This is a genomic window from Pelagimonas sp., assembly GCF_050633425.1.
In the GTDB taxonomy this organism is placed as follows: Bacteria; Pseudomonadota; Alphaproteobacteria; order Rhodobacterales; family Rhodobacteraceae; genus Pelagimonas.
Genome location: NZ_JBOEGM010000008.1, coordinates 57,672 through 115,342 on the forward strand (window position 1 = coordinate 57,672; position 57,671 = coordinate 115,342).

51 protein-coding genes (2 of these 51 cut by a window edge) are annotated in these 57,671 nt (G+C 56.5%); 25 read left to right on the forward strand and 26 right to left on the reverse strand.

What is annotated here, in order from left to right; translation table 11 throughout:
* Positions 1 to 467 carry the 3' portion of a dihydrodipicolinate synthase family protein gene (locus ACRBB0_RS05830; protein WP_431373467.1) on the forward strand. Its footprint begins 448 nt before the window's first position, so only the last 467 of its 915 coding nucleotides appear in the window; its start codon lies off the left edge, out of view; its stop codon occupies positions 465 to 467.
* Positions 468 to 959: 492 nt separating this feature from the next.
* Here ACRBB0_RS05830 and gatB read toward each other — a convergent pair whose 3' ends face one another.
* Complete coding sequence (gene gatB, locus ACRBB0_RS05835; protein ID WP_431373468.1) at positions 960 to 2,474, reverse strand: Asp-tRNA(Asn)/Glu-tRNA(Gln) amidotransferase subunit GatB; 1,515 nt, start codon at positions 2,472 to 2,474, stop codon at positions 960 to 962.
* A 74-nt stretch (positions 2,475 to 2,548) separates the two neighbouring features.
* Positions 2,549 to 3,736: a hypothetical protein gene (locus tag ACRBB0_RS05840; RefSeq protein ID WP_431373469.1), complete on the reverse strand. Its 1,188-nt coding sequence runs from the start codon at positions 3,734 to 3,736 to the stop codon at positions 2,549 to 2,551.
* A gap of 391 nt (positions 3,737 to 4,127) precedes the next feature.
* On the opposite strand from ACRBB0_RS05840, the gene ACRBB0_RS05845 reads away from it, so the two are divergent.
* The gene (locus ACRBB0_RS05845; protein ID WP_431373470.1) at positions 4,128 to 4,823 is read left to right on the forward strand and encodes a transglycosylase SLT domain-containing protein; all 696 of its coding nucleotides are present in this window, start codon (positions 4,128 to 4,130) and stop codon (positions 4,821 to 4,823) included.
* 36 nt (positions 4,824 to 4,859) lie between these two features.
* Here ACRBB0_RS05845 and ACRBB0_RS05850 read toward each other — a convergent pair whose 3' ends face one another.
* The 7 genes from ACRBB0_RS05850 to ACRBB0_RS05880 all read right to left on the reverse strand — a co-directional run bounded on the left by ACRBB0_RS05850 (position 4,860) and on the right by ACRBB0_RS05880 (position 16,050).
* A complete protein-coding gene (locus ACRBB0_RS05850) occupies positions 4,860 to 5,717 on the reverse strand; it encodes a 1-acyl-sn-glycerol-3-phosphate acyltransferase (RefSeq protein ID WP_431373471.1) in 858 nt (285 codons plus the stop codon).
* 134 nt (positions 5,718 to 5,851) lie between these two features.
* The gene (locus ACRBB0_RS05855) at positions 5,852 to 6,310 is read right to left on the reverse strand and encodes a hypothetical protein (RefSeq protein WP_431373472.1); all 459 of its coding nucleotides are present in this window, start codon (positions 6,308 to 6,310) and stop codon (positions 5,852 to 5,854) included.
* The gene (locus ACRBB0_RS05860; protein ID WP_431373473.1) at positions 6,307 to 7,050 is read right to left on the reverse strand and encodes an SDR family oxidoreductase; all 744 of its coding nucleotides are present in this window, start codon (positions 7,048 to 7,050) and stop codon (positions 6,307 to 6,309) included. Before ACRBB0_RS05860 ends, ACRBB0_RS05855 begins: the two co-directional genes overlap by 4 nt.
* A complete protein-coding gene (locus ACRBB0_RS05865) occupies positions 7,047 to 7,577 on the reverse strand; it encodes a hypothetical protein (RefSeq protein ID WP_431373474.1) in 531 nt (176 codons plus the stop codon). Before ACRBB0_RS05865 ends, ACRBB0_RS05860 begins: the two co-directional genes overlap by 4 nt.
* A gap of 65 nt (positions 7,578 to 7,642) precedes the next feature.
* The gene (gene pepN, locus ACRBB0_RS05870) at positions 7,643 to 10,198 is read right to left on the reverse strand and encodes an aminopeptidase N (RefSeq protein WP_431373475.1); all 2,556 of its coding nucleotides are present in this window, start codon (positions 10,196 to 10,198) and stop codon (positions 7,643 to 7,645) included.
* Positions 10,199 to 10,351: 153 nt separating this feature from the next.
* Complete coding sequence (locus ACRBB0_RS05875; protein WP_431373476.1) at positions 10,352 to 14,224, reverse strand: efflux RND transporter permease subunit; 3,873 nt, start codon at positions 14,222 to 14,224, stop codon at positions 10,352 to 10,354.
* Positions 14,221 to 16,050: an efflux RND transporter periplasmic adaptor subunit gene (locus tag ACRBB0_RS05880; protein ID WP_431373477.1), complete on the reverse strand. Its 1,830-nt coding sequence runs from the start codon at positions 16,048 to 16,050 to the stop codon at positions 14,221 to 14,223. Before ACRBB0_RS05880 ends, ACRBB0_RS05875 begins: the two co-directional genes overlap by 4 nt.
* A 292-nt stretch (positions 16,051 to 16,342) precedes the next feature.
* On the opposite strand from ACRBB0_RS05880, the gene ACRBB0_RS05885 reads away from it, so the two are divergent.
* From ACRBB0_RS05885 to der, 3 genes are all read left to right on the forward strand, one after another.
* Entirely contained in the window at positions 16,343 to 16,999 is a 657-nt protein-coding gene (locus tag ACRBB0_RS05885) for a tetratricopeptide repeat protein (protein ID WP_431373478.1), read from the forward strand.
* A gap of 14 nt (positions 17,000 to 17,013) precedes the next feature.
* The gene (locus tag ACRBB0_RS05890) at positions 17,014 to 18,369 is read left to right on the forward strand and encodes a PQQ-binding-like beta-propeller repeat protein (RefSeq protein ID WP_431373479.1); all 1,356 of its coding nucleotides are present in this window, start codon (positions 17,014 to 17,016) and stop codon (positions 18,367 to 18,369) included.
* Between the two features lie 162 nt (positions 18,370 to 18,531).
* Positions 18,532 to 19,995, forward strand: a complete 1,464-nt coding sequence (der, locus tag ACRBB0_RS05895; protein WP_431373480.1) for a ribosome biogenesis GTPase Der — start codon at positions 18,532 to 18,534, stop codon at positions 19,993 to 19,995.
* A 39-nt stretch (positions 19,996 to 20,034) separates the two neighbouring features.
* Here der and ACRBB0_RS05900 read toward each other — a convergent pair whose 3' ends face one another.
* Positions 20,035 to 20,778 carry an SDR family oxidoreductase gene (locus ACRBB0_RS05900; RefSeq protein WP_431373481.1) on the reverse strand — a complete coding sequence of 248 codons (744 nt, stop codon included), beginning with the start codon at positions 20,776 to 20,778 and terminating at the stop codon, positions 20,035 to 20,037.
* A gap of 102 nt (positions 20,779 to 20,880) precedes the next feature.
* Here ACRBB0_RS05900 and ACRBB0_RS05905 point away from each other — a divergent pair, with 102 nt between their 5' ends.
* Entirely contained in the window at positions 20,881 to 21,507 is a 627-nt protein-coding gene (locus ACRBB0_RS05905) for a TetR/AcrR family transcriptional regulator (RefSeq protein WP_431373482.1), read from the forward strand.
* A 20-nt stretch (positions 21,508 to 21,527) separates the two neighbouring features.
* Here the strand turns inward: ACRBB0_RS05905 and serS are convergent, their stop codons facing one another.
* A complete protein-coding gene (serS, locus tag ACRBB0_RS05910; RefSeq protein ID WP_431373483.1) occupies positions 21,528 to 22,820 on the reverse strand; it encodes a serine--tRNA ligase in 1,293 nt (430 codons plus the stop codon).
* 162 nt (positions 22,821 to 22,982) lie between these two features.
* Entirely contained in the window at positions 22,983 to 23,276 is a 294-nt protein-coding gene (locus ACRBB0_RS05915; RefSeq protein ID WP_431373484.1) for a hypothetical protein, read from the reverse strand.
* Between the two features lie 1,006 nt (positions 23,277 to 24,282).
* Between ACRBB0_RS05915 and ACRBB0_RS05920 the strand changes: the two genes are divergently transcribed.
* From ACRBB0_RS05920 to ACRBB0_RS05970, 11 genes are all read left to right on the forward strand, one after another.
* The gene (locus ACRBB0_RS05920) at positions 24,283 to 25,506 is read left to right on the forward strand and encodes a flagellin (RefSeq protein WP_431373485.1); all 1,224 of its coding nucleotides are present in this window, start codon (positions 24,283 to 24,285) and stop codon (positions 25,504 to 25,506) included.
* Between the two features lie 214 nt (positions 25,507 to 25,720).
* Positions 25,721 to 26,008 carry a preprotein translocase subunit YajC gene (gene yajC / locus ACRBB0_RS05925; protein WP_431373486.1) on the forward strand — a complete coding sequence of 96 codons (288 nt, stop codon included), beginning with the start codon at positions 25,721 to 25,723 and terminating at the stop codon, positions 26,006 to 26,008.
* Positions 26,009 to 26,014: 6 nt separating this feature from the next.
* A complete protein-coding gene (secD, locus tag ACRBB0_RS05930; protein WP_431373487.1) occupies positions 26,015 to 27,682 on the forward strand; it encodes a protein translocase subunit SecD in 1,668 nt (555 codons plus the stop codon).
* 1 nt (position 27,683) lies between these two features.
* Entirely contained in the window at positions 27,684 to 28,652 is a 969-nt protein-coding gene (secF, locus tag ACRBB0_RS05935) for a protein translocase subunit SecF (RefSeq protein ID WP_431373488.1), read from the forward strand.
* On the forward strand, positions 28,645 to 29,397 hold the full coding sequence (locus ACRBB0_RS05940; protein ID WP_431373489.1) for a sulfite exporter TauE/SafE family protein: 753 nt from the start codon (positions 28,645 to 28,647) through the stop codon (positions 29,395 to 29,397). The genes secF and ACRBB0_RS05940 overlap by 8 nt, the downstream gene beginning before the upstream one ends.
* Before the next feature lie 9 nt (positions 29,398 to 29,406).
* The gene (locus ACRBB0_RS05945; RefSeq protein WP_431373490.1) at positions 29,407 to 29,760 is read left to right on the forward strand and encodes an Mth938-like domain-containing protein; all 354 of its coding nucleotides are present in this window, start codon (positions 29,407 to 29,409) and stop codon (positions 29,758 to 29,760) included.
* Between the two features lie 81 nt (positions 29,761 to 29,841).
* Positions 29,842 to 30,456 carry a heme ABC exporter ATP-binding protein CcmA gene (gene ccmA / locus ACRBB0_RS05950; RefSeq protein WP_431373491.1) on the forward strand — a complete coding sequence of 205 codons (615 nt, stop codon included), beginning with the start codon at positions 29,842 to 29,844 and terminating at the stop codon, positions 30,454 to 30,456.
* On the forward strand, positions 30,453 to 31,109 hold the full coding sequence (gene ccmB, locus ACRBB0_RS05955) for a heme exporter protein CcmB (protein WP_431373492.1): 657 nt from the start codon (positions 30,453 to 30,455) through the stop codon (positions 31,107 to 31,109). Before ccmA ends, ccmB begins: the two co-directional genes overlap by 4 nt.
* A gap of 188 nt (positions 31,110 to 31,297) precedes the next feature.
* The gene (locus ACRBB0_RS05960; protein ID WP_431373493.1) at positions 31,298 to 32,026 is read left to right on the forward strand and encodes a heme ABC transporter permease; all 729 of its coding nucleotides are present in this window, start codon (positions 31,298 to 31,300) and stop codon (positions 32,024 to 32,026) included.
* Positions 32,023 to 32,178, forward strand: coding sequence for a heme exporter protein CcmD (gene ccmD / locus ACRBB0_RS05965; RefSeq protein WP_431373494.1), 156 nt, complete (start codon positions 32,023 to 32,025; stop codon positions 32,176 to 32,178). Before ACRBB0_RS05960 ends, ccmD begins: the two co-directional genes overlap by 4 nt.
* Positions 32,171 to 32,740, forward strand: coding sequence for a DsbE family thiol:disulfide interchange protein (locus ACRBB0_RS05970; protein WP_431373495.1), 570 nt, complete (start codon positions 32,171 to 32,173; stop codon positions 32,738 to 32,740). Before ccmD ends, ACRBB0_RS05970 begins: the two co-directional genes overlap by 8 nt.
* An 8-nt stretch (positions 32,741 to 32,748) precedes the next feature.
* Here ACRBB0_RS05970 and ACRBB0_RS05975 read toward each other — a convergent pair whose 3' ends face one another.
* The 4 genes from ACRBB0_RS05975 to acnA all read right to left on the reverse strand — a co-directional run bounded on the left by ACRBB0_RS05975 (position 32,749) and on the right by acnA (position 36,618).
* Positions 32,749 to 32,877 carry a hypothetical protein gene (locus ACRBB0_RS05975; protein WP_431373496.1) on the reverse strand — a complete coding sequence of 43 codons (129 nt, stop codon included), beginning with the start codon at positions 32,875 to 32,877 and terminating at the stop codon, positions 32,749 to 32,751.
* Positions 32,878 to 33,049: 172 nt separating this feature from the next.
* Positions 33,050 to 33,619 carry a tetratricopeptide repeat protein gene (locus ACRBB0_RS05980; protein WP_431373922.1) on the reverse strand — a complete coding sequence of 190 codons (570 nt, stop codon included), beginning with the start codon at positions 33,617 to 33,619 and terminating at the stop codon, positions 33,050 to 33,052.
* Entirely contained in the window at positions 33,620 to 33,760 is a 141-nt protein-coding gene (locus ACRBB0_RS05985) for a hypothetical protein (protein ID WP_431373497.1), read from the reverse strand. It lies immediately after the preceding gene.
* Between the two features lie 173 nt (positions 33,761 to 33,933).
* Positions 33,934 to 36,618, reverse strand: a complete 2,685-nt coding sequence (gene acnA / locus ACRBB0_RS05990) for an aconitate hydratase AcnA (protein ID WP_431373498.1) — start codon at positions 36,616 to 36,618, stop codon at positions 33,934 to 33,936.
* 233 nt (positions 36,619 to 36,851) lie between these two features.
* Here acnA and ACRBB0_RS05995 point away from each other — a divergent pair, with 233 nt between their 5' ends.
* Positions 36,852 to 37,559, forward strand: a complete 708-nt coding sequence (locus ACRBB0_RS05995) for a DUF1223 domain-containing protein (protein ID WP_431373499.1) — start codon at positions 36,852 to 36,854, stop codon at positions 37,557 to 37,559.
* On the opposite strand, the gene ACRBB0_RS06000 is transcribed toward ACRBB0_RS05995, so the two are convergent.
* The 4 genes from ACRBB0_RS06000 to purB all read right to left on the reverse strand — a co-directional run bounded on the left by ACRBB0_RS06000 (position 37,523) and on the right by purB (position 41,496).
* Positions 37,523 to 38,461 carry a lysophospholipid acyltransferase family protein gene (locus ACRBB0_RS06000; RefSeq protein ID WP_431373500.1) on the reverse strand — a complete coding sequence of 313 codons (939 nt, stop codon included), beginning with the start codon at positions 38,459 to 38,461 and terminating at the stop codon, positions 37,523 to 37,525. The two genes, ACRBB0_RS05995 and ACRBB0_RS06000, sit on opposite strands and share 37 nt — an antisense overlap.
* Positions 38,462 to 38,528: 67 nt before the next feature.
* Complete coding sequence (locus tag ACRBB0_RS06005) at positions 38,529 to 39,578, reverse strand: flagellar motor switch protein FliG (RefSeq protein WP_431373501.1); 1,050 nt, start codon at positions 39,576 to 39,578, stop codon at positions 38,529 to 38,531.
* Between the two features lie 296 nt (positions 39,579 to 39,874).
* Positions 39,875 to 40,030, reverse strand: a complete 156-nt coding sequence (locus ACRBB0_RS06010) for a chitin-binding domain-containing protein (RefSeq protein WP_431373502.1) — start codon at positions 40,028 to 40,030, stop codon at positions 39,875 to 39,877.
* Between the two features lie 158 nt (positions 40,031 to 40,188).
* On the reverse strand, positions 40,189 to 41,496 hold the full coding sequence (gene purB / locus ACRBB0_RS06015; protein WP_431373503.1) for an adenylosuccinate lyase: 1,308 nt from the start codon (positions 41,494 to 41,496) through the stop codon (positions 40,189 to 40,191).
* 547 nt (positions 41,497 to 42,043) lie between these two features.
* On the opposite strand from purB, the gene ACRBB0_RS06020 reads away from it, so the two are divergent.
* Positions 42,044 to 42,442, forward strand: coding sequence for a DUF6314 family protein (locus ACRBB0_RS06020; protein WP_431373504.1), 399 nt, complete (start codon positions 42,044 to 42,046; stop codon positions 42,440 to 42,442).
* A 197-nt stretch (positions 42,443 to 42,639) separates the two neighbouring features.
* Positions 42,640 to 43,950 carry a DUF3422 family protein gene (locus tag ACRBB0_RS06025; protein ID WP_431373505.1) on the forward strand — a complete coding sequence of 437 codons (1,311 nt, stop codon included), beginning with the start codon at positions 42,640 to 42,642 and terminating at the stop codon, positions 43,948 to 43,950.
* 186 nt (positions 43,951 to 44,136) lie between these two features.
* Here the strand turns inward: ACRBB0_RS06025 and ACRBB0_RS06030 are convergent, their stop codons facing one another.
* From ACRBB0_RS06030 to ACRBB0_RS06050, 5 genes are all read right to left on the reverse strand, one after another.
* Entirely contained in the window at positions 44,137 to 45,186 is a 1,050-nt protein-coding gene (locus tag ACRBB0_RS06030; protein WP_431373506.1) for a YeeE/YedE family protein, read from the reverse strand.
* 225 nt (positions 45,187 to 45,411) lie between these two features.
* The gene (locus tag ACRBB0_RS06035; protein WP_431373507.1) at positions 45,412 to 45,966 is read right to left on the reverse strand and encodes an ankyrin repeat domain-containing protein; all 555 of its coding nucleotides are present in this window, start codon (positions 45,964 to 45,966) and stop codon (positions 45,412 to 45,414) included.
* Positions 45,967 to 46,094: 128 nt separating this feature from the next.
* Positions 46,095 to 47,063 carry an ABC transporter permease gene (locus ACRBB0_RS06040; protein WP_431373508.1) on the reverse strand — a complete coding sequence of 323 codons (969 nt, stop codon included), beginning with the start codon at positions 47,061 to 47,063 and terminating at the stop codon, positions 46,095 to 46,097.
* Positions 47,056 to 48,063 carry an ABC transporter permease gene (locus ACRBB0_RS06045; RefSeq protein ID WP_431373509.1) on the reverse strand — a complete coding sequence of 336 codons (1,008 nt, stop codon included), beginning with the start codon at positions 48,061 to 48,063 and terminating at the stop codon, positions 47,056 to 47,058. The genes ACRBB0_RS06040 and ACRBB0_RS06045 overlap by 8 nt, the downstream gene beginning before the upstream one ends.
* Positions 48,064 to 48,185: 122 nt before the next feature.
* Complete coding sequence (locus tag ACRBB0_RS06050; protein ID WP_431373510.1) at positions 48,186 to 49,883, reverse strand: peptide ABC transporter substrate-binding protein; 1,698 nt, start codon at positions 49,881 to 49,883, stop codon at positions 48,186 to 48,188.
* A 280-nt stretch (positions 49,884 to 50,163) separates the two neighbouring features.
* On the opposite strand from ACRBB0_RS06050, the gene ACRBB0_RS06055 reads away from it, so the two are divergent.
* From ACRBB0_RS06055 to ACRBB0_RS06070, 4 genes are all read left to right on the forward strand, one after another.
* Positions 50,164 to 52,008, forward strand: a complete 1,845-nt coding sequence (locus ACRBB0_RS06055) for an ABC transporter ATP-binding protein (protein WP_431373511.1) — start codon at positions 50,164 to 50,166, stop codon at positions 52,006 to 52,008.
* Positions 52,009 to 52,169: 161 nt separating this feature from the next.
* Positions 52,170 to 53,330 (forward strand): acetylornithine deacetylase, encoded by a 1,161-nt coding sequence (gene argE, locus ACRBB0_RS06060; RefSeq protein WP_431373512.1) that lies wholly within the window; start codon positions 52,170 to 52,172, stop codon positions 53,328 to 53,330.
* A gap of 2 nt (positions 53,331 to 53,332) precedes the next feature.
* Entirely contained in the window at positions 53,333 to 54,676 is a 1,344-nt protein-coding gene (locus ACRBB0_RS06065; protein ID WP_431373513.1) for an NAD(P)/FAD-dependent oxidoreductase, read from the forward strand.
* 102 nt (positions 54,677 to 54,778) lie between these two features.
* Positions 54,779 to 55,942, forward strand: coding sequence for a M20 aminoacylase family protein (locus tag ACRBB0_RS06070; RefSeq protein WP_431373514.1), 1,164 nt, complete (start codon positions 54,779 to 54,781; stop codon positions 55,940 to 55,942).
* Between the two features lie 215 nt (positions 55,943 to 56,157).
* Here ACRBB0_RS06070 and rsgA read toward each other — a convergent pair whose 3' ends face one another.
* Positions 56,158 to 57,234 (reverse strand): ribosome small subunit-dependent GTPase A, encoded by a 1,077-nt coding sequence (rsgA, locus tag ACRBB0_RS06075; protein ID WP_431373515.1) that lies wholly within the window; start codon positions 57,232 to 57,234, stop codon positions 56,158 to 56,160.
* 241 nt (positions 57,235 to 57,475) lie between these two features.
* Here rsgA and ACRBB0_RS06080 point away from each other — a divergent pair, with 241 nt between their 5' ends.
* Positions 57,476 to 57,671, forward strand: partial view of a glycosyl transferase gene (locus ACRBB0_RS06080; protein ID WP_431373516.1) — the 5' portion only. 605 nt of this gene lie beyond the right edge of the window; only the first 196 of its 801 coding nucleotides appear in the window; it begins with the start codon at positions 57,476 to 57,478; the stop codon falls past the right edge of the window.

Consider the following 57,671-nt stretch of genomic DNA (forward strand, 5'->3'; position numbering starts at 1 on the left):
CGCTGTTGGTCCGCATGGCCAAAGAGATCGCCAATGTCAGCTATTTCAAAATGGAAATGCCCTTTGCCGCTGATAAGCTCGCGGCGTTGATCGAGGCGGGCGGTGATGACATTATTGGCCCCTTTGACGGCGAAGAGGCGGCGACATTGCTTGCCGATCTCGACGCGGGCTGTACCGGCACCATGACCTCGGTGCTTCAGCCCGAGTTGATCCGCCCCATCGTTATGGATTACCTCGCCGGCGATGTGGACAGCGCTTTGGCCCAGTGGCAATCGGCGCTGCCGCTGATCAACCACGAAAACCGGCAATGCGGGCTGCGGGCGGCAAAAACGGTGATGAAACATGGCGGGGTGATTGCCTCGGATCATGTGCGCCATCCGCTCAAGCCGATGTCCGACCGGACCCGCGACCGCTTGTTGCAATTGGCCGCCGAACGCGACCTGATCGCGCTGCGCTGGGGCAAGTAAGGTTTTGCGCTGATCTCAGCGCAACCTTCGTTTCCAGAGCCTTCGAAAAACCAGCGGCGTTGCGCCTTTTGACAGGTGCCGCCGCTTCAGGACGTTTAACGTCCTGACAGATTTACGTCCTGACAGATGTCGCAGTTGCTGCCAGATTCGCACTTGCTGCCAGACAAGGCGACGCGGGCAAAGTCTTGCCCCATATCGGGGTGAATTAACCTTTCCAAAGGCAAATTTACCTAAAATTCGGGTGGTCTGCTCTGGTGTTGGGAAGGGCGGGGGCAAACTCCCCCAAACACAGCGGGAATCAGACAGATTGCTCGCAAGGTCCAAGGTTTGGCGCAAATTCCCCTCGGGGTAATCCCCCCCAAACGCGCCGCTTTTTGTACCGATTGCCCCTGTTGCAATGCAAACGCCCGGTCCGTTACCGGCACCGGGCGTTGTCTTAACCTGTCACAGGAGGGGCCAAGAGAGCGCCCCGCCATGTCGCATCAGATTGGATTATTCGGCCAGTTTGGCCGCCACGATCTGGTTGACCGCTTTGGGATTGGCTTTGCCGCCCGTCGCTTTCATCACCTGACCAACAAACCAACCCGCAAGCTTCGGATTTTGTTTGGCTTTTTCGACCTGAGCCGGGTTCGCTGCGATGATTTCATCCACGGCGGTTTCAATCGCACCGGTGTCTGTCACCTGCTTCATACCGCGTTCTTCGACGATATTTTCAGGGTCGCCGCCTTCGGTATAAACGATCTCAAACAGGTCTTTGGCGATCTTGCCAGAAATCGCGTCCGATTTGATTAGTTTAATGATTCCAGAGAGTTGCTCAGGGCTCACCGGGCTTTCTGTGATGTCGTGGTCTTCTTTTTTCAGGCGGCCAAACAGTTCGTTGATCACCCAGTTGGCGCTCAGCTTGCCATCCCCGGAATCGCCTGCGACTTTCTCAAAGAAATCGGCGCTCTCGGTTTCCGCTGTCAGAACAGACGCATCATATTCGGACAGTCCGAAGTCATTGACAAAGCGTGCTTTTTTCTCGTCCGGCAGTTCAGGGAGCGAGGCGGCAATGTCATCAACCCAGGCCTGTTCGATCTCCAAAGGCAGCAGATCGGGGCAGGGGAAATAGCGGTAATCATGCGCTTCTTCCTTAGACCGCATCGACCGCGTCTCTCCCTTATCAGGGTCATACAAACGCGTCTCTTGCTCCACTTCGCCACCGGCTTCAACGATCTTGATCTGGCGCTCGGCCTCGATCATTATCGCTTGCTGGATAAAGCGCATAGAGTTCATGTTTTTGATTTCGCAACGGGTGCCGAGGTGCGAAAAGTCTTGTGTTTCCATGTACTTCTCGAACTGACCGGGGCGGCAGATCGACACGTTCACATCGGCGCGCATATTGCCGTTTTGCATGTTGCCATCGCAGGTCCCAAGGTAGCGCAGGATCTGGCGCATCTTGCCGACATAGGCCGCCGCTTCTTCGGGGCCACGGATGTCTGGGCGCGAGACGATTTCCATCAGCGCAACACCGGTCCGGTTCAGATCGACAAAGGACATATGCGGATCCATGTCATGGATCGACTTGCCGGCATCCTGTTCGATGTGGATACGCTCAATGCGCACACGGCGCGCAATGCCGGGTTCCATATCGACGATGACTTCGCCTTCGCCGACAATCGGATGATATAGCTGGGAAATTTGGTATCCCTGCGGCAGATCGGGGTAGAAATAGTTCTTGCGGTCAAAGGCAGATTTCAGGTTGATTTCCGCCTTGAGCCCCAAGCCCGTACGCACCGCTTGTTCGACGCAATATTCATTGATCACGGGCAGCATACCGGGCATGGCCGCGTCCACAAAGGCAACGTTGGAATTTGGCTCAGCCCCAAATTTTGTCGATGCGCCCGAGAACAATTTCGCATTGCTCGCGACCTGCGCATGCACCTCCATGCCGATGACCAGTTCCCAGTCATACTTGGCCCCGGCGATAACCTTGGGCTTTGGGGTGTCAAATGTCAGGTCCAGCATGGCGATCCTCGGCTCTCATGGAATGAAGCAGGGAATACGCCATGGTTGAACAGGGGGCAAGTGCTGGGCTGCGCTCAATCTGCTTTGTGAAGCTGCAATCCGTCCGGGGTAAAGACCAAGCGACGTCCGGCATCCAAAGCGGGGGCAAAATGTTGGGCGATACTGCCAATGGCACGGGTTGTGCCGAGCTTGTTCAGATCAACATCGTCGCCTGGTGACATAATGGGTTTGCCGGGAACGGGGGCCAGGGCCCATACCTGCGGATGCAATTCGCGTAGGTGGTCCTGCAAAATCCAACTAATGCAGTCCATAACCCGCATACGAGAGCTGTTACATTCGCTTGGCGCTGCAACGGTGAGACCGCAAAACGCCGCCAGAACATTTGCCATGTGCTGGGATGGATGACGGCCGAGGATGTCATGCAAGCCTTCGACAAAAAGTTCGGGATCCAGACGCCGAAAGGGGGATGGATCAAACTGCAAAGCCCCCATAAACACCCAACTATACGCACCGGCCCCCCAAATATCCCTGAGTTGGGCCACTTTGCGCCGGGCTTGAATGTCCAACAATTCGAGCGTGCCATAGCTGCGCGGCAGCAGGTTTCGCCCTAAGGCCAACAGGTGGGACGGATTGTGAGGATCAAGATCAATCAGATCTTCGAAGTCATCGGCGACACGTTGGGCCGGGCAGGGGTCAGTCTCCAGAACCGAACACCGGACCTGCGCCCACAAGGGCGAGTCGTTTTCAAATGGGTCGAACCGGTCAGCAAGCTCTGCGGCGGCCCGGATATGGCTGTCGAACGCGTCTCGGCGCTGCGGCGCAAGGTCGCGCGCCCGTGATGCACCACGCCAAAGCATGGAAATGTCGACATGCGCCATGGCCAATATATAGGACAAAGCCGGATCGTCGGGCATGTCTTCGAAATTGGCTTCGAGCGATGCCAGAATAACCCGCGCTTTTTGCGGGTCGCCCTTTTGGGCCGCGACTTGGACGGCGGTCGTAATGTCAGATCGTGCCCCCTTGGCCATGATCTGAGCAACAGACATCAGCCCAGGGGTAAGCAGGCGGCTTTGTTCAGCGGCGCGCATTTCCACGGCAAGGTCTTCCCAAGCGTCTTGACGCGCTAGGAACTGTCCACGTTTAAAAGCTTTTTCCTGAGCTTGAGCTTCGGGCGCTGGATCGCGGACTGGGATCTCAACACGTGGCCGTAGGGGAACGACCTCACTGGCATAGGCCGGCGCGGGTTGCTCATTTTGGGGCATAGAATCGTGAGACAATAAGCCCTGTACCGCGCGGAGGGCGGCAAATTTTTCTGTTAGAATTCGCATGGTGGCAGCATGTTGGTCCTTGTTACAGACCTTAATGTGACCGGGGTTTGCGGCTAAATCGGGGCATCAAAGAGGTTTGACGCAGGCGTGTTCCCGGTCATTGCGCGGCCAAGAGCCGATATTGCAAACGCAGTGTTGCGCGTTTGAGAACGACCACAAGCCTTGCGCGAATCTTCTGACTGGGGCACCTATCTAAACCATGTTGCGTGCTGCCATTCTTTTCACGCTTCTTGCGGCGCAAGCCACTGCCAACCCCGGTCCAACCCCGCTGGAATCTGCTCCCGTGGGGGATACTGCTGTTGCTGCTGTGCCCTCGAAGCTCGCTGTGACTGCCTCTCTGCGCCCTGTGGCGCGGCGGGTGGTTCGTCCGTTGCCAAATGCCCGCTGGGGAAGCAAAGGGGGCCGTGCAAGCTGGACCCGTGCGATCCAAACCAGTTTGCGCAGTCATGCCTCGGTGCTGACCGAAATCACTCCGCGTGACATTGCCGCCTATTGTCCGGCCTACCCAAGTGCGAGCCGCGAACAGCGCGAAGATTTCTGGGTTGGGCTGGTGTCTTCACTTGCTTGGCACGAAAGTACACATCGCCCGCACGCGGTGGGTGGCGGTGGTTTGTGGTATGGGTTGGTTCAGATCCTGCCCGACACCGCACGGCGCTATAAGTGCAAGGCCCGCAGCGGTCAGGCGCTCAAGAATCCAGAAGACAATCTATCATGTGCCATGCGCATCATGGCGGTGACGGTGCCGCGCGATCAGGTGATCAGTGAAAACTGGCGTGGTGTGGCTGCGGATTGGGGTCCATTTCATTCGTCGCGCAAGCGCAATGACATGAAGGAATGGACGCGCAAACAGGACTATTGCATTGGGTTGTCAAGCTCATTGCGCCCGGTTGCGCGACCAGATGGCATTGGCCCTGATCCGATCCGACCACAGGCACGTCCCTTTGAGATGCAAGGGCCCAAGCCTGTTCCCGCGCTCGAAGCGGTGAATCTCGACCCGGCGCAGATCATCAGCGAAGGCTGACCCGCGACCTATCGCACCGAGATTATAAGTGCGGTTTTAAGTGCGGCTGGGCCGCCGTGTGGCATCGACAAGCGAAACGGCAGGAGCCTTGCGCCCGGCAAGCGCCAGAGTCGCGCGCCGAAGCATTGCAATACCGTCTTCAGACTTGGCGGGAAGCGAGGCGGCGGAGATCGGCTCGCCCACGGTGATCTGAAACGGTTGGTGCGCTTTGTTCAATGTTTCATGGAACAGGGTGATGTCGCGCAATGTCGGATGGATGCGGTCAAACAGATAGAACATCACCGAATTGCGGGCGCGGATATGCACCGGGATCACCGGCAGACCGAATTTGCGTGCAATCATCGCCGCCGAGGCCATCCACGGGCGCTCATGCAGGCTTAGCCCCGAGCGTTTGGCCAGGCGCCCAGAAGGAAAGATCACCCCAAGACGCCCCTCATCGACGGCTTGACGTGTATAGGCCATGGTCTGGCGGGTCTTGCCGTGACTGCGTTTTTCCTTGCGCCATTCCACCGGGGCAATCATCGCCTGCATCTGTGGCAGAACCCGCATGATGTCATGATTGGCAAAGTAATAAATATCGGGGCGAACCTGACGCAGAATGTGGTTCAAAACGATGCCATCTGCGATCCCGGTCGGGTGATTGGACACGATCAAGGCCGGACCAAAGCCTGGCAGATTGTGCAAACCGGTGGCCTGCACATCACGTGCGAGAAGATCGCCCAGCGATGTCATGATTTGATCGGCGCTCATATCTTGGAGCGTTTCACCAATCGCCAATGTGCGTTCATAACGCAAAAGCGCATTCAGAGCAGAACGAACCAATCTGGTGTCTAGGCGGTCCTGGAACAGCCATGGCGCACGCTCTTGGATAAGCGGGTCAATACGATGTTTCATCCGATACTGATGGGGGGGAATCAGTGACAGGCGTGTGACAGTTTGAAGGTGGCTGTCAGGTGAGGGCGATCATACACCAAGATCACACGCCAAAATCACACGCCAAAATCACACGATAATATCACTGGCCAAGCTCAGAGGCCAAAATGATGCCGGGTCACCGCGATTTCGCGCGCGCGCAAGGCGGTTTCAAGCTGTCCGTGTGGCGGCACACAGTCTTGGGGCAGGACAATGCGTTTGCCTTGGGCCTGGATTTTGACCCGTACCGACAGATCAAGCCGGGTTTCCAGCCGGACATGATCAATTTTGTTCAGAGCAATGTCACCGCTGCGCCGCCCCGATTGCCATGACATCATCTTATCGGTCAGCTCAAACCAAGCCTGTTTGGCGCTGGCAAATTCATAGGCGGCGGGCAGGGTGGGGAGAAAGAGCGCCACCATGATCCACGGGGCCGCATTGAGTTTGGCCCAAAGCAGCACAAGCACCAGCCACACAACAAGCAAAACCAATGCGGCTTTGAGGGATCGACCAGAGGATCGAAACTCAAGCGGCTGAGGAGGATCAGCACCGGTTTGGGGACCGGACGTGTTCACCGCCCCCCCGTGACATCCATGATGGTGCGGGTGACATAGCTGGCGCGGTCGGACAACAGCCAAAGGATCGCTTCGGCGACCTCATCGGCAGTGCCGGGTCGGCCCATCGGGGGCGTGTGACCGATTTGGTCCAAACGATCCGGGGCACCGCCCTTGGCGTGAATCGCCGTTTCAATCAGGCCGGGGCGGATGGCATTGACGCGAATACCCTCGGCGGCCACTTCTTCGGCCAGCCCCAAAGTCATCGTTTCAACAGCCCCCTTTGAGGCGGCGTAATCCACATACATATGCGGCGAGCCAAGACGCGCCGAGGCGGAGGACACATTGACCATCGCGCCGCCCTTGTCCCAAGCGCGCATCAGCAACAGGCATTGGCGCGCAACTTCTAGTGCCCCAAACACATTGACCCCAAAGACCTGCGCCACGCGATCTGGGGTCAGATCGGCGAAACTGGCGGTGGGGGCCGTGATGCCAGCGTTATTGACCAGCCCGATTTTGCCGGGTTTCAGCTCGGAAATCTTGGCGAACATCTTTTCTATCGCCTTGGGTTTTGAAACATCCGCCTGCAGCAAATAGGCCTGAGCCCCCATGCTTTCGACCATAGCGGCGGTGTCTTCGGCCCCGTCTTTGTCGCGGCCATAATGCACAACAACCCGCGACCAGCCGTTAAAACCGGCCATGCGGGCCGTGGCCGCGCCAATGCCCGCGCTGGCTCCGGTGACGATCAGCAGGTCGCTCATCTGATTTTGAACGCGCTGCTGATATCCTCAAGCGCATCTTTTTGTTTTTGACTCAGGCTGCCTGAGCCTGCTTCTGAGACCATTTTGATCACCTCCATAACCGGTGCAAATCCCTGTGTGCTTTGCAGTTTGTAGAGCTTGCGGGCCAATCGTGAAACGGCTTGGTCCGGTGTTCCGCATTCGCTCACCATCCAGCGCCCCAAAACGCCCAGTTCTTCGGCATCTTGCAGCGGGACGTTTGCGACACGCGACACGGCACTGGTCAGGGCCAAGCGCTGTTCGCGGGTTGGCAAATCGTCCAGTTCTACAAATGCGGACCCAAGGCTGGCCAAGGCGATATTGGGGTCTTCGATGGCTTCGACCGGATGGATGTTGGTCTTGCGAGTAAAGCCAAATCGCCGGGCCGCAAGGCGCACATCATTGGCCGCATCCAAAACTTCGCCGGCCATATCCGCCGCGCCGCGCGCCCGGATCACAAAGAAATATATGGCGGCAATCGCGCCTAAAGCGGCTATAATAAACGGCATAAACTCAAACTCCTGCACCTGAATGCCGCCATTTTGGCGTGGCGGCACATCAGGTGCAAGGGCGTTTAGCTGGCCAATATTCGGCTGACCATTTCGCTGACATCCCGGCTTAGATTTGGCTTGGCCATGATCCGGTCCAACTGGGTTTTGATCAATGCCTGACGGCCCGCATCATACCGCTTCCATGTCTGAAATGCGCTGCACATCCGGGCGGTGGTTTGCGGGTTCTTGTCATCAAGTTTGATCAACCAATCGGTGAGCAACGCATAGGCGCGGCCCGACACATGATGGAAGGCTGCGTGGTGCATGGCCAATGCGCCAAAGACTGCGCGGAACCGGTTCGGGTTTTGCCAGTCAAAGTCGGGGTGCGCGACCAATGTGTCGACCCGATCAATCGCTTGTTCCGGGGCCGAGGCGCTGACTTGGAGGCCGAACCATTTGTCCAACACCAAGCGGTCATTCTTCCACTGATCGTAGAAGTGACCAAGCGCGGGGTCTTCCTGACCGGCGCGCACCAGATTGGCGAGCGCAGAGAGCTGAAGCGTCATGTTATCCGCGGCCTGATATTGGGCTTGCGCCGCTGCGCCGCCATCAAGCCGCCGTGTCAGACCCAGCATTGCAGCGCCTAATGAGCGCTTGCCTGATTGATCTGCATTGGGTTTGTAGGGCGCGGTGACATTCGAGGCTTGGGTCAGTTCCGGCAAGAAGGCCTGCCAGCGTTCTGCCATGGCTTGGCTGAGTTGATCCTGAGCGTCCCAAATTGCCTGTGGGTCCGGTGTGACACCGTTTTCATGCAGCAGCTGAGCCATTTCAGCCGCCGTCGGCCCAGAGAGCATCAAAGCGCGATAGGCGGGGTCAAGCGTGCTGTCGCGCAACACTTTTTCCAACCCATCCAACCAAGCCGCATCCGGGGCAGCCCCATCGCGGATCATTGCAAGCAGGCAATCACGGGCCAAGCTTCGCGAAGCTTCCCAACGGTTAAAGGGATCGCTGTCATGGGCAAGCAGGAAGGCGCGGTCGACATCATGCGTGAGCACAACCGGCGCTGAAAATCCGCGCAACACCGAGGCAACAGGGCGGGCCGACAGCCCCTCAAAGGCGAAGCTTTGCTCCGCTTCGGTCAGTTCAAGAACCTGCGTCTCCAACACTTCATCGCCATTCGGACCAATCAAACCAACCGCCACCGGAATGACATAGGGCTCTTTGACATCCTGACCGGGGGAGGGGGGCGTTTTTTGCGACAGGGTCAGGGTAAAGGTGCCGTCTTCCCAAGTCTCAGAGACATCCACAAACGGTGTGCCCGCTTGCGAATACCAGCGTTTGAACTGCGCCAGATCGCGCCCGGTGCTGTCTTCAAACACCTTGAGCCAGTCTTCGATGGTCGCCGCGTCGCCATCATGGCGATCAAAGTAGAGGTCAACGGCCTTGGCATAGGCGTCATCGCCAACCAAGGTCTTGAGCATGCCGATGACCTCAGCGCCTTTCTCATAAACCGTAGCCGTATAGAAGTTGTTGATTTCCTGAAAGCTTTCGGGGCGTACGGGATGTGCCAAGGGCCCTTGGTCTTCGGGGAACTGACGGGCGCGCAATTGGATCACATCTTCGATCCGTTTGACCGGAGCCGAGCGTAGGTCTGAGGTGAATTGCCCATCGCGGAACACCGTCAGACCCTCTTTCAGACAGAGCTGAAACCAATCGCGACAGGTGATGCGGTTGCCGGTCCAATTGTGGAAATATTCATGGGCAATAATGGCTTCGATCCGCTCAAAATTGCCATCAGTTGACGTTTCGGGCGAGGCCAAGACGCAAGATGAATTGAAAACGTTTAGGCCCTTGTTCTCCATCGCGCCCATGTTGAAATCGTCGACCGCAACGATATTGAAAATGTCGAGATCATATTCGCGACCATAGACCTCTTCGTCCCATTTCATCGAGGCGATCAGAGCTTCCATACCAAAGGCGCATTTGCCCTCATCACCGGGGCGGACATAGATGTTCAGCGCGACATCCTTGCCGGACATGGTTTTGAACGCGCCGGGGTGGTTGACCAAATCGCCGGCAACCAAGGCAAATAAATAGGCGGGCTTGGGCCATGGGTCATGCCATTCGGCCCAGCCATCGCCCTGGCCCTTAAGGTTGCCGTTCGACAGCAACACCGGCATCTCACCCTCAACGCGGGTGGTGAACACGGCCATCACATCGGGGCGGTCCGGGTAAAAGGTGATCTTGCGAAAGCCTTCGGCCTCGCATTGGGTGCAATACATGCCGCTCGACATATAGAGCCCTTCTAAGGCGGTATTGGCCTCGGGGGCGATTTCAACTTCGCATTCCCACAAAAATGGCCCCGAGGGCACATCGCAGCGCAGGCCGTGCGCATCCACCTGAGGCGAGACCACCTCGCCATTGATGGACGCGCGGATCAAATTCACCTCTTCGCCATGCAGGAAAAACTCTTGCGCCGGGGCGTCGGGATTGGGGGCGAAATGGATTTTTGACACCACGCGCGTCGCGCCGGGCGACAGGTGGAAGGTGAGATGCACATCTTCGATCTGCCAGCCAAAAGCAGTGTAATCTTTGAGATATATGGTCTCTGGGGTGATTTGGGGGCTCGCGTCTTTCATGACATCCTCACGGGGCAAAACTTGTTAAGCGCGAGCCTACGCCGCCCCCAAAGACACTGCAACCAAGGCAGGGCCTTCATCGTGTCAAATAACCAGAAAAGCGCGCGAGGGCCTGGCCCCGCGCACCGAAAGTCTTATGGGTTTCAACGTCCGTTATTCAGCGGCACGCAACTCAACAGGGGCGGGCGACACAGGGTCATCTCCCCATTGAATTTCAGGCAGTTTCGACTGTTTTGCCTGACGGGTCAGCGCCCAATCGCGCGCAGCCCGGCTACCTCTGCCGGACCCAAGACGCGCCAACATGCGGGCGACCCATTTGACATAGGTCCAGAACCAAACCCGAATGGCCAGCATGGAGGGGGTAAAGATCAGTGTCAGAACTGTCGAAACCCCAAGGCCAAAGACCACCGCCGTGGCAAGGTTGGTCCACCACAGTGCGGTGGGGGAATTCACCGAATACCCGCCGCCAAAGAAGTCGAGGCTTAGCCCAAACATCATCGGCGCAAGGCCTGCCATTGTGGTGATGGTGGTCAAGAGAACCGGGCGAATACGATCTTCGGCGGTGCGAATGATCGCTTCGATGCGGGGCATGATCCGAGCGTATTCCTGATAGGTATCGATCAGAACAATGTTGTTGTTCACCACAATCCCTGCCAAGGCCACAATCCCTGTCCCGGTCATGATGATCGAGAAGTATTGATCCATCACCAACATGCCGATCAAAACACCAGTGGTCGACAAAATCACCGCCAAGAGAACCAGCGTGGCGTTGTAGAACGAGTTGAACTGCGCCAGCAAGATAATGAACATCAACCCAAGCGCGGCGCTAAAGGCGGAGGTCAGGAAGGCTTGGCTTTCGGCTTGGTCCTCTTGGTCGCCAGTCCACTCAAACGAGATTCCGGCAGGGAGCGGTTTGGTTTCGAGCCATTCCGTCAAATTAGCAATACGCTCATTTGGTGTCATTGGAACCGCATGGACGGACGTGTCCTCGTGTTCGTCAATCAACGCCTGAAGCTCTGCCGGGTCAAGATCCGGAGCACCATTGTCGAAATCGAAATAGCGTGTTTCTTCACCGCCTCCAAAGAAGAATAGGAATGTTGGCAATTGGAACGTCAACTCCAACTGATACGTCGTTGGATTTTCGGCTTCTTCCGCTTCGGTACCAAGGAAGACTTCGCTGCCCAAACCAATGTCGTAGGTATATTCCTTTGGGGCTTCTTCGCCTTCTTCGAGAACTTTTGGCTCGTGGAAACTGGCGGTTTCGGCCAAGTCAGCAGGAAGCGTTATTTGAACAATCTCCTGGCCGCCATCGACATCTGCCTTCACATCAAAATACCGTTTCTGATCGATCCGGTTGATCTCGGCCAGTTTTTCAACCGGCTTGCGGGTGACAAAGTTTGAGAGCGGGATAAGGCCCGAGGGGGTGCGCACTTTGAGCGAATCCAAAGTGCTGAGCACCCGGTCTTCTTCGGGGAGACGCACCCGGATCTCGATCTCTTCGTCCGAGCCTTCGGGCGTGTAGCTGTCAAGCAAAATGCCGCGTGTAACCAGCTGTACCATGCCGCCAACCGTGGCAACGTCGGCTCCGTAGCGACCGGCTTTTTCCACGTCAACTTTGATTTCCCAATCAATACCGGGCAGGGGCCGGGTGTCTTCGATCAGGGTTAGGCCGGGTGTCGTATCATATTGCGCACGGGCCAGAGCGGTCGCCGTCAGAAGATCCTCCCAATTGTCGCCTTTCAGACGCAAATGAACAGGTTTGCCAGAAGCCGGGCCGCGCGCTTGGGCGAGGATTTCGATTTTGATACCGGGAATCGTCTCTAGTTTCTCGGTCAAATCCGCGATGATCACGTCGCCATCAAGCTTGTCGTACTCGATCCCCGTGTCATCGGAATAGGCCTGACGATCTTCCCAGGGGATGGTTTCAAACTGAACTTGGCCAATCGTGTCTTTGGGGGGCTGGGCACCACCGCTGTTGTTGTCCAAACCACCTTTGCCAGAGAAGGCAAAAGCATTGAGAATGCCGGGATGGGCCAAAACGATTTTCTCGGCCCGCTGGACCAGTGCGTCCTTTTCGGGCAACGACAAGTTGCCGCGCGCCCGAACATATACAATGGCTTGTTCCGGTTCGCTTTCGACAAAGAATTCGACGCCATTGTTATTTTCGCCAAAGTAACCAAAGACCGAAATCACAACAAAGATCACCGCAACGACCGAGACCAAAGGCATAACCGGGTTACCGGCAATGAATTTGATGAACATGCCAAAGGGTGTCCGGCGATAGGCACTGTCGATGTGGGTGCGTTTGCGGCGGTATTCGGCCGCGTCCATAAAGACCGATGCCACAACGGCAGAGACCAAGAACAGCAGCGTTCCGGGCAAATAGGCGGATAGGCCTGTCGCCTCTGTGGCCCCGAGGTAGTCAGGGTTCAGCACCATCATCGCACCAACAAAGCACCCAAACAGGCCGATTGGCACCAAAGCGATCCGAACATACCACGGAAAGCGGCCACGAATGGCGTCGCCCATCACGTGGATCTGCCGCGAGAAGCGACCAGAAACTCCGCCCATAACCGGCAGGTAGATCAGCGCCACAATGAGCGAGGCCGAGAGAACGAAGATCAAGGTAACAGGCAACATGCCCATGAATTGCCCCGGAACGCCGGGCCAGAACAGCATCGGCAAAAAGGCACAGAGCGTCGTCGCGGTTGAGCTGACAACCGGCCAGAACATCCGTTTGGCGGCTTCGACATACGCATGCATCGGGCCGGTGCCCTCGGCAATGCGTTTATCGGCATATTCCACCACAACGATCGCCCCATCCACCAACATGCCCACGGCAAGGATCAGGCCAAACATCACGATGTTTGAGATTGTCACGCCCATCAGGGCGAGTGTGAGGAAGCACAAAAGGAACGATGTCGGGATCGCAAAACCCACCAAAAGGGCCGGGCGCAGACCAAGCGAGGCCAAGACAACGATCATCACCAGCGCAATCGCCGTGAGAACCGAGCCCTCAAGCTGGCTGACCATACTGTCAACTTGGCGGCTTTGATCGTTTGAAGCGCCGACTTTGACAACGGCATTCAACTCATCTGGCCATGCTTTGCGGGCCTCTTCGATCACGCGCTGCACCTCGTTTGAGGTGTCGATGATATTGAAGCCTTTGCGCTTCACCACCTGAAGCGCCACAGTGGTTTCACCGTTAAAGCGGGCTGTTCCTTCGCGATCTTCAAAGGTCGGGTTGATCTCGGCCAAATCCCAAAGCGTGACCGAGCGGTTACCATTGGTTTTGACCGGCAGGTCGAAGACGTCCTGGGCTTCGTCGAAATTAGACGGGATTTTGACCGCAAAGGTCCCCTGATCCGTGCGCACTTCGCCCGCTGCGATCAGCTGGTTGTTGTTGCGCACGACATTGATCAGTTCGGCTGCAGTGACATTGTAGCTTTCGAGCTTGAGCGGATCGATGATCACCTCAAGCATCTCATCGCGATCCCCTGCGATCCCGGCTTCAAGCACAGCATCCAGAGCCTCAACACGATCTTGAAGGTCTTTGGCGATCCGGTTCAACGTGCGTTCCGGCAAGGGGCCGGTCAGGTTGACGATCAGGATCGGGAATTCGGAGAAGTTGATTTCATTGATCGAATACTGTTCCGCACCATCAGGAAAATCACCTTCGGCGTTTTTCATCCCGTCGCGAACATCGGCCATGATTTTGGTCTTGTCCCAACCAAATTCGAATTCCAAGGCCAATCCGGCATACCCTTCGCTGGCTGTGCCGCTCATGCTCTTGAGACCGTCCAGATCGGCCAGCTCGGTCTCCATCGGTTTGACCAATAGGTTTTCGGCATCAGCGGCAGAAATGCCGGGGAAGGGGACAGAAACAAAGAGAGCCGGAATTTCAATATCCGGCTCGCCTTCTTTGGGCAGCGAAATATACGCGTAGCCGCCGACAACCAGCGACAACACGATAAAGGCGATGACCATTCGGGCGCGTTCGGCGGCCCAATCTATGATACCAGTCATTGGATCACGTCCTCAAAGCTTGGCGCAACAGGCACGCCATCGGTCACATATTCCTGGCCGACAGTGATGATGTCGACGGTTTCGGGCAGACCCGCGAGCCAAACACCCTCAACCGAATCGCGGATGAGTTTGACCGGCATGAATTGCGCTGTTCCTGCTTCGGTTACGCGGCGCACTCCAAGGTGGCCGTCATTGTCCAACGTCAGCGAGGATTGTGGAAGCAAATGCGCTTTGGCACCTTCGGCAGTGATCGCCAAATCGGCTGTCTGGCCGTCACGGATGGTCAGGTCTGGGTTTGGCAGCGTGATTTCCACACGGAAGGTGCGGGTCAGAGGATCAGCAGACCGCGAAACAAACGTCACCTGACCAACCACTTCGCTTTCATCAATCAAGCGAGCTCCGGCGCTCGCCCCAATCTTCACGCGGGCAACTTGGGTTTCGGGGACAAAGCCAACAATCTTGACGGGATCAAGCTGGATGATGGTGGCGCAGGCCGCACCGGGTTGAAGCAGAGCCCCAAGTTCGGCTGTGTCGGTTTCCAGCAGGCCGGCAAAAGGCGCATGGATGCCAAGGCGGTCAATGCTCATCTCAGCACCAGCGATGGCGGCTTCGGCGGATTGGATCGCTGTGCGGGCGCTTTCTTCACCGGTGCGCGCAGATTGAACACCTGCTTCAGCCCCTTCGAGCTGTGATTCGGCGAGAATGACGGCCGATTTGGCCCCTTCAACCGCGCTGAGGGCCGTTTCGACGGCGGCGCGGGCCCCTTCGACCTGGCTTTCGGCGGTTTGAACACCGGCGCTGGCATTTTGGATCTGACTTTGGGCCGCCTGCACGCCAACGCGTGCAGATTCGACTTGGCTCTTGGCGGTTTGAACACCGGCCAATGCGCCGGACAGTCGGCTCTTGGCGCTTTCGATGCCGCTGGCGGCCGCTTTGAGGCCCGCCAATGCGCTTTGCACTCCGGCTTTGGCAGCCTCATAGGTCGCCTCTGACCCAGCAAGGCGGGTCTTGGCCGCGAAACCATCTTTTTGCAGTTTCTGCGAGGCATTCAAATTGATCTCTGCCTCATGCACACGGGCTTGGGCTTCCAGCAAACGGGCTTCGGCTTCGGGGAGACGTGTCTCGGCTTCAGCCAATGATGCCTTGGCGGCGGGCACGGCGGCCTCGGCTTCGGCCAAGCGTGCTTCGGCCTCCGGGATGCGCGAATTGGCTTCTTCCAGACGGGCTTGGGCCTCTGGGACACGGGCCTTGGCTTCGGACAATCGGGCCTGTGCGGCGGGTATGCCAGTGCGCGCTTCGAGCAAACGTGCCTCTGCCGCTGGGACGGCTGCAATTGCTTCTGAAATGCGGGCCTTGGCGGCGGGGACTTGGGCTTGGGCTTCAAGCAGACGGGCCTTGGCTTCGGGCAGGCGGGCCTTGGCTTCAGACAAACGGGCCAAAGTTTCGCGCAGGTTAATGTCGCTGGTGCCAGGGTCGACGGCGCACATCAATTGACCGGCCTCAACCATCGCGCCCTTGCGCAGCGGTTCCGATATGATTTTACCGCTGGTTTCGGCGCGCACTTCAATTTCGCGCAGGGCTTCAGTTTCACCGCGCAGCAAAACAGCGTTGTCAATTTCCTGAGCAACCGAGCGCACAGCCATCACACGGACGGTCCCTTCGGGCAATGCCAAGGGCGTGTCGCTGTTGTCACCAACTGCGATTGGCTCCTCAACCTCCTCGGCGGTGTCAATACCAGCGAATTCCAGCAACCAATCGCGTTCGAGTACGATCGCGTAAAGCGCAGCGGCCACCACGAGGGCCGTTATAAAAGAAAAAAGGCGCATCTTTCACCCACTGTCCATTTCTGTCTTGGCGCGTGACGCGCCCAAATTAAATATGGGCTTATGTTCGAAAACAACGGCCCGCCGTTATTCTAAACGGGTTAGTTTAGTTTTAGGGTCTCGTAGAGTCATCTTCAACCGCAGGCAAAGACTTTTATGCGTTTAAACCCGGCCTCATGGCGTTTTTCTGACGATATAGTGCCAAAATTGGGCAGTTGAGGTCCCTTGGCACGGCTCTTGAGGCACGGTATGAGAGGCAAAAGCACAAGATTGGCCGCACGGCTAGGGAGGCATTGTGAGCAATCCAGAAAGCTTCATTGAAGAAGTTACTGAAGAGGTCCGCCGCGACCGGACGTTTAAGTTCATGAAGCGCTACGGCTGGATCGGGGTCGTTGTTGTCTTGGGGATTGTTGGCGGCACCGCATGGCGTGAATACCAAAACGCGACGCAATCTGCCTCGGCCCAGGCCTTTGGCGACGGTATTTTGACCGCGCTGGAATCCGACGACAGTGCGGCGCGGGTGACGGCTTTGGACAAGCTCGAAGCCAAAAGCGCAGATGGTCAGGCGGTTCTGGACATGCTGATTGCAGCCGAAGAAGGCAGTGCAGGGGATGACGCCGCCGCGATTGAGCGGTTGCAGGCGATTTCCAACAATGCCGACATTCCGACAATCTATCGCCAGATCGCCAGCTACAAAGCCTTGGCCCGCGGGGCCGAGATACTGTCGGTTGAAGACCGCCAGTCTGGGTTCGAAGCGCTGGCCGTGGCCGGGCAACCCTTGCGTTTGCTGGCAGAAGAGCAATTGGCGCTGATTGAAATCGAATCTGGCGACAAAGACGCGGCGCTAACCCGCCTACAAGCGTTGATCATTGATTCTGAAGTGACCTCAGGCTTGCGTCGCCGCGCAAGTCAGTTGATTGTAGCGCTGGGTGGCGCAGTCGAGCAAAGCTGAGCCAAAGAGCTGGCATGAAAGGGCAAACCATGTTGCGAAACGCAAGAACGCTTGGCTTTCTGGGGGCCGCCATTGGGTCATTGGCATTGTCAGGCTGCGCTGAACGCGAAGAAATCCTCGCGGGGGAGCGTTTAGGCGTTCGCGATGTGTTGCAGAGCCAAGCCAGCGCGGATGAAACTCTGACGGTGGACGGGTCGCAGCCGATCTCATTGAGCGCGCCTGTGTCCAATGCCTCCTGGGCGCAAAGCATGGTGTCACCGCATACGCGTGTGTCGCATCCGGCTTTGTCCAAATCGCTGTCCCAGCTTTGGGCCGTGGACATTGGGACAGGCGACACGCGACGCCAGCGTCTGAACGCGAATCCGGTGATGGCGGATGGCCGCATCTTCACCATGGATTCGGAGCATCTTGTGCGCGCCGTGTCGACCTCTGGTGAGGTGCTCTGGTCTCACGATCTAACCCCGCTTCGCGACAAAAACATCGAGGCGCAGGGCGGTGGATTGGCATATTCGGACGGCAAAATCTATGTCGCTTCTGGGTTTGGCACCCTATCGGCCCTAGACCCGGCCAGCGGTAAAGAAATTTGGGTGCAGCGCTTGGGCGGAACAGCCACAGGTGCACCGACGGTCCGTGGCGGTGTTGTTTACATCGTGTCGGGCGATCAGATCGCTTGGGCGATTGAAGCGGATAGCGGTCGCATTCGTTGGCAGATCGAAGGCAACGGTGACATCAACAATGTGGCGGGATCACCAGCCCCCGCAGTAAGCGACAAACATGCGGTATTTGCCTATGGCGGAGCCACCGTGCAGACGACCTTCCGCCAAGGTGGGTTGCGTTTGTGGAATGCCGACATTCTTGGGCGGCGCAACGGTGTCGCTCTGACCATGGTTGACGATTTGACCGGAGATCCGGTGATTGTTGGCGAGACTGTATATGTCGGCAATCATTCCGGCCGGATTGTTGCGCTGTCTTTGCATGATGGCGAACGGCTCTGGACCACACGTCAAGGGGCGTTGGGGCCTGTATGGCCTGCGGGCGGATCGGTGTTCTTTGTTTCTGATCGCAACAAGCTGGTCCGTTTGGATGCGGCGACGGGTGAGCAGATTTGGGAAGTCGAATTGCCGGGCTGGGTTCCGCGCAACAAGCCGAACCGGAAACGTGATCGCAGTTTCGCCAATCACGGGCCGGTTTTGGCGGGTGGGCGATTGATCGTTGCGGGTTCTGACGGTCAAATCCGCAGCTTTGCCCCCGAAGATGGTGCGCTGATCTCGTCGATTGAGATCAAAGGTGGCGCAACCACACGGCCGATTGTGGCAGGCAACACGCTTTATGTCGTCTCGGGCGACGGAGTTCTCCACGCCTATAGATAAGCGCTTTGGGTGGCCCTAGGCTCCAATACTCGGGCAAGAGTATTGCAAATACCGTGTTCGGAATTTGGCCCCCGCGCCAGTCTCGGTCCCGCTGCGATGCAACGGGGCTTTTCGACGCCGAGAAAATAGGCTAAGCGAGCGGCTTGATCCGGAGTGCCACCCATGTCTTTCACCCTTGCCATCGTCGGCCGCCCCAATGTGGGCAAGTCGACCCTGTTTAACCGCCTCGTCGGCAAACGCCTTGCGTTGGTTGACGATCAGCCCGGTGTGACGCGTGATTTGCGCGAAGGTGAAGCGCGGCTCGGGGACATCCGTTTCACCGTGATTGATACCGCCGGTCTGGAAAACGCGACGGACGAATCGCTGCCTGCGCGTATGCGCCGTTTGACGGAACGCGCTGTCGATATGGCCGACGTCTGTCTGTTTTTGGTCGATGCCCGCGCCGGGATATTGCCCGATGACATGGTTTTCGCCGAAATCCTGCGCAAACGTGCAGCCAAGGTTATCCTTGGGGCCAACAAGTCCGAAGGGTCTGCCGCTGATGCAGGTGTGATTGAGGCCTATAGCCTTGGTCTTGGCGAGCCAATGCGCATTTCAGCCGAACACGGCGAGGGCATGAACGAGCTGTACTCGATGCTGCTCCCTATCGACGAAGAATTCCAAGCCCGCGCCGCCCAAGACGTCCCGGAAACCGAAGTCGACGTGGACGAGGACGAAGACCCGGATGCACCGCGCCCGATCACCGCTGAAAAGCCGCTGCAGATCGCTGTTGTTGGCCGCCCCAATGCCGGGAAATCGACGCTGATCAACCAAATCATCGGTGAAGACCGCCTTTTAACGGGGCCTGAGGCCGGTATCACCCGCGATGCTATTTCCGTTCAAAAGGAATGGGGCGGGGTGCATATGCGCATCTTTGACACCGCCGGAATGCGCAAACGCGCCAAGGTTCAGCAAAAGCTGGAAAAACTATCGGTGTCGGACGGTATTCGCGCGGTAAAGTTCGCCGAAGTGGTTGTTGTTTTGCTTGATGCCGCTATTCCCTTTGAAAATCAGGATCTTAAGATTGCTGATTTGGCTGAACGTGAAGGCCGCGCTGTGGTTGTCGCAGTGAACAAGTGGGATATTGAGGACGAAAAGCAGGAAAAACTGCGTGATCTCAAAGAAGCGTTTGAGCGGTTGTTGCCGCAATTGCGCGGCGCGCCTTTGGTGACTGTCTCTGCTCGGACAGGCCGGGGGCTTGATCGTTTGCAAGCCGCGATTATCAAAGCCCATGACGTGTGGAACCGCCGCATTCCGACCGCTGCTTTGAATCGCTGGCTTGGGGATATGGTCGAACGGCACCCGCCGCCCGCGCCCCAAGGTCGCCGCATCAAACTGCGTTATATGACCCAAGCGAAAACCCGTCCGCCGGGTTTTGTGGTGATGTGTTCGCTGCCTGACAAATTGCCCGAAAGTTATTCACGCTATCTGGTCAATGGCATGCGTGAAGATTTTGACATGCCGGGGACGCCGATCAGGCTGACCATGCGCGGGCAGGGGGATAAAAACCCCTATAAGGGCCGCAAGAAAAAGAACGCCGGGGCGCTCAAAAAGCACCTTGGGAGCCTGCCGAAGGCCAAAGACTAAGGGAGAGGGCTCTGGCAACGCTGCCAGAGCCCTTTTTCGTTAGGCCGCAGGCAGATAGGTCGCGGTCATCGCATCGAGTTCGTGACGATCTTTGTTATGAACGGCGACGAGGGTCTGAGACATGGCGTCTGGGAAGATTTCGTGCTGTTTGGCCGCAACCCCCTCCAAAATAGCCTGCGCGACAGCTGATGCTGAGGCCTTGTCCGACACAAACTTGGCGGCCAAATCCGTATCAACCGGGCCGGGGTAAACCGTGCCAACATAGGTGCCCTGGCCCGCCAGCTCGGCACGAAACGCCTGCATGAGCGAGTGGATCGCCGCCTTGGACGCCGAATAGGTCGCCAAAACCGGGAAATTGGACAAAGCCGCGATTGAGCTGATGGTCACAACCCCGCCGCCGCCATTGGCCCCAAGCACTGGCGCAAAGGCGCGTGTCACGGCAAGCGGTGCAAAATAATTGACGTCCATTTCAAAGCGGGCCTGTTCGGTCGCGTCTTGTGACATGGTGCTGGTGAAGCCGGCAACACCGGCGTTGTTGATCAGCAGATTGACGTCCGCCGCCAATGCCGCAGCTTGCGCGATGTCTTTGCTGTTTGTGACATCCAGTTTGACGGCGATGACGCGGCCCGGGTGTGCCGCGACCAAGTCAGACAAAGAGGATGTGTCGCGGGCTGCGGCGTATAGTTTTGCAACACCCTGGGTCAGCAGTTCTTGGGCAAGAGCGCGACCAATACCGCGATTGGAGCCTGTCACAAAGGCAGTCGTGTTCGAGAGAGCAGTCATGGTGAATTCCTATTAAATACCAGATGGTACTTTATTTGCGCCATTGATGTAGATAGTCAAGGCGCTTAAATACCGAGTGGTATAAAAATTAGGAGAGCAGGGATGGCACGTGGGCGCCCTCGTAAAAATGATCCCGACAAGGTGCTGTCACAGGCGCTTAGGTTGTTTTGGAAACGCGGTTACCTTGCCACGTCCATGAACGATATTTCCGACGCGACAGGGATGGCCAAGCCAGGCCTATATGCCAATTTTGGCGGCAAGGACGCGCTTTTTATCAAGAGCTTAGAACGTTATGTTGAACTGTATGGGGATCCGGTGCGCATCCCGTTTGAACAAAGCCAAGGGCCGCTGCGCGAGGATCTCACGGCCTTCCTGAACGGCTTGGCCGACGGTGTCACCCTCACGGATGAACCGGCTGGATGTATGTGCATTCTCGCGAGTTTCGATTTTGGGGAGACGGCAGAGCCCGTTGGTCCACGTTTGGCGGAGCTTAAATCCTTGGCAGGCAAAGCGCTTATGCTGCGGCTCACTCGCGCCCAAGAACGCAAAGAGTTGAGCGCCGAGGCCGACATCTCGCGATTGCTTATGTTTTTAAACGGTCAGATCGTCGCCATGGCGTCCCTTGCCCGGACGGGAGCCGGACGGGATCAATTACAAATAATTGTCGACATGGCGATCGAAGCAATGCCTTGGACCGAGGCCCAAGGCTTGGAAAGGCGCGCCAGTTAAAAAGGCGCGCCATGGTCGCTTTAGCTAAGTTTGCCATCCGTGCCGAGGGTCAGTTTCCCGCCGAGATAGGGGCCAAGAGCCGCTGGCAAAGTGACTGAGCCGTCCGCATGCTGGCCGTTCTCAAGAACCGCAATCAAGCACCGTCCGACCGCAAGGCCAGACCCGTTCAAGGTGTGCAAGAACTCCGGTTTGCCTCCATCAGCAGGGCGGAAACGGGCATTCATGCGTCGGGCCTGAAAATCACCCGTGGTCGAGACCGAACTGATTTCGCGATAGGTGTTCTGACCGGGCAACCATGCCTCGATATCGTAGGTACGGCGCGCACCAAATCCGGTATCGCCGGTGCACAATTCAACGGTGCGGTAGGGGATGTCGAGTTTCTCCAAAATCCCTTGGGCACAGCCCAGCATCCGTTGCTGTTCTTCGTCGGATTGTGACGGATGGGTGATTGAGACCATCTCAACCTTCTCGAACTGGTGCTGGCGCAACATGCCCGAGGTATCCTTGCCCGCTGATCCGGCTTCGGAGCGGAAACACAAGGTGTGCGATGCCATGCGGATCGGCAGAGTGCTTTCCTCAACGATGTCGCCAGCAACCGTATAAGTTAGCGGCACCTCGGAAGTCGGCACCAGCCACCAGCCGTTGGTGGTCTGATAGCTGTCTTCGCCAAATTTAGGCAGTTTGTCAGTGCCATACATCGCCTCATCCCGCACCAAAACGGGTGAGTTTATTTCGGTTAAACCGTTTTCATCCACATGGGTGTCGATCATGAACTGTGCCAATGCGCGATGAATGCGGGCGACAGCGCCCTTGAGCATCACAAAGCGGGCACCAGAAATTTTGGCGGCCAGTTCAAAATCCATGCTGGCAGCAACACCGGTCAGCTCAAAATGCTCTTTGGCGTCGAAATCCAACACCGGGGGCACGCCCCATTTGCGGATCTCAACATTGTCATCCTCATCGGCCCCATCTGGCACATCGTCATAGGGCAAGTTTGGAATCACCGAGAGCTCATATGTCAGCTTCTCGTCCAAGGCCTTGGCACGGGTCTGCATCTCGCCAATTTCGGCTTTCTTTTCGGCCACCAGGGCGCGAAGCCGCTCGAACTCGGCGTCATCGCCCTTGGCTTTGGCGGCGCCCACCTCTTTGGCGGCTTTCTTTTGGTCGGCCTGAGCGGTCTCGGCCGCGAGGATCGCAGCGCGGCGCTCCGCGTCTAGCGCCAATAGCGGCGATGATGCATTTTCGATCCCACGGCGCGAGAGCGCCGCATCAAAAGCGGCGGGGTTGTCACGGATGGCGCGGATGTCATGCATCTCTCTGGCTCCTGAGTAGGTTGAGTCGTGTCGGGCTTATGCCCCAGATTGGCAAGAGAGGGTAGAGTTGAGATAGGAAATGACGCGCTAATATGGGGCTGCCACAGCGAAAAAGCGCGTCCAGATTTTTCGACCGGACACGCCAGATTTGTTTGCCGAGCCTTATTGAGTGTAGCTTTTGGCGATGCTGTCGACCGAACCGTCCTCTAGCATTGTGGCATAGGCTGAATTCAATGCGTCGGCTGTTTGAGGATCAAAATTATGATTGGTTGCCAGCCAATGCTTGGCCGCGATGAAGCTGTCACTCACTTGAAAGTCAGTTTGGTCCAGGCCTGCGGCCTCAACAAAACCAAAAATCTCAAGATCAATGCAAAAGAACGCGTCGACACGGCCAGCGTTGACCATTTTGACCGCTGTTGCGCCATCCGTAACTGGGTGCAGGTTGGTGAACTTCATTTGGTTAGGACTTTCTCCATGACGCTCGAGCGAAGAACTGCGATTTTTTAAGGGTGTGCGCGTCCTCTAGCGCGCCAACTGTCTCGCCGGTAGATACGAAAACGATGTTTGACGTCACCAGCTCCGATACCCAGTTGAATTGGCTTTCACGCGCAGGGGAACGGACCGGAGGAATAATCATGACATTGGATTCAGTTTCGGCCCCTTTAAGCGCGCGCCCAGGGCATGTAGTTCACGGAGACATCAACATTGGCCCGCTTGGCCACTTCCAAAACAATTTCATGCGTGATGCCAGGTTTTCTGCACCGTCACCATTCGAAAACGGCGGCAGGACGGACGTATAAATCTGCTATGTGGCGGCCTGTACCGAAGAGATGCCCAGTGAGAGGCAAAAAACGATTGCGGACAGGAGGGATAAAAATGCGTGTTTCATGCGGAAAACCTTTTCGTATCTGGCCGGACGGGATGAGTTGTTGGCGTTCAACCCGCCAGCGCGCCGACCATGGGACACAAACCTTCCGAAATGGTGAAACCGCGCAGGAAAATGCATTGGGCAGGACGTCGTGGCATGTCTTATTGGCGACGGGACCAAGAGGCAGTTTCGCTGGCATCCATCTGGCATCCATAGGGTGAGTGGTCAAGGTTTGCACAAGTCCTTCGCAAGCGAAGGACGAGCAGATTAAGGTTCGCTGCGAAATTTTCGGGGTCAAGGCCCAAAAACGCGTGGAATTAGAACGCTTTGGAATACAAGTTGTTTCGAAATCTGGTTTCTGATAAAAATGTTTAAATTCAATATTATGAGGCGGTTTTATGCGGCAAAATTAGCCGTTTGAAAACGCCAAAACGTCGAACTCATTTCATTCCGTGGAAAATTTTAGGTTCTTTTCCGGCGGATTGGAATGAGGTGTTAACCCTAATGCGGAATGAATGGGGCGACGGTCAGAATGGGCCGCATTTGACGTGTTAAAAACAGGAGCCATGGCACCAAAATGGTGCCCAGATACATATGTCCAGCATTCTTACGAACAATGGCGCCATGGTGGCGCTGCAAACACTGAAATCGGTCAACTCGACGATGTCCGAAGTTCAAAATCAAATTTCGACGGGTAAATCCGTTGCGAACGCCAAGGATAACTCCGCCATCTGGGCGATCTCGGCAGTTATGACGTCAGATGTTAAAAGCTTCAAAGGCATTTCCGACAGTCTGAACCTTGCCCAGTCAACCGTGGCCGTGGCCCGACAGGCATCAGAGACCGTGACCGATCTTCTGACGGAGATCAAGGGCAAGATCGTTGCCTCGCAAGAGGAAAACGTCGACCGAGAGAAAATCCAGACCGATATTGACGCGTTACGCGACCAAATCGGCGCGGTTGTCGGCGCGGCGCAGTTCAACGGTCTGAATTTGCTGCAAAACAACACGCTCACGGCGGAAGATGTCAATGTCCTTGCCTCGCTTGATCGATCAAGCACGGGCGTGGCGGCATCGAAAATCACCGTGGCGCGTCAGGATTTGAGCTCTGGTGCCGCGACAGCCGGGACCATGGGGACCGACATCGGGAGCAACTCCGCTGTTAACGCTGGCGCCACTGGTGCAATTATGACCGTAACCGGCACACCCGAAGCGGGGATGTCCTATGAACTCGCCTCCGGGGGCGGCTTGGGCCTGTCTGCGGATGTGACCTATGTGGCGCGCAATGGTGATACGTTGCAGGATGTGACGGATGCCTTGGTTGCCGGGTTGAATTTCCAAGCAATGACAGACGGTATTGACGTTACATTCGCTGAAAACGGATCGACTGCTGGTCAGATTGATATGACCAACAATACAAGTGCCGCCATCACCGTAACGACGACAAATGCGTCGCAATCGACGAATAATACGGAAAACGACGGGACGATCGGTGGTAGTCTTGAATTGTTGGAAAACTTCGACGTTACAACGGGTAACGGTGCGGATGCCGCCTTGGAAGCAATTGAAAACATGTTGCAAGTTTCGATCAAATCCGCGGCTAACTTTGGTTCCGCTCAGGGCCGGATTGAAACGCAAGCTGACTTTATCTCGGGCCTGACCGATGCGTTGAAATCGGGGATTGGTTCGCTGGTGGATGCCGATATGGAAGAAGCCTCCGCGCGTCTTCAGGCCATTCAGGTTCAACAGCAACTTGGTGTTCAGGCGCTGTCGATTGCGAACCAAGCCCCTCAACAGCTTTTGTCGCTGTTCAAAGGCTAAACGTGCTTTTTACATCTCATTTCTTAGGCGGGCCGTTTGGTCCGCCTTTGCATTTCTGGTGCCGACCTCAACTCAATTTTCAATTTTTGCTCCGTTGAAGTCGAAAATCGCGGCCTGGCTGTGCTGCTGCCTTCTTGCATCCGACCCATGCAAGGCATAGGTTCCGCCCGACGTTCGCGGGGCATCGGCTCCGCTTTTTGCATAGGAGCATCCCATGGATCAGCAGACCATGTCTTCATTCGTCATGATGGGCTTAATTTTTGCCATCATGTACTTCCTTCTCATCCGCCCTCAGCAGAAAAAGATGAAGGAACACAAAGCCATGGTCGAAGGACTGCGCCGAGGTGATCAGGTGATCACCCAGGGTGGTCTTATTGGCAAGGTCGTAAAGGTTAAAGAAAACAACGAAGTAGACGTTGAAATCGCCGAGGGTGTCAAAGTTCGTGTTGTACAGTCGACCATCGCTCAGGTGACGTCGAAAACCGAACCAGCCGAAGGCTAAACCATCATGCTACAGATTGATTTCTGGAAGCGGGCATTGATTTGGGTGACGGTTGTCTTGGGGATTGCGCTTGCACTTCCCAACGCCTTCTACACCAAGGTTGAGACCGCAAATGACGCCGCCGCTGCGATTGAGCTCGGGGCGGATACCACGGAAAACCGTGAAATCGCGGGCACTTGGCCCTCGTTCCTGCCATCCGGTCTTGTCAATCTGGGGCTTGATTTGCGCGGCGGGGCGCATCTTTTGGCTGAAGTTCAAGTCAAGGATGTCTACGAAGCGCGCATGGAGGCGCTTTGGCCTGACGTGCGCGATGCCCTGCGTGGAGAGCGTGACACCATCGGCACCATCCGTTGGAATTCCGAAGCCACCAAAGAGGGTGAGCTGCGGGTGCGAATCTCCAAGCCTGAGGGCATGGAGCATGCGCTTGGCATCGTTCGCGGTTTGGCACGCCCTGTTGTGTCGCTGACCGGGGCCGGGGCCACTGATTTGCAAGTGCGCGGTGAAGGTGCCGAAGTTGTCGTAACGCTGTCCGAAGCGGAACAACAGGCCACCGATGAACGCACCTTGCGTCAGTCGCTCGAAATCATCAGACGTCGGATTGATGAAGTTGGCACGCGCGAGCCGACAATACAGCGCCAGGGTGTTGATCGTATTTTGATCCAGGTGCCGGGCATTGGTTCGGCTCAGGAACTCAAGGAAATCATCGGCACAACGGCCCAGTTGACCTTTCAACCGGTTGTCGGGCGTGCCAATAGCGCAGATGCTCAGGCCGGTGTTGGCAACGAAGTCTTGCCGTCGCTCGATGAAGAGGGTGTTTTTTACATCCTCGAACAAACGCCGGTTGTGACGGGCGAAGATCTTACAAATGCTCAGCCGAGCTTTGATCAAAATGGCCGTCCGGCGGTGAGCTTTACCTTTAATGCCAGCGGTGCGCGCCAGTTTGGTGACTATACCGCTGACAATATCGGGTCGCCCTTTGCCATTGTTTTGGACGCCGAAGTCATCAGTGCCCCGGTGATCCAAAGCCATATCCCCGGCGGATCGGGCATTATTACCGGGAATTTTGATGTCGAAGAAAGCACCAACCTTGCCGTCCTTTTGCGTGCAGGGGCCTTGCCTGCGGGGCTTGAGTTCCTCGAAGAACGCACAATCGGGCCTGAGCTTGGCCAAGACAGTATTGACGCCGGTAAGATCGCAACTGCGGTCGCCTTTATCGGTGTGCTGGTCTTTATGGGGCTGAGCTACGGGTTGTTTGGTCTCTTTGCCAATGTGGCGCTGGTTATCAACATCACTTTGATCTTCGGTATGCTCAGCATGCTTGGTGCTACCTTAACCTTGCCCGGTATTGCCGGGATTGTGTTGACGGTTGGTATGGCCGTGGACGCCAATGTGCTGGTTTTTGAACGTATCCGAGAGGAACTCAAAACCGCCAAAGGCCCCGCACGTGCGATTGAACTTGGCTATGAAAAGGCGCTGTCGGCGATCGTTGATGCCAACATCACCACGTTCATCACCGCCGTGATCCTATATGTCATGGGGTCTGGTCCGGTTCGCGGTTTTGCAATCACATTGGGCCTTGGCATTTTGACATCGGTCTTTACGGCGATCTTTGTCACGCGATTGCTCATCGTTATGTGGTTCGAAAAACGCCGTCCAAAAAAGATTGAGGTGTGAGATGCGACTAAGACTTGTTCCTGAAAACACCTCTTGGGATTTCTTTAACCACGCTCGTTTGTGGCTGGGGATTTCAGCGCTGTTGGTGATCGTGTCGATGGGGTCCTTTGCGACTCTGGGGCTGAATTTTGGCATTGATTTTCGCGGTGGCACAACGATCCGAACCGAAAGCACCCAGGCCGTTGACATCGGCTCTTATCGGGGCGCGTTGGACGGGCTTGGCCTTGGCGATGTGAGTATTGTCAAAGTTAACGACCCAACATTTCGTGCCGATCAGCATGTGGCGATGATCCGCATTCAGGCCCAGGATGGGCAAGAATCGGTGAGCGGAGACGTGATCGAAAGCGCCAGAACGGCGCTGGCGCAGGTCGCTTCGGGCATTAAATTCGTCTCGGTTGAATCTGTTGGCCCGAAGGTCTCGGGGGAGCTGATCACAACGGCGGCCACCGCCGTGGCTTTGGCGATTGCGGCGGTCTTGTTCTACATCTGGCTGCGTTTTGAATGGCAATTCGCCATGGGGGCCGTGGCGGCCTTGGTGCATGATGTTTTGCTGACAATCGGGGTGTTCGCGGCGGTTCAGATCAAGTTCGATCTGGCCATTATCGCGGCGCTTTTGACCATCGTTGGCTATTCGTTGAACGATACCGTGGTGGTATTTGACCGGGTGCGCGAAAACCTGATCAAATACAAATCCAAGGACCTCAAAGAGGTGCTGAACCTGTCGATCAACGAAACCCTGAGCCGGACATTTATGACCTCGGCCACGACATTGCTGGCGCTTATTGCGCTGTTTGTATTGGGTGGCGATGTGATCCGTGGCTTTGTCTTTGCGATGATCTGGGGCGTTGTTGTCGGGACATATAGTTCGATCTTTGTGGCCTCGTCGATTTTGTTGCGTCTGGGGGTCAAACGCGATTGGTCCAAGCCGGTGGATACCACTGGCAATCAGTTCGGCGATGTAGATGCCTGATGTTTTATCCAGCCTTGCTTCGGTTCCGGGGCTTGGCTGGATAGCCTTTGCCGCTTTTGTAAGCGGTCTTGTTCGCGGTTTTACTGGCTTTGGAACCGCATTGGTGTTCCTGCCTGTTGCGGCTCAGTTCCTGCCACCTTTTGCTGCGATCATCACCCTAACATTTATGGATTTGCTCAGCCCGCTTCCGGTGCTGAAACCTGCATGGCGTGATGCGGACAGGGGCGACCTTAAGCGTTTGCTTATTGGCACAATCATCACGCTGCCGGTTGGCTTATCGGTGCTTGCGATGGTGCCCCGCGATGTCTTTCGGTTTGGCGTCAGCGGGTTGTCCATCGCGATGCTGGCGGTTTTGGTTTTCGGTATTCGTTACCGGGGCGAGGTTAAATCCGCCATGGTTTACGGCATTGGGGCCGCGTCTGGATTTCTTGGTGGCACAGCAGGATTGCCAGGCCCACCGGTCATTTTGTTTTACATGGCACGCCCCTTGCCAACCCAAATGATCCGCGCCAACACACTGCTGTTTTTGTTCGGCTATGATCTGATGATCATGTTGGCGCTAGAAGTCTTTGGCCGGATGCAACTTGAATGGGCCGTGCTTGGCCTGTTGATGGGTATTCCGGGAATGTTGGGCAATTGGCTTGGCGGCAGGCTCTTTCGTCCCGGGCTGGAGACGCTATACAGGGCTGCGGCCTATGCCGTGATCGCGGCGTCGGCTGTGTCCGGCCTGCCAATCTGGAGCTGAGGAGAGCCTATGCAACTCAACGAGATGTCATTCAAAGACGCAGTGCCGGTTGACGGATACGGACCGGGTTTCTTTCGTGTTGCGGATCAGGTGCTCGAGGGGCCGCTGTTGATGACGGCGACAGATGTTTTGCCTTGGGGCGGGTTGGACGATTCGGCCGCATTGCTGGCCTTGGCCGGTCAGATCGACGTCGTGTTTGTTGGAACCGGCGCTGAAATCGCCCATATTCCCAACGCATTGCGGACTGAACTAGAGGCCGCCGGTTTGGGCGTCGAAACCATGAGCTCCCCATCCGCTTGCCGGACATTTAACGTTCTGCTGAGCGAAGGGCGCCGTGTGGCGGTTGCTGCAATACCGGTCTAGTCCGCCAGCGCGAAACACTTGATTAGGGTCAATGCGTTGTGCCCCGATCCTGTCTAGGCACCCATGAGTTAAAGGAACATCATGGAACTGCAAGTTACAGATTTGGCCGTTGCCCGAGGGGGCGTGCCTGTGCTCGAAGGTCTGACGTTTGGCCTGTCATCGGGGCGGGCCTTGGTGTTGCGCGGGCCAAATGGCTCGGGCAAAACAACGCTGTTGCGCACCATCGCCGGGCTTCAACCGGCGCTAGAGGGCTCAATCGACGGGGCAGGGGAACGGATAGCGTATGCTGCCCATGCGGACGGTTTGAAAACCGCGCTGAGCGTTACCGAAAACCTGACATTCTGGGCGCAGGTCTTTGGCAACTCTGACATTTCAGCGGCTCTGGCCGGGTTTGATCTTGGCGATCTGGCTGATCGCCCCGCCGGGTCTCTGTCGGCGGGTCAAAAGCGCCGCCTTGGCCTTGCCCGTTTGATGGTCACCGGCCGGCCGGTTTGGGTGTTGGATGAGCCGACCGTGTCGCTTGATACGGCCTCTGTGGCGCTGTTTGCCGATGCGGTGCGCGGGCACCTTAAGGGCGGCGGATCGGCTTTGATGGCCACGCATATTGATCTCGGCCTTGATGAGGCCAACGTATTTGACGTCACCCCGCACCGTGCAAAGCCGCGCGTGTCTGTCTTGGATGAGGCCTTCTTATGATTGCGTTATTGATGCGCGATTTGCGCCTTGCCGTCCGAGCAGGGGGCGGATTTGGCTTGGGGTTGGCATTCTTTTTGATCGTGACCGTGTTGGTTCCGCTTGGCGTTGGGCCGGAAACGGCGCTGTTGTCAAAAATCGCGCCGGGTATTTTGTGGATCGGGGCGCTGTTGGCTTGCCTGTTGTCACTCGATCGGATCTTTGCGCTGGATTTTGAGGATGGCAGCATTGATTTGCTCGCAACCGCGCCCCTTCCGATGGAAGGGATCGTGACCGTCAAAGCTTTGGCACATTGGCTGACCACGGGGTTGCCGCTTGTTCTGGCGGCACCGGCGCTTGGTGTTTTGCTCAACTTGCCCCAAGGCGGGTATTTGTGGATTGTCGTTTCGCTTGGACTGGGGACGCCGGCTCTGTCAGTGATCGGAACCTTTGGCGCGGCTTTGACTGTTGGCTTAAAACGGGGGGGGCTGTTGATGTCGCTTCTGGTCTTGCCTCTCTATGTGCCGACGCTGGTGTTTGGTGCCGAAGTCGCGCGGCGTGGCGGTGAAGGGCTGGCGGTGCAAACGCCGCTTTTGATGCTGGCTGGGATCAGTTTTGGCGCGGTCGCACTGCTACCATTTGCCAGTGCCGCGGTCTTGCGGATCAACTTGCGTTAAGCCATCAACGCATCACAAACTGCGCCATGGCATTGCTTTAAATCAAGGACCACCGCGCAAAGGTGCCGCAAAAGGAAACCAAATCCGCAGACGATGCCACAAGCGGACAAAAGTGATGAGCGGCCAACTTGCGCCTCGCCGCAATATGAGGTGTAAATTGCCGCGCGCAACAAGGACAAGTCACACCCATGTCGATCTGGGAATACGCCAATCCGGTGAAATTCATCCGCACCACAGACCGCCTGATGCCCTATCTGGCAATCGGATCTGTGGTTTGTCTCGTCTCTGGCCTGGTCTGGGGGTTTTTCTTTACCCCTGACGATTACCGCCAAGGCTCTACCGTCAAAATTATCTACCTGCATGTGCCAGCCGCCTTGATGGCGATCAATGCGTGGATGATGATGCTGGTCGCATCGCTGATTTGGATCGTACGTCGCCACCATGTCTCGGCTTTGGCTGCCCGCGCTGCGGCTCCGATTGGGGCTGTGATGACAGTGATCGCATTGGCCACGGGGGCGATTTGGGGGCAACCGATGTGGGGCACATGGTGGGTCTGGGATCCGCGGCTCACGTCTTTCTTGATCTTATTCCTGTTCTACCTTGGCTATATCGCCCTTTGGGAAGCCATTGAAAACGATGACACAGCTGCCGATCTGACCTCGATCTTGTGCTTGGTTGGCTCTGTCTTTGCGCTCCTGTCGCGCTATGCAGTGTTGTTTTGGAACCAGGGGCTGCACCAAGGCGCGTCGCTGTCGATGGACAAAGAAGAACACGTTGCCGATGTGTTTTCCAACCCGCTCTACGTGAGCATTGCAGGCTTTGTTTTGTTGTTCATTGCTCTGGTTTTCTTGCGGACGCAAACCGAAATCCGGGCCCGCCGTGCGCGGGCGCTAATCGCAAGGGAGCGTTTGTCATGATGCCTGATCTTGGAAAATACGCCGATGCGGTTTTGTCGTCTTATGCGGTGTCCATTTTGCTGATCGCGGTGCTGGTGGCTATGTCCATTCGTCGTTCGCGCAAGATGAAAGCCTATCTGGCGCAAATAGAGGAGCGTGTGAAAAATGGCTGAACAGGGCCCTCAGAAGAGTAAGATTTCGCCGCTGATGCTGCTCCCTCCGCTGATTTTTATGGGGTTCGCGGTTATGGTCTATTTCGGCATGCAGCGCGGCAATACCCGCGAATTGCCATCGACCTTTATCGGCCAACCAGCCCCGGCTCTGCCCGCCGAGGCGCTTGATGGCTATGACGCGGTTACCCGCGAGCTGATCACCTCGGGCGAGGTCACCTTGGTGAACTTCTGGGCGAGCTGGTGTCCGCCGTGTCGGGTGGAACACCCCAACCTGATGAAAATGCAGGCCGATGGTCTGCGCATTGTTGGCGTGAATTTCAAAGACAAAACCGCCCAAGCGCAGCAGTTCCTAAGCGGTGGTGGTAACCCGTTTATGGCGGTTGGTTTTGACACTCCGGGCCGCACCGCGATTGATTGGGGGGTCACTGCGCCGCCAGAAACCTTCATTCTGGATGGGCAGGGCACGGTCTTGTTTCGCTTTACCGGTCCGCTGGTTGGCTCCGACTATGAACAGCGCTTCGTGCCTGCGCTTGAACAGGCCCTCAAAAACGCAGGCAGCTAAGCCGCGTCTTACAACTCACAATAGGCGGTTGGCTCGGATCCCGGGCAGCCGCCTTTTGCGTCTTCTGAGCTGGCATAGGCCCCCATCACTGCAAGGATCAGCAGGGCGGCGGCTTGGATCAATGTGATGGTTTTCATGTGGCGTGCCTTCGTGTTGTCTTGGCTACAACATGGGGGACGCCGCGCGAATTGGTAGGGGGGAATTCCTGACCCTTTACTTCAAACCCTATGAATTAGCTAACAAATGCGCGAGTTTTCGCGTGATCCCTCAAATGCTGTGCAGTTTCCCGCCAACGAGAGCGAGACGACTTTATTGCGTCGCGTCCAGGAAGTGCAAAATATCTGAGTTTCCCTCAAACCGATCTAACGCTCGATTGGCTTCGAGGCGGGCCAACGCGGGCTTGTCGATCAGGTGCAAGGCCCAGACAAGTTCCACATAGTGCCGTGCCTCATCCGGGGACAGCTTGATCGCCTTTTGAGCGAGAGGCAGGGCTCGTAGACCGTCGCCCAGAAAGTTGTAGCTCATAGCAAGAAAGACAAGCGCGTCGATGTTTTCCGGGTCCCGTCGCAACGCCTTTTCACAATCGTGCGCAGCCTCCTGATAGCGTTCCAGATCGGTTCGGTCCACACAGCGTGACAACCACCCTTGCCAATGATCGTCATCTTTTAAAACGCGGGTATAGGTGGCCTCTGCGCGTTCAAATTCACCTTTTAACCGATACGTCCATGCCAGCATCCGATAGGCCGCTGTATTTTGGTCAAGCTCAACGGCCAGTTCCAAATCCTCAACACTGGCGTCCAATTCCCCCAATTCGCGCCGGGCGATCCCGCGGGTTTCATGGGCTAAGGCTTTGTCGCCAAGAGATTGTGGGGCTGACAGTCAAAAGTTGGTGCAGGCCACAACACTCGCCTCAGGTGCGAGATTTGGATCACTCTCAAAACAGGGATGAGGCAGGGTGTCGCCCGCCGCCAAAGACAGGCGGGGCAAAGATAGGATCAGAAACACGACGACACGAAACATGTGCATATCATTGGCACATAAGGAGTCAGCCAGCAAACGGTCAGTAACCTAGGACAAAGGGAAGGCATAGTACGCTGTGAGTCACCAGAATTATCGCACCTATTTGACCCTTCCATAAACAAAAAGGCCCCCGGATCACTCCGAGGGCCTTTCTAAATCTTGGTCAGAAAATCTTACGATTTGGCGAGGTTACGCAGAACGTAGTGCAACACGCCGCCATGTTCGATGTATTCGATTTCGATCGCGGTATCGATCCGGCATTTGATGCTGATCTCTTTGACCGAACCGTCGCCCATGGTGATGGTGCACGGCACTTCTTGCAGCGGCTGGATGGTGTCCAGACCGGAGATCGAGACAGTCTCGTCGCCTGTCAGACCCAGCGTTTTGCGTGTGTCGCCATTGGTGAATTCAAACGGGATCACACCCATACCAACGAGGTTGGAGCGGTGAATACGCTCAAAGCTTTCAGCGATGACCGCTTTGACACCCAAAAGCGCTGTGCCTTTGGCCGCCCAGTCACGCGAGGAGCCTGCACCGTACTGTTCGCCACCGAACACAACCAGAGGCGTGCCTGTTTCTTGGTAGGCCATAGCCGCGTCATAAATCGACGTTTGCTCGCCATCGGGGCCTTTGGTGTAGCCACCTTCGACGCCATCGAGCATCTCGTTCTTGATGCGGATGTTGGCGAATGTGCCGCGCATCATGATCTCGTGGTTCCCGCGACGCGACCCGTATGAGTTGAACTCACGTGGGGCAACCTGACGCTCAGTCAGATACTGACCGGCGGGGCTGGATTGCGCAAAGGACCCAGCAGGCGAGATGTGGTCGGTGGTGATCATGTCACCCAAGATCAGCATCACTTTGGCACCGTCGATATTGGTGATCACGCCTGGCTCAGAGTCCATACCCTGGAAGTAAGGTGGGTTCTGAATATAGGTCGATGCGGATGGCCAATCGTATGTGTCCTGATCAGGCACATCGACACCCTGCCATTTTTCGTCGCCTTTAAACACGTCGGCATATTTCGACAAGAAAGCGTCGCGTGTCACGGTTTTCTCAACCATTTCAGCAACTTCTTGTGTCGTTGGCCAGATGTCCTTGAGGTAGACGTCATTGCCGTCTTTGTCCTGAGCGATCACGTCAGTGGCAAGGTTGATGTCCAGCGTCCCGGCGATGGCATAGGCCACAACAAGCGGAGGCGATGCCAGATAGTTGGCGCGCACGTCAGGAGAAATACGGCCTTCAAAGTTGCGGTTACCAGAGAGAACCGATGTCGCAACCAGATCACCTTCGGCAATCGCGTCACTGATTTCCTGCTGGATCGGACCAGAGTTACCAATACAGGTTGTACAGCCGTACCCCACGAGGTTGAAGCCAACCGCATCCAGATCTTTTTGCAGATCGGCCGCTTCGAGATACGCCGACACAACCTGTGACCCCGGTGCCAAAGACGTTTTGACCCAAGGCTTGCGATCCAGGCCAAGTGCGGCGGCTTTGCGTGCCACAAGGCCCGCGCCGATCATGACATAGGGGTTCGAGGTGTTCGTACAGGAGGTGATCGAGGCGATCACAACCTTGCCTGATTCCATGGTGTAGTCTTCACCTTTGACGGCGACCTGCTTGCCCATGGGACGTTTGAACATGTTCTCCATCTGGTCGGCAAAGGCTTTGTCCGCGCCGTCCAGTGCAACGTAATCCTGCGGGCGTTTCGGACCCGAGATCGCTGGAACAATGCTCCCCATATCGAGCGATAGGGTCGCTGTGTAGATGGGCGAATAATCTGCATCGCGCCAGAAACCGTTTTCCTTGGCATAGGCTTCGACCAGCTGAACGCGGGCCTCATCACGGCCAGTGTTCCGCAGGTAACGCAGGGTTTCGTTGTCGATTGGGAAGAAGCCACATGTCGCACCATATTCGGGTGCCATGTTGGCGATCGTGGCACGGTCGGCCAGCGGCAGACGGTCAAGACCTTCGCCGTAGAACTCAACGAACTTGCCAACAACGCCTTGGGCGCGCAGCATTTCAACGACCTTCAGAACCAAGTCAGTGCCGGTGGTGCCTTCGACCATCGCGCCGGTCAGCTCAAAACCAACAACTTCGGGAATCAGCATCGAGATCGGCTGGCCCAGCATCGCGGCTTCGGCTTCGATCCCGCCAACACCCCAGCCAAGAACGGCTGCGCCGTTGACCATGGTTGTGTGGCTGTCGGTGCCGACAAGCGTGTCAGGATAGGCCACTTCGTCGCCATTCTGGTCAACATCGGTCCAAACGGTTTGGGACAGATATTCCAGGTTCACCTGGTGACAAATACCGGTTCCGGGAGGCACGACGCGGAAATTGTTAAACGCGGTCTGGCCCCATTTCAGGAACGTGTAACGCTCCATGTTGCGCTCATATTCGCGGTCAACGTTCATTTGGAACGCACGCGGGTTGCCGAATTCGTCGATCATAACCGAATGGTCAATGACGAGATCAACAGGAACCTGCGGGTTGATCTTGGCGGCCGAGCCTTTGAGGCCAACGATACCGTCGCGCATGGCGGCAAGGTCAACAACGGCTGGAACGCCGGTGAAATCCTGCATCAGCACGCGGGCAGGGCGATAAGCGATCTCACGCGGGTTTTTACCACCCTGCGCGCCCCATTCGGCGAACGCTTTGATGTCGTCTACGGAAACGGTCTTGCCGTCTTCGAAGCGGAGCATGTTTTCCAAAACCACCTTAAGTGCGGCGGGCAATTTTGAAAAATCGCCAAGGCCGGCCTCTTGGGCGGCGGGGATCGAGTAATAGGAAATCGACTGATCACCGACAGTGATCGACTTGCGCGTTTTAGCGCTGTCCTGGCCTACGGTAATGGGCATGGATACCTCCGATGGGATAGTGACAGGGATGGAATTTCCCGCCCCTCTTGCCCCAAGCGGGCCTCGCAATCAAGGGGGAAGCGGCTATTTGTATACCAATGTATGCAGATTTATTGACGCAGGGGGCAGAGTGATTGTTACAGTGCCCTCACTTCCCAGTCGCAAATGAGTGATTGGCATGACAGGCCGCTGTCTTTTACACCATAAGGGCATCGTTGGAGAATAGGACAGAAATGCGCAAGCTCATCCCCCAAGTCATCCCTATGACCGTGGCCGCATGGACGGCATTTTCAGGCGCGCTTTGGGCGCAGGAAAACCCTGTTGTGGTTGAGCTTTTCACCTCTCAGGGCTGTTCTTCCTGTCCGCCTGCCGACGCATTGTTGCACGACTTGGCCGGCCGAGACGATGTGATTCCCTTGGCGCTCCATGTGGATTACTGGGATTACATCGGCTGGAAAGACGTGTTTGCAAAGGCCCAATTCACCAAGCGGCAAAAAGGCTATGCCCGTGCTGGTGGCTGGCGGACGATCTATACACCCCAGATGGTCATAAACGGTGCCGAGGATGTGGTTGGGTCGCGTCCGATGAAAGTCACAGATCTGATCCGAAAGCACTCCAAACAGGCTCCGCGTGTTGATCTCAATGTGTCGCGCTCGGGTGGCAAATTGTTGATTACGGCGCGCGCGCTGCAAACAGGCGAACCCTGCGATATTCATATTGTGCGTTACGAACCGTTGCAGGACGTGAAAATCACCCGCGGCGAAAACGCCGGTCGGTCGCTCACCTACAGCCATATTGTCAAGGACTGGCAAAAGGTTGCGCGCTGGGATGGCCAGGGGACGTATCAGTCGCAGCTGCCCCTAAAGGGCAAGGGCCCGGTCGTTGTTATCCTGCAAGAACCCGGTCACGGAGCCATTGTCGCAGCGGCACGTTTGCGCTGAATTCTGGCTTGGCGTTTGGGCTTCCAGCGCCGGTGCACCCAAAGCCATTGCCCCGGGTTTTCTTCGATCCGGGCTTCAAGACGCCGCGTGGCCGCGCGCATCATCTCCAGAGGGTCACCATGTTCGATCGGCTCTTCGAACACCGCGTCAAACCCATATAGATCATCATGGCGAATACCAAAAAACGGCACCATCAACGCGTTTGTGCGCAGGGCGATATCGGCGGTTGAAGTCAAGGTCGGTGCCGGTTGTCCCAGAAAATCAATGGGTTCACCGGCACTGTCAAAGAGGTCAAACAACAGAACGGCCATGCCGCCCTCTTTGATATGTTTGATCAAACCCATTGTGCCGCGCCGCCCTTGTTCAAAGACCGGCTCACAAATATCGCGCATGTTCTTGGCGTAATGTTCGTGAAAAAACGGATTGGACATTGGGCGGATCAATCCGCCAACCTGATAACCACGTGCCACCAAGGCGCAACGCGCGCATTCAGCGCTGCCAAAATGCCCTGAGACAAGCAAAACAGGCCGCCCTTCGGCCTGGGCCTTTTCGATATGGGCAAGGCCGGGGCCGCTGACGGAGTTCTTGGCACCGCGCGCCAGCATTTCGGGCACGTCGTAATTTTCGATAAACGCCCTGCCAAGATTGCGCAGCACTTGATCACAAATGGCGGCACGTTGTTCGTCTGGGAGGTCTGGCCAAACATGGTCAAGGTTTTCCGAGATACGCTTGTCCCAACCGACCAAAGGCCCGACAATGCGCCGCACCAATGCCCCAACCAGCTTGAGCCGGGTTTTTATTGGAAACCGCAACGCCGTCCAAATCAGCCCGCGAATCGCAAAATCGCTGAGCCGGTCTTGCCAACCGCCATGTTGACGCTTTGCTTTTTTCGATTTTGCCAAAACGGGCCTCGTTGGATGTCAAACCCCGTTTTAAGCCCTGACCATGGTGGCGGCAAGGAGTGCCGTGTTATTCTTCTTCATCCGGGTTCAGCAGTTCGATTTCTCCGACATTGACCAGATCACGGATCGCGCTAACCACGTCGGTCATGGCCCTTTCCCCGAGCTTGGGTTTGACGATACCCTTGGCGTCGGCTTCTTCTCGAATGTTATCGGCCATGCGTTTGGACATGTTTTCCAACAAGAATTCGCCAGCGCGTTGTTCTTGTTCATTGCCATTGCTTGATGCAGCAATCGCAGTGGCAAGCGTTTCTGGTTTCACGTCGCGGGTGATTTTTGGCACGTCGATGGCATTCAAACGTTCGGGAATATTCCCAAAGGTAAAGATCGCCTTGCGGACGGCATTGGCAAAATTCTCATCGTCCTTCTCCAAATCGCCAAGCAATTCTTCGCGCACAGCTGAATTCGAATAGTTGAGAATTGATCCCAACCGTTCTTCGGGCTTGGCTTTGAATGCTTTGGGCGGTTCCGCGTCCAATTGCGCGGCGATGGCAAGGCCGATCCGGTCAACCGCATCCGGGGTGACGCCGGTTGTCATCGACACCGCATAAGAAATCCGGCGGGCCTTGTCGCCAGGCAACTTGGCGAGAACCTGCGCGGCTTTGCCGACATCGATCTTGGACATCATAACAGCGGCGACCTCGGTCGCTTCTGAATTCACCAATTCTTCAATCCGTTCAACATCCAGTGCATTGATTCGCTGCCAGGGGTCGCCGGTTTGACGCACGCCCGCTTCCTTGCGCAAACGCATGGCAGTTCTGGGGCTGATTTTGCCATCTAGGGCGCTCAATGCGCCGGCGATATCGCCGGGAAAAGACAGGCCAATTTGCTCAAGCTCATTTGAGAACTCTTCGATGACATTGTTTAGCGTTTCACGATCCACATACCGCATATTGCCCATCAACATGGTCAATTCGGCCTGCTGTTCATCCGGCAAGTCGGTCAGCGGTACATCAGTATCTTCGTTCAACAAAAACTGAACAACAATCGCGGCTTTGGTTTTACGCGACAGGCCAGCGGGCATTGCATTAACGGGGCCGGGCAGGGCAAGGGCTGTCATGGCTGTCCTCTCAAACTATAGGTTAAGAGGTAACGCCGATTAGTTTCCGGCGCGTTAAGCTTGTTTGGTGAAATGCGCGCTTCGTCAGAAAAAAGTTTTGCCGCCAAACGCCGCGGGATGCCGAAAGCCAAACCCATGCCAAACGGCAGAGTACCGCACCGCCTGAATTGATCTCAGTCGATGGGCCTTGATCGGCGCGAAAATCGAACGGAAATACAAATACTTGCCCGGCAAAACATCGCGCGAGCAAAGCATCATGTGCCTGCCGTTACACAGGTGTTTTCTTCAATTATGCGTCAGCCTGAAACCGTTTTGCAGCTCTGGGAAGTGCTGTCATACACCATGCCGTCGGCGCAAGACATGGCCTGAATGTGGCTCCCTGAACATTCCGCATAGCCCAAAACAGGCATCAGCGTCAGTGTGGTTGCAACGAGAAGTGTTTTGAAAGTCATGATCGTGCCCTCCGAAATGAGGACTATAGACTAACACGGGTTCGCCAAATCTCAAAATCGGGGCAAATCTGCCTTGCCCAAAGCACATTGTCCAACTCGGTCAAACAAGCAAAAACGGCCAGAAAACCTCTGGCCGTTTTTTGTCTTTCAACCGGTTTTTAGTCTTCGCCAAACACGCGGGCAAAGATCGTGTCGACATGTTTGGTGTGATAGCCAAGGTCGAACTTTTCGTTGATTTCGTCTTCGGACAAAGCGGCGCGCACTTCGTCATCCGCCAAAAGCTCTTCGCGGAAATCGGTGCGGTGATCCCAAACTTTCATCGCGTTGCGCTGTACCAAACGATAGGCGTCTTCGCGCGATACACCGGCTTGGGTCAAGGCCAGCAGGACGCGCTGAGACATCACCAAACCTGGGAACTTGTTCATGTTTGCCAGCATATTCTCGGGATAAACCAAGAGCTTGTCGATCACACCGGTCAAACGCGACAGGGCGAAATCCAGCGTGATTGTGGTGTCGGGGCCGATGTTCCGCTCAACAGAGCTGTGCGAAATATCGCGCTCATGCCACAGGGCGACGTTTTCCATCGCGGGCACAACAGCCATCCGCACCAGACGCGCCAAACCGGTCAGGTTTTCGGTCAAAACCGGGTTCTTTTTATGCGGCATCGCCGAAGAGCCTTTTTGGCCCATAGAAAAGAACTCTGCCGCTTCGAGAACTTCAGTCCGCTGCATGTGGCGGATTTCGGTCGAGATGTTTTCGATCGAAGAGCCAATCACACCCAATGTGGCAAAAAACGCGGCGTGGCGGTCGCGCGGAATCACCTGCGTGCTGATCGGTTCGGGAACCAGCCCCATTTGATCGCACACATGCTCTTCAACCGCGGGGTCGATATTGGCAAAGGTGCCAACCGCGCCCGAGACCGCACCAGTGGCGATTTCAGCGCGCGCATCGCGCATCCGCGACAGGTTGCGATCCATTTCGGCATAGAAACGCGCAAAGGTCAGACCCATGGTTGTCGGCTCGGCATGGATGCCGTGGCTGCGACCGATGCGGATCGTGTCTTTGTGCTCAATTGCGCGGCGTTTCAGGGCGGCCAAAAGACCTTCGATGCCCGTGATCAAAAGATCCGAGGCGCGCACCAGCTGTACGTTGAAACAGGTGTCGAGCACGTCAGACGATGTCATGCCTTGATGCACAAAACGCGCTTCTTCAGAGCCAACATGTTCGGCCAGATGGGTCAAAAAGGCGATGACGTCATGTTTGGTAACAGCTTCGATTTCATCAATGCGGGCGACATCAAATTCAACATCTTTGGCTTTCCAGACCGCGTCGGCGTTTGCCTGCGGGATCACACCAAGCTTGGCCTGCGCGTCACAGGCATGGGCCTCGATCTCGTACCAGATGCGGAATTTGGTTTCGGGGGACCAGATGGCAACCATGTCGGGGCGGGAATAACGCGGGATCATCGGCAAACCTTATTGTGAGTTATTGGGGCGAGCGAGGGCGTCATAAACCGCGCTGAGCAATGTCACAAGGGGAGGAAGCTGAGGCGGATTGCCCTGATGTCAGGTTTTCAATCGCGCAACCGGGCCTCCGGGTCGAAAAACAGCCAACGGGGCCACCCAATTGGGCAACCCCCTTAACTGTTCAAGACATCGGAGAGATCGTGTCAGTCACAGATTTCGGAGTGAGTCCGTTGCGACTGATGGAGAGGAGGAGAGCCAAGCTGCGATCACATTTGGTGTCTCAAGATGGGGGGATTGCTGGACCGACGCGGTTAGCATCCAGATAGACAGCAAAAATATACTGCGAGAGAGATGAGGAAACATGACATTTGTCCTAAATAGAGTGTTCATGATGGTCGTTTCTTTGCGACTGTCTTGGGTATAGACCCCGTGATGGGCACAAATATGGAGCATTTGAGGTAATTGTGTCTAAAACGTAAACAAAGGTTTAATCACCGGTTACCTACCCCGGTCGCGGGCGCTGTTATATCGAAAAAGAGACTGAAAATTGAAACAGTTAAGTGATTTTCTCGGAAGCTGGTCCCTTGAGCGTGACATACAACATGCGGACGGAAATCAGGCGCAATTTCACGGTCAAGCCACATGGACAGCGGACCGGGATGGCGCGAATTATCTGGAAACGGGTGAATTGGTCATGCCGGGCCAAGGCGTGTTTCGCTCAGAACGACGTTACCGATGGGACAGAGATTTGCGTGTCTTTTTTGACGATGGGCGTTACTTTCACACGGTTCCCGCCCTTGGTGGCGAAACGGCGCATTGGTGTGATCCTGATCAATACGATGCGTCGTATAACTTTGAAAACTGGCCCCATTGGTCTTGCCAATGGCGGGTTCGCGGCCCTCGTAAAGATTATGAGATGACAAGCCGTTACCAGATTTTGCGCTGATCTTTGCACGGAGCTTTGCTTTGGTCTTTGCAGGGGTCTTTGCTCAGGCCTTTGATCTGGCCTTTGATCTGAAACATCGGGCTGAATTGCGCGCCGGTATACCATTGTATCCCTGTAAGATGCTGAAATAAAACATGTTTAATCTTTACAAGTGTCCCGGCACCGCGCATGTTCCGCCAAACACCTAGGACGCGCCCATGCCCCCGATCCAAGACCACCCATTGCGCTACAAGCTCGCAAATGAGCTTCACGCCCGGCCTTTTCCCTCCCTGACCGCGCCGTGCCGGGCTATTTATCTGGCGATCAAACAGCCCAAAGACGCCGCATCGCGCGACCGGGCTGATGATCTGGCGCATCTTACCGCGTTACTCGAGAGATATGGCGCGGCGCATCCTCAGCCCGGAGCCACGCATTATTCCGGCCAAATCGGTCAGCATATGCTGAAATGGGAACAACATACGGAATTTGTGACCTATACGGTTTTCTTGTCCGGGAAGGGCGAACGGCCCTTTGATCCTGCGGATTTCAAAGTGTTTCCAACCGATTGGCTGATGGACGCGCCGGGGGTTCGGGTGACATCGGCGATGATGCGGATTGTGCCGCGCCCGGATGATGCCACCATTGATGACAATTTATCGGACTGGTTTGTTCCCGAAAGTCTGGCCGTCAGTCAGGTGATTGGCGATGAGGCGGTGATTGCCGGCGATTTTCGCATTGATCCCTCGGGGCATCAGCGCTTTGCAGTCTTTGTCCGCGATGGCGTTGGGGTGCGCCGTGCTGGGCGTATTGCGCAGCGGGTCTGTGAGATCGAAACCTACAAGGCCATGTCGATGCTTGGCTTTACCCGCGTGCACGACATCGGTCCGCGATTGGCGCAGATGGATGGCGAGCTGATGCGCCTAATGGAGCTGATGTCCCATGACGATGGCCAAGAAGAAGCCACGTTGCGCGCACTGTTGCAGGTGTCGACCGAGCTCGAAAGCCTGTCGGCCAGCATGTCGTTTCGGATGGGGGCCAGCGGAGCTTACGAAACCATCGTTCATCAGCGCATCGAAGTTCTGCGTGAAGAACGCTACAAGGGCCGTCAGACCTTTGCTGAGTTTATGATGCGCCGCTATGATCCGGCGATGCGCACGGTCAAAAGCGCCGGGGTACGTTTGGATAGCATGGTGCAACGGGCCACCCGTGCCGCCGACCTGTTGCGCACTCAGGTCGAAGTTGGACGCTCTGCCCAGAACCAACAACTCTTGCACAGCATGAACCAGCGGGCAGAGTTGCAGTTGCGTCTGCAAGAAACAGTCGAAGGCTTGTCGGTGGTGGCAATCAGCTATTACGCTGTGTCTTTGGCCGGGTATCTCATGTATCCTCTTGCGACGGCTGTTGGCCTGAGCAAGGGGATGATGACCGCAATGCTTGTGTTGCCGATCGTTGGATTGGTGTGGTGGATGATCCGGCGGATTAAACACAAGGTTGAAAGCGGCGCGGATCAGAGCGGGCCAGATTTATAAACCTGTCGGAGCGTTCCAAGAGCACGACAGGGGGGCCTGAGGCACCGCCAAGACAGAGGGCTATCTTCCCCCTGAGACAACACTGCAATGACCGCTGAAATGACACGCGCCGCGACAGGCCTAAGACGTGTCGCGGCGGATTATCGTTGGGCAAAGGCGTCTTCATAAGACACCGCGTGACGGATGTTACTCGGCCGCAGCCAGTTTCTGGGTGGGCGTTGAGCGTGTCATGGCATGTGTCGCCATAGCCCCAACAGTGATTGCGACAAGTGTCAGAAGCGCCGCAACAGAGAGGGTTGGGATACCCGATAAGCCCGCGCCGATGGTGCAACCGCCCGCCAAGACACCGCCTATGCCCATGAGGACAGCCCCGCCAAAGTAGCGCAGGGTTTCCGGGGCTGATGTGAAGCTCTGCCATTGCAGGCGGCGCGCTGCGGCTGCGGACAAGAAGCTGCCCAATAACGTGCCACCGATCAACCCAAGGCCAAAGCTGGCCGGGATCGACGAGGCGGCCACGCTCCAAAACAGCGTGTCTGTCCATGGCGATGTGAAGGCCAGGCTCTCCATATTGATCGGGTCAAAGTCGTCATAAAGAACATAGCCGGTTCCAACCCACCCGAGCGGCACCAAAGCGCCAATGAAAACCGCAAGGATCAAGGTGGTCGGGCGGTTGCCTGACCGCAGGCCAAAGGCAAGCGCCGCAATCGCAAGAAGACCAGCCCAGACCGTCGCACCGCCGGGAAGCGATGACAGGCTCACCAGATCGCCCAAGTCATAGGTCATAGTATTGAGGCCCGAGCGCAGCGGAGCCAAGGCCCCCTTGAGCGTCGCATGCGCGGTAACTGCAAACACAACAAGCACGGTCAGAGCACGCAAGTTACCGGTCGCACTCAGCACTGTCAGACGCGAGGCACAGCCACGGGTCAAAACCATCCCGGCTCCAAAGATCAAACCACCAAGGATAATGGCGGCAATCGGTAGATCAGAGGTCATAAACCGGTGGTCATCAAAGCTGATGAGCTCGGCGGCGACAGCGGCTTGGGTCCCGATGATGGCGACGGCCAATGCGGTCTGCCAGACACCCATCGCTTGGGTGCGGTCTTCCCCCACCAATCCACGGCGAAAGCAGAATTTGGTGCGTTCAGCCAGCGCGCCAAACAGCGTGCCAAGGATTAGGGCAAAATAGACGGCGACTTGCGGCGCGGTCAGCTCTTCAAAGCCAAGCGATTCGAACATGACGGTCTCCGGGTTTGGAACAGCATTCCGTTTGACGGAGGAAACCCCTTCGCGCAAGCCTTCCAATGCATGCATTCGCATTTGTTATTGGGAAATTGTTCCAAAACGCGGAGGTATGCCGGGCAGAGTGTTCTGAAAATCATGCCCTGAACACCAGGGTCGTTCTTGGGCGCGCCATCCGCCACTGGGGCGCATCCTTTTTTGGTCACTTGTGCCAAGGGTGGCCTAAGAGGGGATACGCCCGGTTTTGATATAGTCGGCAATCAGCTCTGCGGGTCCAAGCTTGCCATAGGATCGCGCTTCTTCCTCGGCTGTTTCGGTTTTATCTATGCGGGTCCTGATTCTGGGATCAGCGCCAGATGTGAGCAGCAAACGAACAGCGGGAACATTGTCGCGGATGGCCGCCAGATGCAGCGGTGTCCAATCTTGACAGCCATGCGCATTCACATCGGCTCCGGCGTTGATCAGAATGGCCATCACCTCCAGCACATCGTCTTTGTCACGCTCAAGGCAACTATGAAGCGGGCAATCCCCATCGTCATCCCGGTATCTCAGCGTGATCCCCTTGCGGATCATCCAAGTGATGGTCGCGATAGGGGCGCACTCAATGATGGCATGTGTCATCCAAAACGACCCGACATGATTGTCTTTGCCATGGGGGAAGTCATCAATCACCGCGCTGAAAAACTCCAAGTCCTTAATGTCAGCTCGCAGCATGGCATCGAGCACGTCATCGAAATCGCGGCGGTGCTTTTGGTCATAGGAGGGCTTGTCGCTCATCGGGTGACCTCTTGGGGCTATGGGGGCGCTAATCGGGACCTTATCAGGCATCCAAAGCCCCCCTAAGCAAAAAAGGCGACCCGAAGGCCGCCCTTTGTTATTACTGGTTCTGATGTGTCTAGATGTGTTTAGCGGCCGCGAATGCGCGGGTCGAGCGCGTCCCGCAAGCCGTCACCAAGGTAATTCACCGACAAAACGGTCAGAGAGATCGCGATACCGGGAAGCAAAACCCGTTCCGGGTATTCTTCCATGCGCACCACCGCATCGGCCAGCATCTTGCCCCATGTCGGGAAGTCGGATGGGAACCCGACGCCCAAGAAGCTCAGAGCGCTTTCGGTGATAATCGCCGTCGCGAGGCCCAGTGCCGCAGACACCAGAATGGGCGACAACACGTTTGGCAGCAGGTGACGGCCAATGATCTTGCCCGGCAAGGTGCCGATAGACCGGGCGGCCAGCACGAATTCGCGCTCTTTGATCGCCAGAACATCCCCACGAACAATCCGCGCCGTTGGCATCCACGAGGTGATCGAAATGATCGAAACGATCAAAACAAACATCCCACCTTCGGTTCCAAAGGCCGTTGTTAAGGGCTGTCGGAACAGGGTCACAGCCAAAAGCAAGAGCGGCAACACCGGCAAGGCCAGAAAGAGGTCGGTTGTGCGCATCAGCAAACCATCAAGCTTTCTGAAATACCCGGCAGCCACCCCAATGGACGTGCCGATCAGCAGGCTCAGAACCATCGCGGCCCAACCAACCGCCATAGACGCACGGCCCCCCGACAGGATTTGCGCAAGTTGATCGCGCCCAAGTTGATCAGAGCCAAGCGGCTTGTGCCAACCGACCTTGGCATCGCTGTCCCAAAGCGCCGTATAGATGGGGCGCATGTTCTTGTTGCGAATGTCGGTTTTTTGCGGATCAGCATCCCATAGAAACGGGCCAACCAACACGGCCATTGTGATCAGGATCAAAAAGAACAGGCCAAACATTGCGCCTTTGTGCTTTTTGAACTGATCCCAAACATCGACCCACCGCGAGCGTGGCGGCTTGTCTGGCCCTTTGTCTTTGAGGGCTTCGATAGGTGAAATGGTCTCAGTCATATCGGATCCTCGGGTCGAGCAGGCCGTAGAGGATGTCTGCAATCAGATTAAACAGCACGATAAGCACCGCAAAGATAAAGGTCAGGGTCATGACACCGGGCAGGTCATTTGCAAAGAGCCATGTCAGCAACAGCTGGCCAATCCCGTTCACTTTGAACACGTTCTCGGTGATGATCGCGCCACCAAAGATGCTTGGAATGCCTAGGGCAATCACGGTCACAACCGGGATCATCGAATTGCGCAGCACGTGGACCAAAACCACAATGCTCTCGCTCAGACCTTTGGCGCGGGCGGTGCGCACATAGTCCTGCCCAAGATTGTCGAGCATCGAGGCGCGCATATAGCGGCTGAGCATCGCGGTGATCTGGAGAGCGAGAACCATAACCGGCATAATCATCTGTGCCAGCTGCTCTTTGAACGAGGCCCAGTCATTGACCACATGGGTGGTGTCATAGATCGACGGGAACCAGCCAAGCTGAACCGAAAAGATCACGATCAAAAGCGGACCGGTAAAGAACGGCGGGATCGAAAAGCCGATCATCGTTACAAAGGTCCCGGCCTGATCAAACACCGAATACTGACGATAGGCCGAATAGATGCCAATCGGCAGGGCAATCAGGATCGCAACAACATAAGCCACACCAACAACCCAAAGGGTTTGTGGGAGACGCTGAACAACGATGTCCATCACAGGCGAGCGGGTCTGCCAGCTGATCACACGCTGTTTGCCTTCGGACCAATTGGTGCCGAACATGGCGTCAATCGCCACTTGTGGTTCAATCCAAAAGACTTGAACCAGCCATTTCCAATATTGGATCAGCGGGGGTTCCCCCACGCCAAGTGCCTCGCGCATCTTCTGTTTGACTTCTGGCGGAACGGTCAGCGGCACTTGGGCCATTGGGTCGCCGGGGGCAAGCTGTAGTAGCATGAAGATGACGAAACTGATGAACAGAAGCGTCGGAATAGAAAGAAGCAGTCGCCTGATTGCATATGTTAGCATGCGGCGCCTCGGATCATTAGTTTCATGGGGATTTGGGTCCTTCGGAGAAGGGCAGGGAGCGCCTGCCCATCACTTGAAAACGAAAACGGGTGCCGCAGTTTCCCGCGGCACCCAAATTCGCATTACTTGATACGGTGCCAATCGGCAACGTTCCAAAGCTCACTGTCCCAAACGTTCAGGATCACACCACCCAAGGAGTTGGCATGTGCAGACAAACGGCCACGGTGAACCAGCGGGATCATCATGCCTTCGTCAAACGCCATCTGGCTCAGAGCCTTACCAATGCGCGAGCGCTCGGACATATCGGCGGTGGCCGACAGTTCTGCGTGCAGTGCGTCAAACTCTTCCGAGCAGAAGCGTGAGATGTTCTCACCCTGCCACTGGCTGTCTGGACGCGGAGCCTTGTCGCACAGACCGTTGCCCAGGTAAGCCTGAGGATCGGTGCCGTTAAAGGTGTTGGCGTACATTTCTACGTCCGCATAGAACTTCTGGAACGTATCAGGTGACCCAGCGTCGCCGCCAAAGAAGACCGACGCGTCGATGTTGCGCAGCTCAACTTCCATGCCGATTTCGCCCCACCACTCTTTGATCAGAGCTTGGAAATCCTGACGCACGGCGTTGGTCGAGGTTTGGTACAAAACGCTCAGCGGTACACCGTCTTTTTCGCGAATGCCGTCCCCGTCGGTGTCAACGATGCCTGCATCATCAAGCATTTTGTTGGCGCCTGCGATGTCTTGAACGTCACAGCCTTCTACGTCGATTGCAAAGGCTTCTGGGGCCGGAACCCAAGAGCAAGAGACACGACCGGCCTGGCCGTAACCAACTTCAACCAACAGCGGGCGGTCGATGGCCATGGACATGGCTTTGTAAACCGCAGGGTCGCTCAGGAATGGGTGTGGGCGGATAACCGAGCGCTCATCAGGGCCAAGATCGGCGGAAGGGTTGGTGTTGTTGAGCATGATGCGCTCAAGCAGAGGACCAAAGCCCGCAACCGGTGTGCCTTTGCCGCCGGCTTCCATTTTGGCAATCACATCGGGTGCCAACTGGAGGTTCCAAGCATAGTCAAATTCGCCGGTTTCCATAACGGCCGTCCCGGATGCCGCTGCCGAGCCGCCCCCTTTGAAGGTCACTTTGGCAAAGGCTGGCTTGTCGGCCACGCGATAGTTCTGGTTGGCGGACATGACGATCACGTCATTTGGTTTGAACTCGTCAACCACAAAGGGGCCGGTGCCGATTGGGTTAAAGTTCTGCTCGGTGCAGGTCGATGCTGCGGCCCCCATGCAAGCACTGAATTGGGCCTTTTGCAGGATCGGGCTTTCGCCACCAACAAACGGGCCATATGGGTTTGGTGTTGGGCCTTCGAATGTCACAATCACGGTGGTGTCATCGGGTGTTTCCACCGATTTCACGCCTTCGAATTTGGTCAGCTGGGCGCATCCGCCTTCTGGGTCTGTGCAATACTCGTAGGTAAACGCGACATCCGCAGAGGTGAAGGGCGAGCCATCAGACCATTTCAGACCGGGGGTGATGTTCCAAGTGATCGAGGTCAGGTCTTCGCTCACGCCGCCATTGGCCACGGTGGGCACTTCGTTGACCAGCCAAGGAACCAGCTCGCCTTTTTCGTTGTAGCGCGCCAGAGGTTCGATGATCATCGACGCGGATTCCACGTCCTTGGTCCCGCCTGACAGGAACGGGTTCAGGATCGACGGGGCTTGCCAATAAATGATTTTGACTTCGCCATCTCCGCCGCGTTCCGCGAATGCAGCAGGGGCCAGTGCGAAAGACGCCGCGGCCCCAAGCATCAAAGACTTGAGTTTCATGTCACTCTCCATGTTGGTTGGGCAGGGGTCTTTTGATGCCCCTATCCACTATGATTTCGTGGGTTCGAGCTTGGCATCCTCCGAACACAACCGCAAGCGATTGCCCAAAAAATACGCAAGAAACGAACCCACACTGATCATCATCGAAAACAGAAGTCTGACAAATTGCAAGGGCTGGCGTCGTGAAACATCGGGGCAGCATCAAAAAAAATTTGCGGGGGTTTACAGTTTGTCGACGCAGGCACTAGCCTTGGCTCCCAAATGGAATTGGAGCGCTACAATGCTTGATGCTGCCCCTGAGGCGACCACCGCAGATCCTATTGCCCGCATAGAAAAACTGCGGGTTGAGTTTCAAACTAAGGACGGACCGGTGCTTGGCGTCGAGGACGTTTCCTTTGATGTCAGGTCGGGTGAAACCGTCTGCGTCGTAGGCGAATCGGGCTCTGGAAAATCGGTGTCATCGCTGTCTTTGATGCGTTTGGTCGAATACGGAGGTGGTGAAATTTCAGGCGGTCGCCTACTTTTTGATCGCCGCGAAGGCGGGGTCGTCGACCTCACCGAGGTTGATCAAGACAAAATGCGGGGGATTCGCGGCGACGAGATCGGGATGATCTTTCAGGAACCGATGACCGCGCTGAACCCTGTCTTCACCGTGGGGCGTCAATTGACCGAAGGGTTGCGGGTGCATTTGGGGTTGAACAAAGCTCAGGCCCAGGACCGCGCACTAGAGCTCCTGCGTGAAGTGCGCATCCCCGAACCCGAGCGTCGCTTGGGGCAGTATCCCCATGAGCTATCTGGCGGTATGCGCCAACGGGTTGTGATCGCCATGGCCATGGCCTGCAAACCGCGTCTGTTGATTGCCGATGAACCGACAACCGCCTTGGATGTGACCATTCAGGCCGAAATTCTGGCGCTGATGGACCGTCTCAAGCGGGAAACCGGGACGGCGGTGATGTTCATTACCCACGACATGGCGGTTGTGGCGCAGATGGCCGACCGCGTGGTCGTTATGTTCCGCGGCAACAAGGTCGAAGAGGGCACGGTCGAGGAAATCTTCGAAAATCCGAAACACCCTTATACCCAAGCGCTTTTGGCGGCGGTGCCCAAACTGGGCGAGATGACGGGAAAAGACTTGCCCGAACCCATGCGGTTGGTCGGCCAAGACGATCACACCCCTGAGCCGATCAAAGGCAGCGATGAGGTGATTTTGGAGGTCCAAAACCTCACCACGCGTTTCCCGGTCAAGGGCGGATTTTTCCGCCGTACAGTGGCCAATGTCCATGCGGTGGAAGACTTGTCCTTCACAATCAACAAGGGGCAAACCCTGAGCCTCGTTGGTGAATCGGGCTGCGGGAAATCCACGGCTGGCCGGTCAATCTTGCGTCTGGTTGAACCGCTGTCAGGCAAGGTTGAATTTGATTGCTGTGATGTGATGTCGCTTGATCACAAGGAGCTGCACAAAGTGCGCCAAGACATGCAGATGATCTTCCAAGATCCATTTGCCTCGCTCAATCCACAGATGACCTTGATGGATCAGGTGTCCGAACCGCTGCTCAACTATGGCAACTATGCCAAAAGCGAATTGAATGACCGCGTGTCCAATTTGTTTGATCGGGTGGAATTGCCGCGCAGTTTCATGCGCCGCTATCCCCACGAGCTTTCAGGTGGGCAACGCCAGCGGATCGCTATCGCCCGCGCTTTGGCGTTGAACCCCAAACTGATCGTTGCCGACGAAGCGGTGTCGGCGCTTGACGTGTCGGTTCAGGCGCAGGTTATCAATCTGATGATGGAGCTGCAGGCCGAGCTTGGGCTGGGTTACCTGTTTATCAGCCACGATATGGCGGTTGTCGAACGGGTGAGCCACCATGTTGGCGTGATGTATCTTGGGCGTATTGTTGAGCTGGGACCACGCCGCGCCGTGTTCGAAAACCCCCAACACGCCTATACCAAAGCCTTGATGAGCGCGGTTCCAATCGCAGATCCGCGCAAGCGCAAGTCGGAAAAAGACTTAAATTTCAAGCCGATACCGTCCCCAATTCATCCGGTTGGGTATGTGCCGGGTCCCTCGGAGTACAAAGAGGTCAGCCCGGGCCATAAGGTTCTGATTTCAGAGAGCGGATACTAGGTCTGGATACTAGGGCTGAAGACTAAGTCTGGATATTAGGGCCTGCCCCTTTCAAGCGCGCGTCGCTGTTTGGGAATGGGGCTGTTTGCCCCCTTTGGCGCGCGCCTGAAATCAAGGCCGCGCGCAGGCATGTTTGGGCCAAGAAAACACAGGTGGCGGCGATGCAGGTTTTAACAGCGCGAGAGATTCTGGAGCGTTTGGTCGGTTTTCCGACGGTCAGCAGCGACAGCAACCTGGATCTGATTGATTGGGTTGAGGCGTATCTGACCGGGCACGGCGTGACCTGTCATCGGTTTTGGAATGACAGCGGTGAAAAGGCAGCGTTGTTCGCCCATGTCGGACCCGAGATCGAAGGCGGTGTTGTCTTGTCCGGCCACACCGATGTTGTTCCGGTGGCCGGGCAGGCGTGGTCAAGTGATCCGTTTACTTTGGTGGAACGGGATGGGCGGCTTTATGGGCGTGGCTCAACCGATATGAAGGGCTTTGACGCTCTGGCGATCTGGGCGATGGTTGACGCGCAGCGCAGCGGCGTGACGCGCCCGTTGCAGATCGCGCTGAGTTTCGATGAGGAAATCGGCTGTACCGGGGCCGAGGGGCTTGCCAAGGCAATGCAGATTTTGCCCAAAGCCAGTGACGTGATTGTTGGTGAACCAACCGAATTGCGCGCGGTGCTCGGCCATAAGGGGTTTGTAAGTTTTGATGTGCATGTTCAAGGGTTTGAAGTGCATAGTTCAATCTTGCAAACCGGGGTCAGCGCCATCATGTACGGGGCGAAACTGATCGATTGGTGCAATCAGGTCAACGAGGCTCAGGCCGCCGCCATCCCCCAAGGCATGGCTGCACAGTTTGACCCGCCATATACCAATGTTCATGTCGGCATGATCACCGGCGGCACGGCCCATAATATCACCGCTAAGGATTGTCGCTTTGCCGTCGGATTTCGCGTTGTTCCGGGCGAAAGCCTTGATCAATGGCGGGCCGCTTTTGAAGAGGCGCGGCGCAAGCTTGAAGCCACAATGCAAGCGGTGCGTCCCGAAACGGCCATCATCGCAACCGAAATGTTTGATCTGCCGCCCTTTGCGCCCCAAACCGACAACAGCGCAGAAATGTTGGTGCGTCAGTTGACTGGCGATAATTCCGACGGCTTTGTCAGCTACGGCACCGAAGCCAGCCATTTTCAGAACGCGGGCTACAAAGTGGTGGTCTGTGGGCCGGGCAATATTGACGTGGCGCATCAACCCGACGAATTTATCACCGTTGAACAGTTTGCCGAAGGTCAGCGTTTCATGGAGCGATTGCTGGCTCGTATCAAGGATGGCTAACCATGACTTTCCCGATCCGTGCGCTTGGTCCGGCCGAACACAGCGCAAATTTACCTCAACAGGCCGATATCGTCGTCATCGGCGGTGGTATCATTGGGGTGTGTACCGCGCTCTATGCGGCGCGGGCAGGGCAGCGAGTTGTGGTTCTTGAAAAGGGCCGGGTGGCGGCCGAACAATCCAGCCGAAATTGGGGTTGGATTCGGGTGCAGGGCCGGGATTATGCTGAAATTCCAATCGCTTTGCAGGCGCAGCTGCTATGGAAGAAATTGGACGCGGACTGTGGCGGACGGCTTGGTCTTGCACAACCCGGCGTCACCTATATGGCCCGCGATCAAGCGGATTTGGAGCGGTATGAGTCCTGGTTAGAGCGTGCCCGCCCCTTGGGGGTGTCATCCGAGCTGACGTCGGCCCGTGATACGGTGCGTTTGACCGGCGGGGCGCGTGCGCCGTGGATCGGGGCGCTGCACACACCGACGGATCATACGGCCAATCCTTGGGTTGCCGTCCCGGAATTGGCGCGGTTGGCGGTGGCCTCGGGGGCCACCATTATCGAAGACTGTGCAGTTCGCGCCCTTGATCTGCAGGGCGGGAAGGTCACCGGTGTCTTTACCGAAAAGGGGGCGATCAAGGCCCCGCGTGTTGTGCTGGCTGGCGGGGCGTGGTCGTCGCTGTTTCTGCGCCGTCACGGCGTGTCGATCCCGCAGCTCTCGGTCAAAGCCTCAGTTGCAGCGACTTCGCCAGTTCCCGAAGTGATGTCATCGGCGGGAGCCTCTGAAGGGCTGGCTCTGACCCGTCGTCGTGACGGCGGATACACCCTTGCTCCGGGCGGGTTTGCAGATCTGTTTTTGGGGCCGGATGCGCTTCGGGCGATCCCTAACTATCTGACATTGCTGCGTGAAGATGGGATGCCGGGCAGGTTGCGCCGCGCGGCCCCCGATGGGTTTCCCGATGCATGGAACACGCTGCGCGATTGGCCTGAAGATGCCATAAGCCCGTTTGAACGCATGCGGGTGTTGGACCCGGCACCCGATCTGAGCCGGTTACATGACTTGGTTGCGCGGGTGCAAACCATCTGGCCTCAGGTGGGGCCGATGCACATCACCAAGGCCTGGGGCGGTATGATTGATGTGATGCCTGATGTGGTGCCGGTTGTTGATCATGTGCCCGCGCTGGCGGGATTGATTGCAGTGACGGGGATGTGCGGCCATGGCTTTGGCATTGGACCGGCCTTTGGGCAAATCGCAGCGCAACTGGCGATGGGGCGCGCGGGGCAATATGACCTAAATCGCTTCCGTTTTGTACGTTTTGCCGATGGATCAAAAATGCAGCTTGGTCCGAATGTCTGATCACTTGCGTTGTTAAGCAGGCGGTGGCACAGTGATGACACCGGACCCTACGGGGCCGTGGGCGCCATTGGCGCAAACCCACCCAAATTCATGGAGCACTTCATGCCCGTTAAGAACCGTTTTGCCGAGTTGCAGGATGAAATCACCCTATGGCGACGTGACATTCACGAGAACCCTGAACTCCTGTTTGACACGCATCGCACCTCGGCGCTGGTGGCGGAAAAGCTGCAGGGGTTTGGATGCGATGAAGTTGTGACCGGCATTGGCCGCACCGGAGTCGTTGGGGTGATCAAAGGGCGCAAAACCGACTCTGGCAAAGTGATTGGCCTGCGTGCGGATATGGATGCGCTGCCGATCCTTGAGTCCACCGGCCTTGACTATGCGTCGAAAACGCCCGGCGCGATGCATGCCTGTGGCCATGATGGTCACACGGCGATGCTTTTGGGGGCGGCGAAATACCTGTCGGAAACCCGTAATTTTGACGGCACAATCGTGGTGATCTTTCAGCCCGCCGAAGAGGGTGGCGGCGGCGGCAAAGAGATGTGCGATGACGGCATGATGGATCGATGGAACATCCAAGAAGTCTATGGCATGCACAATTGGCCGGGTCGCCCGGTTGGCTCTTTTGCCATTCGTCCCGGTGCGTTTTTCGCCGCGACCGACACGTTTTCGGTCACCTTTGGCGGCAAGGGCGGTCACGCCGCCAAGCCAAACGAGACGATCGACTCAACCGTGATGTCGGCACAGGCTGTTTTGGCGCTGCAAACCATCGCGTCGCGCAATGCCGATCCGGTTGACCAGGTGGTTGTGTCGGTGACCTCTTTTGAAACCTCGTCCAAAGCGTTCAATGTGATCCCGCAATCTGTGCAGCTCAAAGGCACCGTGCGCACCATGTCCAAAGACATGCGTGATCTGGCTGAAAAGCGGATTCACGCGATCTGCGAAGGCATCGCGGCAACATTTGGGGGCACCGCAGCGGTGACCTATAACCGGGGCTATCCGGTCATGGTGAACCACGAGGTCCAGACCGAATTTGCTGCCGAAGTGGCGCGCTCGGTGTCTGGGACATGCGAAGAAGCGCCCTTGGTTATGGGCGGCGAAGACTTTGCCTTTATGCTCGAAGAGCGCCCCGGAGCCTATATTCTGGTTGGCAATGGCGATACGGCCGCTGTGCATCACCCGGAATACAATTTTGACGATAATGCGATCCCGGCTGGGTGCAGCTGGTGGGCCGAAATTGCCGAACAGCGCATGCCGATTGGCTAAGAGCGGGCCCGATTGGCTAGGCGGGGCAATGTGACCCGGCTTTGAGTATCTGTCGGATTACAAATCCAATTGGGCAGCACCCGTTTCAAGGTGCTGCCCTTTTTGTGACTAGTGCCTGACGCTATCTTATGACGCTAAAATCTGACGCCAATTTTTGACACCAGTATTTGAGGCCCGTATTTGCGACCGCTATTTGAACAGACTATGAAAAGGGCTTAGCGCCCCTTACGCTTTTTCGATCCGGCCATGGTCTTTTTCACCATCTTTGAAAACGCTTTGCCGCGGGCGCGTTGGCGCGCCACGCTTTCGGTGTTGATCGCGTCTTCGCGCAGCAATTTGCGCCAGCGGGTCAACCGATCTTCGTCCAACTCACCGCTTTCGATGGCCACACGGACAGCGCACCCCGGTTCGACACCGTGTTCGCAGTCGTTGAATTTGCACTGGATCGCGAGCTGTTCGATATCTTCGAACACGGCGCTGATCCCGTCTTCCATCCCGGCCAATTGCAATTCACGCATGCCCGGTGTGTCGATCAGCCAACCGCCATATGGGGTTGGCACCAAGGAGCGATGGGTCGTGGTGTGACGGCCCCGCGCGTCATCCTCTCGGATGTCTTGGGTGACGGCATTTTCACCGGTGAGCGAATTGCGGATCGTGGTTTTACCAACCCCGGATGAGCCAATCAAAGCCAATGTCTGACCACCGCGACACCAAGGGATCAGCTGGGCCACATCCTCTTGGTCTTTGGCGTTCAAGGCGATGGCCGTGACCAGAGGCGAGATGCGTTCTGCCTGACGCTGATAGTCACGCGGATCATCGGCGCGGTCTGCTTTGGTCAGCAAAACCAACGGCATAGCCCCGGCGCTGCTCACCATAGCCAGATAGCGTTCCAGCCGCGGCACATTGAAATCAGCATTGCAGCTGGTGACGATGGCGATGGTGTCGATATTGGCGGCGATGCGCTGTTGGTAATTCACATGACCGGCGGCTTTGCGGGTCAGGTTTGAGAAGGGCTCAAGCCGGTGAATGGCTTTGACACCATCGCTTAGAACCCAATCGCCCACGGCATATTCGCCAGCAGATTCGGTGGGGATAAGCGATTTTTGGCCGATATTTTGGCCCGTTTCTTGGCCCGTTTCTTGGCCCGTTTCTTGGTCTGTCTCGGTCAGCACCAAAAGCAGGTCACGTTGCACTTCATAGATGCGCGCAGGGGTGAGATCTTGTGTCTCATCATCCAACTGTCGCGCGAATTGCTCCGACCATCCGAGGTCGGAAAGAGTGTATTTTGTCAATGTTTTAGTCCCGTAAAGGCATGCGTAAACCCTCCGCCGGATGGGCGGACGGCATGGCTTGCTCGGGCGACACGATTAGTGATGTGGCGCCCGGAGGATGGATACATTCTCCAAAAAACCTCCGAAGGTTCGGGTTACGTTCACCCTCAGGTATCCATTTGCTTGGCTGCGGGCAAGGGGTTCTGGCAAATTGCTGCGCCGGTTGTTATGGCGAAGACACGAACTAGCGCCGGGAATGAAGATGAGCGATCCAGTCAATATCATGTGCATCAAATGGGGCACGCTGTTTGGGCCTGAATATGTCAATCGGCTCTATTCCGGGGTGCGCCGCAACATGTCGCGCCCGGTGCGCTTTATTTGCATGACCGAAGAAACCGATGGTTTGCACCCGGACATCGAAGTGATCCCGCTGCCGGTTGAACCCTACCTTGAACCGA

Excerpts from the sequence above, each read along its gene's own strand:
- ACRBB0_RS05970 (WP_431373495.1), top strand. The coding sequence starts at position 32,171 with ATGGCTGAACAGGGCCCTCAGAAGAGTAAGATTTCGCCGCTGATGCTG.
- purB (WP_431373503.1), bottom strand. The coding sequence starts at position 41,496 with ATGATCCCGCGTTATTCCCGCCCCGACATGGTTGCCATCTGGTCCCCC.
- secF (WP_431373488.1), top strand. The coding sequence starts at position 27,684 with ATGCGACTAAGACTTGTTCCTGAAAACACCTCTTGGGATTTCTTTAAC.
- ACRBB0_RS05960 (WP_431373493.1), top strand. The coding sequence starts at position 31,298 with ATGTCGATCTGGGAATACGCCAATCCGGTGAAATTCATCCGCACCACA.
- argE (WP_431373512.1), top strand. The coding sequence starts at position 52,170 with ATGCAGGTTTTAACAGCGCGAGAGATTCTGGAGCGTTTGGTCGGTTTT.
- ACRBB0_RS05985 (WP_431373497.1), bottom strand. The coding sequence starts at position 33,760 with ATGTTTCGTGTCGTCGTGTTTCTGATCCTATCTTTGCCCCGCCTGTCT.
- der (WP_431373480.1), top strand. The coding sequence starts at position 18,532 with ATGTCTTTCACCCTTGCCATCGTCGGCCGCCCCAATGTGGGCAAGTCG.
- ACRBB0_RS06025 (WP_431373505.1), top strand. The coding sequence starts at position 42,640 with ATGCCCCCGATCCAAGACCACCCATTGCGCTACAAGCTCGCAAATGAG.
- ACRBB0_RS06050 (WP_431373510.1), bottom strand. The coding sequence starts at position 49,883 with ATGAAACTCAAGTCTTTGATGCTTGGGGCCGCGGCGTCTTTCGCACTG.
- ACRBB0_RS05860 (WP_431373473.1), bottom strand. The coding sequence starts at position 7,050 with ATGAGCGACCTGCTGATCGTCACCGGAGCCAGCGCGGGCATTGGCGCG.
- ACRBB0_RS05900 (WP_431373481.1), bottom strand. The coding sequence starts at position 20,778 with ATGACTGCTCTCTCGAACACGACTGCCTTTGTGACAGGCTCCAATCGC.
- yajC (WP_431373486.1), top strand. The coding sequence starts at position 25,721 with ATGGATCAGCAGACCATGTCTTCATTCGTCATGATGGGCTTAATTTTT.
- ACRBB0_RS06035 (WP_431373507.1), bottom strand. The coding sequence starts at position 45,966 with ATGAGCGACAAGCCCTCCTATGACCAAAAGCACCGCCGCGATTTCGAT.
- ACRBB0_RS05975 (WP_431373496.1), bottom strand. The coding sequence starts at position 32,877 with ATGAAAACCATCACATTGATCCAAGCCGCCGCCCTGCTGATCCTTGCA.
- ACRBB0_RS05920 (WP_431373485.1), top strand. The coding sequence starts at position 24,283 with ATGTCCAGCATTCTTACGAACAATGGCGCCATGGTGGCGCTGCAAACA.
- gatB (WP_431373468.1), bottom strand. The coding sequence starts at position 2,474 with ATGCTGGACCTGACATTTGACACCCCAAAGCCCAAGGTTATCGCCGGG.
- ACRBB0_RS05875 (WP_431373476.1), bottom strand. The coding sequence starts at position 14,224 with ATGACTGGTATCATAGATTGGGCCGCCGAACGCGCCCGAATGGTCATC.
- ACRBB0_RS05940 (WP_431373489.1), top strand. The coding sequence starts at position 28,645 with ATGCCTGATGTTTTATCCAGCCTTGCTTCGGTTCCGGGGCTTGGCTGG.
- ACRBB0_RS05850 (WP_431373471.1), bottom strand. The coding sequence starts at position 5,717 with ATGAAACATCGTATTGACCCGCTTATCCAAGAGCGTGCGCCATGGCTG.
- ACRBB0_RS06070 (WP_431373514.1), top strand. The coding sequence starts at position 54,779 with ATGCCCGTTAAGAACCGTTTTGCCGAGTTGCAGGATGAAATCACCCTA.
- ACRBB0_RS06065 (WP_431373513.1), top strand. The coding sequence starts at position 53,333 with ATGACTTTCCCGATCCGTGCGCTTGGTCCGGCCGAACACAGCGCAAAT.
- ACRBB0_RS06055 (WP_431373511.1), top strand. The coding sequence starts at position 50,164 with ATGCTTGATGCTGCCCCTGAGGCGACCACCGCAGATCCTATTGCCCGC.
- ACRBB0_RS05905 (WP_431373482.1), top strand. The coding sequence starts at position 20,881 with ATGGCACGTGGGCGCCCTCGTAAAAATGATCCCGACAAGGTGCTGTCA.
- ccmB (WP_431373492.1), top strand. The coding sequence starts at position 30,453 with ATGATTGCGTTATTGATGCGCGATTTGCGCCTTGCCGTCCGAGCAGGG.
- ACRBB0_RS05865 (WP_431373474.1), bottom strand. The coding sequence starts at position 7,577 with ATGCCGTTTATTATAGCCGCTTTAGGCGCGATTGCCGCCATATATTTC.
- serS (WP_431373483.1), bottom strand. The coding sequence starts at position 22,820 with ATGCATGACATCCGCGCCATCCGTGACAACCCCGCCGCTTTTGATGCG.
- ACRBB0_RS06045 (WP_431373509.1), bottom strand. The coding sequence starts at position 48,063 with ATGCTAACATATGCAATCAGGCGACTGCTTCTTTCTATTCCGACGCTT.
- ACRBB0_RS06030 (WP_431373506.1), bottom strand. The coding sequence starts at position 45,186 with ATGTTCGAATCGCTTGGCTTTGAAGAGCTGACCGCGCCGCAAGTCGCC.
- ACRBB0_RS05840 (WP_431373469.1), bottom strand. The coding sequence starts at position 3,736 with ATGCCCCAAAATGAGCAACCCGCGCCGGCCTATGCCAGTGAGGTCGTT.
- ACRBB0_RS06040 (WP_431373508.1), bottom strand. The coding sequence starts at position 47,063 with ATGACTGAGACCATTTCACCTATCGAAGCCCTCAAAGACAAAGGGCCA.
- ACRBB0_RS06010 (WP_431373502.1), bottom strand. The coding sequence starts at position 40,030 with ATGACTTTCAAAACACTTCTCGTTGCAACCACACTGACGCTGATGCCT.
- pepN (WP_431373475.1), bottom strand. The coding sequence starts at position 10,198 with ATGAAAGACGCGAGCCCCCAAATCACCCCAGAGACCATATATCTCAAA.
- ACRBB0_RS06005 (WP_431373501.1), bottom strand. The coding sequence starts at position 39,578 with ATGACAGCCCTTGCCCTGCCCGGCCCCGTTAATGCAATGCCCGCTGGC.
- ACRBB0_RS05890 (WP_431373479.1), top strand. The coding sequence starts at position 17,014 with ATGAAAGGGCAAACCATGTTGCGAAACGCAAGAACGCTTGGCTTTCTG.
- ccmA (WP_431373491.1), top strand. The coding sequence starts at position 29,842 with ATGGAACTGCAAGTTACAGATTTGGCCGTTGCCCGAGGGGGCGTGCCT.
- acnA (WP_431373498.1), bottom strand. The coding sequence starts at position 36,618 with ATGCCCATTACCGTAGGCCAGGACAGCGCTAAAACGCGCAAGTCGATC.
- ACRBB0_RS05880 (WP_431373477.1), bottom strand. The coding sequence starts at position 16,050 with ATGCGCCTTTTTTCTTTTATAACGGCCCTCGTGGTGGCCGCTGCGCTT.
- ccmD (WP_431373494.1), top strand. The coding sequence starts at position 32,023 with ATGATGCCTGATCTTGGAAAATACGCCGATGCGGTTTTGTCGTCTTAT.
- ACRBB0_RS05995 (WP_431373499.1), top strand. The coding sequence starts at position 36,852 with ATGCGCAAGCTCATCCCCCAAGTCATCCCTATGACCGTGGCCGCATGG.
- secD (WP_431373487.1), top strand. The coding sequence starts at position 26,015 with ATGCTACAGATTGATTTCTGGAAGCGGGCATTGATTTGGGTGACGGTT.
- ACRBB0_RS05945 (WP_431373490.1), top strand. The coding sequence starts at position 29,407 with ATGCAACTCAACGAGATGTCATTCAAAGACGCAGTGCCGGTTGACGGA.
- ACRBB0_RS05915 (WP_431373484.1), bottom strand. The coding sequence starts at position 23,276 with ATGAAGTTCACCAACCTGCACCCAGTTACGGATGGCGCAACAGCGGTC.